This window comes from Achromobacter sp. (genome assembly GCF_050285565.1).
In the GTDB taxonomy this organism is placed as follows: Bacteria; Pseudomonadota; Gammaproteobacteria; order Burkholderiales; family Burkholderiaceae_B; genus Achromobacter.
This window is the reverse complement of record NZ_JBLZXG010000004.1, coordinates 1-56,824: the sequence shown is the minus strand read 5'-3', so window position 1 is coordinate 56,824 and position 56,824 is coordinate 1. Positions and strand designations below refer to the sequence as shown.

The following is a 56,824-nucleotide window of genomic DNA, read 5'->3' as shown; positions in this document are numbered from 1 at the left end:
GCCGAGCGGGCGCAGCAGCGACGGGCTGAAGCTGCCCATCGCCACCACGTAGGCGTCGGCGGCGAGCATGCCGTAGCGGCCGTCGGGTTCGATCAGTTCGACACCCTGCACTGCGCCGCCCTGGGTGATCAGTCGCGTGACGCGGGTACTGTAGCGGAATTCGACGCCAGCGCGGGCGCAACGCTCGGCCAGGGCCACGCTGAACAGGTGGACGTCGCCGCTTTCATCCTCGGGGGTGTAGTCGCCGCCGACGATGGTGTTGCGATGCGGCGCCAGGGCCGGTTCGATGGCGACCACCTCGTCGGCCGACACCACGCGGCGCTCGACGCCGAAATCGCGCATCAGGCCGGCGGCGCGTTGTGAATTCTCGAACTCGTGCGGATCGCGGTAGAAATTCAGGATGCCGCGTTCGAGGTGGTCGTATTCGATGCCGAGTTCGGCGCGCATGGCGCGCAGCGTGGCGCGGCTGTACTCGGCCATGCGCACCATCGCACGGATGTTCGGCGCCAGGCGGCCGGGCAGGCATTCGCGCAGGAACGCCAGGCCCCACATCCATTGGCGCCAGTCCAGTTGCGGGCGGAACAGCAGCGGCGCGTCGTCCTGGAACATCCACTTGAGCAGCTTCAGGGGCGCCTGCGGATTGGCCCAGGGCTCGGCGTAGGAGACCGAGATCTGCGCGCCGTTGGCGAGGCTGGTCTCCTGGGCGGGTCCGGTGCAGCGGTCGATGACCACGACGTCGTGGCCCGCCTGGCTCAGCCACCAGGCGCTGGAGATTCCGATGATGCCGCTACCCAATACCGCTACTTTCATGCCCGCATTGCTCCCTGCGTACCCGCTGGGCCCACGAACACAATGTCCGCCTCCCGCGGCAAGCCGCTGCCAGATGACACCGCAGTTTACCCCGGCGCCCCGCCCTCGCCTACGCCTGCCGTCATCAAAAAAAGGGGAGGAACCCGCCAATGCCGGATTCCTCCCCTTCGCCAGGCGGGCGCCTGATATCGATCAAGTCGCGGCCTTCGCCAGATCGGCTTCGGACGTGAACGCGTCCGCGTAGAACTCTTCGGGCGGCAGGCCGCACTGGGCGCTGAACTCACGCCGCGCGGCATCGACCATCGGCGGCGCGCCGCAGGCGTAGACCTGGTAGCCGGACATGTCGGCGATGTCATGCATCACCGCTTCGTGGACGAAACCGTCGCGGCCGCTCCAGCCATCTTCCTCGAGCGCGTTGGAGACCACCGGCACATAACGGAAGTCCGGCAAGTCGCGGGCCCACGACTGCGCCAGCGCGTCCATGTACAGGTCGCGCGGACGGCGGCCGCCCCAGTACAGCGACACCGGACGGCGGATGTTCTTGTGGATCATGTGCTCGACGATGGCCTTGACCGGCGCGAAGCCCGTACCGCTGGCCAGCAGGATGATCGGCTTGTCGCTGTCTTCGCGCAGGAAGAACGAGCCGAACGGCCCTTCCAGGCGCAGGATCTCGCGCTCTTTCATCTGCGTGTCGCCGGCGCCGAACACGTGGTCGGTGAACACGCCGCCCGGCAGGTGGCGGATGTGCAGTTCCAGCGGGCTGCCGGTGTGCGGCGCGCCGGCCATGGAGTAGCTGCGGCGGCGGCCGTCCTTGAGGATGATCTCGATGTACTGGCCGGCGTAGTAGCGGAACTGCTCCGAGGCCGGCAGTTGCAGCTTGAGCACGGTCACGTCCGGCGCCGCCTTTTCCATCGTCTGCACGCGCGAGGGCAGCTTGCGGATCTGGATGTCGCTGGCCAGGCGCACTTCGGTGGATTCGACCACCATGTCGGACGCGGGCCGGGCCTGACAGAACAGGGTGTAGCCGTCGGCCAGTTCCTCGGGCGAGAGGATCTGCGCGGGATACTGGCCGGCGTCGAACTCCCCGGACACCACTTTGCCCTTGCAGGTGGAGCAGGCGCCGTTGCGGCAGCTGTAAGGCAGTACGATGCCCGCGGCCAGGGCGCCGTCGAGCACGGTCTGGCCGGGCTCGACCGGGAATTGATGCTTGCTGGGTTGGATGATGACCTGGAAGCTCATGATGAAACGTATCAGGGGGATCAGGGTTGACGGCGCGCCCCATGACGCGCCGCCCGGCCCGGCCTCAGGCCGGGAATTTGCGGATTTCCTTGACGCGGTTGGCGTCGTCCACCAGCACGACCTGCGGCTTGTGGGTGGCGGATTGCTCGTCGGACATCGGCCCGTAGGTGCAGATGATCATCAGGTCGCCGACCTGGGCGCGACGCGCGGCCGCGCCATTGAGCGAGATGATGCCGCTGCCGCGGGCGGCCTTGATGATGTAGGTATCGAAGCGTTCGCCGTTGTTGATGTTGTAGAGCTCGATGCGTTCGAACTCGCGCATGCCGGCGGCGTCCAGCAGGTCTTCGTCGATGCCGCAAGAGCCTTCGTAGTGAAGGTCGGCTTCGGTGACCGTGACGCGGTGCAGCTTTGCCCGCAGCATGATGCGTTGCATGGTGAAAATATCCTGGTTTCGCGTGCCGGAACGCGAAGTGATGCGATAAATGCGAAAACACCCGCGGCTGGCGCGCAGTCGCGGGCATGCACCCGAACGGCAACCGGTTTTGCCCTCGGAAGCCAGTATTCTATAATTTTTGCCGCGACGGGACGGCCCGTCGCTGCGCCCGCCGCCACATGGCGGCATTTGCCATCGGCAACCACGGCATTGGCCATTGCCATGGGCGCATCAATCCGGGGACGACCCCTTTTCCTGTCAGGAGTCGTCATGACCTGGATCATTCTGGTATTGGCCGGCCTGTTCGAAATCGTCTGGGCCGTCGGCCTCAAATACACCCATGGGTTCACCCGCCTGGCGCCATCGCTCGTCACGGTCGGCGGCATGCTCGTCAGCTTCTGGCTGCTGGCGCTGGCGATGAAGAGCCTGCCGCTGGGCACCGCTTATGCGGTATGGGTCGGCATCGGCACCGTCGGCGCCTTCGTGGCCGGCATCATCCTGTTCGGCGAATCCACCAGTTGGCTGCGCATCGCCAGCGTGGCGCTGATCGTGCTGGGCCTGGTGGGCCTGAAGTTGTCGTCGGCCTGATCGCGCAAGCGCGCGGCGGGCTAGAAATCGAGCTCGATCTCGACCGCGTCACCCACTTTGAGGCGCGCGCCGGCCGGGGCGTCGACAATCGCGTTCTGGCCGAACACCACCCCGATCTCCAGATTGCGGTAGCCCGCCAGCGTGCGGCCCGGCTCATCGTGCTGCACGGCGGTGCGCTGGTCGATGTCGGGAATCGAGCAGCGCGTGCACGGCTTGACGAACGCCATGCTGACCGCGCCCGTGGTGATCATGGCGGTATGGTCTTCCTCGAACGCCTGCCATTCCCCCTGCACCACGATGTTGGGCCGGAAGCGGTCCATCGGCACCGGCGCCACGCCCTTGGCCCGCAGGCGGGCGTTCAGGTCGTCCAGCGAGGCCTGGTTCGCCACCAACAGCGGGAAGCCATCGGCAAAACCGAAATAATGATCCCCATCGAAAGGGGGAGCCAGGTCGGGATGATCCGCAATCCATTTGTCCACCCATTCCGGCTTGGCCGGCCGCGCCGCGCCCGTGTCGACCTTGTACAACCGGCAAGGCGTCTTGAGGAAATCCGAGCACCACTGCGCCGCGGCCTCGCTTTCGCGCCGCGCCGCCAGGGTGTCCTTCCACACGCCGACCGTCTCGACGCCGGACTGCAACGCCGAGCCGTCCAGCGGCACGTCCAGGTCGGGCATGCCGGGCGCCGACAGGCGCAGGGTATCGGCCGTGAGCGCCGTGCGGATCAGGGCCATGGCGGCCCATTGCCGCTGCGTCATGAACTGGCCGCCGGCCCCCACCAGCATCCAGCGGCGGTCGTGGGCCAGTCCGGCGCGATCCACCGGCGATTCGGCCAGGTCGATGCCGGCACAGGATTTGACGGGGTAGATATGCAGGCTGAGGATACGGGCAGACATGGCGGCGGCTTCCGGCGGTGCGAGGAGCGCAGAGCATAGCGGAAGGACGAAAAAAAACCCAGGCCGGAGCCTGGGTGGCAGCGCATGCAAGCGATGCGGGCGTTCGCTTGTCCGCAGCAAGCGCGCGCGGGACGCGGCATGGGGCGCCGCGCGCGCGGTCGGCAGCCGACCAGCACCGGCGCGCATGCATCGCCGGCAAACGCGGGCAGCGCTAGCTGCTGCCGACCAGCTTGAGCGTGTCCAGCGGCGTCACCGCCTTGAACGCCTTGCGCGTGGCGATGTGCTCCGGACGCGGCGTCAGACCGTACTTGGGCGGCTCCAGCGTGTTTTCCATGCTGTTGTAGACCATGAACACGTTGGCGCGCGGCCACGGCGAGATGTTGCTGTTCGAGCCGTGCATGGTGTTGCAGTCGAAGAACACCACCGAGCCGGCCTTGGCCGTCATGGTGCGGATGCCACCTTGCTCGACCAGCAGTTGCAGGCTGACCGGATCCGGCACGCCGTATTCCTGCTTCTTGAGCGACTGCTTGTAGTGCTCATTGGGCGTTTCGCCGACGCACGAGATGAACTGCCGGTGCGAGCCCGGCACCAGCATCAAGGGGCCGTTGCAGTCGTTGTTCTCGGTCAGCAGCACCGAGCAGCTCAGCGCGCGCATCGACGGCATGCCGTCTTCCACGTGCCAGGTTTCGAAATCCGAGTGCCAGTAGAACTCCTTGCCTTTGAAGCCGGGCTTCATGTTGGCGCGGGACTGGTGGATGTAAACCTCGGACCCGAGGATCTGGCGCGCCACGTTGACCAGGCGCGGATCGCGCACCAGGCGCGCCAGCACGGGGTTCAGCACGTGCACCATGAAAATGGAGCGCACCGCATTGCTGGCGGGCTCGGTGATCGATTCCTCGCGGCGGACGATCGACGGGTCGCGCGTCATGCGCTCGACCTCGGCCGACAGCGCCCGCACCTCGGCTTCGGAGAACAGGTCCTCCAGGAGCAGGAAGCCGTCGCGTTCATAGCTGCCAAGCTGGTCGGCGCTCAGGGCGTCGGCATATTTGCCGTCGCCATAGACCACCGGATCCTGGCGGGAAATGATGGCGGAACTGCGATCCGTACGGGAGGCGTACGGATCCTGCGCAGGTGAGATCATGCGAACCTCCTTGTATCAGGCCGCTTGGGCTTCGGCTTCAGGCAGGGCGTAGACGCCCTCTTTGTCATGCACTTCCTGGCCGGTCAGCGGCGGGTTGAAGACGCAGATGACGCGCAGCGGCTCCTTGCCGCCGCACAGCCAATGCTCGTCATGCTCGTTCAAGGCATAGACCACGCCGGGGCCCAGTTCGTACTTCTTGCCGTCGGCAATCGTCTCGATGGAGCCGTCGCCCTCGATGCACCACACCGCCTCCAGGTGGTTCTTGTAATGGATGTGCGTCCGGCCGCCGGGGAAGATGGTGGTCTCGTGGAAGGAGAAGCCCATGCCGTCCTTCTTGAGCAGCACGCGGCGGCTGACCCAGGTGTCGGTGCGGACTTCGTCGGCGGTGCCGATCACATCTTTGACATTGCGTACGATCATTGACGTTTTCCTCCAAATTTCAGGATGCGGGCGGACTGCCCTTCTTCACCCAGCGCGTCGGCCACGCTGGCCTCGATCACTTCCAGGCCCTTGGACAGCAGCTCTTCCTCGATGGTCAGGGCCGGCAGCAGCTTGAGCACTTCATCATGCGCGCCCGAGGTCTCGATGACCACGCCGCGCTTGAAGGCGTGGGCGGCGATGCGATTGGCCAGGGCCGGGGTGGCGTTGCTCACCAGGCCCTGGATCAGGCCGCGGCCGCGCACCGACAGACCGGCGTTGGGATAGCTGTGCACCAGGTTTTCCAGCCAGTCGCGCACCAGGCGCTCCTTGCGCTGGATCTCGGCGGTGAAAGCGGTGTTGGCCCAGTAGGTTTCCAGCGCCTGGGTGGCGGTGACGAACGCCAGGTTGTTGCCGCGGAACGTGCCGCTGTGGGCGCCGGGCTTCCAGACGTCGAGCTCGGGCTTCATCAGCACCAGCGACATCGGCAGGCCGAAGCCGGACAGCGACTTGGACAGCGTGATGATGTCGGGGCGGATGCCGGCGGCCTCGAAGCTGAAGAAGGTGCCGGTGCGGCCGCAGCCGACCTGAATGTCGTCCACGATCAGCAGCATGTCGTGGCGCTTGCAGAGCTTGTCCAGTTCCTTGAGCCAGCGCAGCGTGGCGACGTTGACGCCGCCCTCGCCCTGCACCGTCTCGACGATGACGGCGGCGGGCTTGTCCATGCCGCTGCTGGGATCTTCCAGCATGCGCTCCAGATAGGCCATGGTGTCCACGTCCGGGCCGAAGTAGCCGTCATAGGGCATGAAGGTGGTGTTGGCCAGCGGATAGCCGGAGGCGTCGCGGAACTTCATGTTGGCGGTCACCGCCAGCGAGCCGCCGCTGACGCCGTGAAAACCGTGCGTGAAGGAAATCACATTGGGACGCCCCTTCACCTGGCGCGCGATCTTGAGCGCCGCCTCGACCGCGTTGGTGCCGGTGGGGCCGGTGAATTGCAGGGTGTATTGCCAGTTGCGCGGCTTGAGCAGCACGCGGTCGACCGTCTCGAGAAAGCGCTTCTTGGCGCTGGTGGCCATGTCCAGGCCATGCACCACGCCATCGGCCTGTACGTACTCGAGCAGTTTTTCCTTGAGGATCGGATTGTTGTGGCCATAATTCAGCGTGCCCGCGCCGCTGAAGAAGTCGATGTACTCGCCACCGTTCTCGTCCACCAGCGTCGAGCCCCTGGCCTGACTGAAGATCACGGGAAACGACCGGATATAGCCCCGTACTTCCGACTCCATCCGGTCAAAGATTTTCAAGTCCATGTGATTAATCCTCCCTTTCATCTCATAAGTTGACAGACAGCAAGACACCTTCCGCATGCGCGCCAGGCGCATCCGGATGCGTCAGAACCATCCCGGTTTTCGACAGGAACCGCGTTGCCGCGCTAAGGCGCGGGCAGGGTGAACGGGCCTATCCTCAACAACATCTCGTCGTCATGGTCCGCGCCGCCGAACAGTTGCCGGTCGAAGAACGGCTGCTCGCAGACGTGGGCGCCCAGCTCCGCGGCCAGGCCGGCGAAAGTGCGGCGCGAAGCCTGGTTGTCAGGCGCCACCGTGGTTTCAAGATGACGAACATGCGCGAGCCCCTCGCGTTGCAAGAGCGCCCGGAGCATGGCGCGGCCTAACCGTTGGCCGCGTGCGCGGGTGTGCACGGCGACCTGCCAGACGAACAACACGTCGGGCCTGTCGGCAAGCACGTAAGCGGAGATAAATCCATCGATGCGTCCGCCGGCGCTTTCGGCCAGGACGCAGGTGCCGCGGTTGTGCTCGCACAGGAGCAGGTACGCGTACAGGGAATTGAGGTCGAGTGGCGGGCACTCGGAAATGAGCTGGTGGATCGCGGCGCCGTCCTTGCGGCGGGGCTCACGCAACAGATGCGTTTTGCTGCCCGCCGCCGGCGCCACGGCACTTGAGTTCGTAGGGGTGTCGTGAAGTTCGTTGGCTCTCATACAACCAGTCCCGATTCGGGAGGCGCGCCACCGGTGGGCACCTCGAGGATGGGCGACGGCACGTCGCCCGGGGGTTCCGTCGCCACCCCGCCCTCTTCTTCCATGAGCGCAACAATGCGCTCGAGCGACAGGGTGATGGTGGCCTGCTCCAGCTCCGGCAACGCATTGAGTGCGTCGGCCAGGTGCTTTTGCAGCGGCGACGGCGCTTGCTGCGCGAGCTCGCGGCCGGCATCGGTAGCGGTCACGAAGACGATGCGGCGGTCTTCGCGGCCGCGCTCGCGGCGGATCAGGCCCTTGTCTTCCAGGCGGTCGAGAATGCCCACGACCGTGCTGGGACTGACATGGATCTCGCGGCTGATCGCCGTGGCCGTCAGCGGCCCGTTCGCGATGACCGTGCGCAGGCACATCAGCTGCGGCGCGGTGATGTGGCTTACCGCGGACAACTGGCGCGAATGCAACGCGATGGATCGCGTGATCCGGCGCAATGCCCGCAGGATGCGCAGGTCATATTGCTGCGCGGGTTCGGTTACGGTCTGTTTATTCATGACTGAATTAGTTCAGCTAAATTGATTTCTGTACGAATGATATGAGTGAGCTATCCCCATGTCAAACCGGATTGCCCCCCATTTTGTAATCATTTCCGCGCATTCCGCTGTCAAGTTGCCGAGGGCGTCCCGGGGGACGGCGGCCGTTACGATTTGCCGGAATCGTTCTACATCTCGCAAATAAAACATCTGTTTTTCTTTTCATCCAGTTGGTTGTAGCATTTGTTTTATCGCTGCTTCCTTCCCCCCTCCATGATCGCGCCACTGCAAGCCCGTCTGCGCCGCCTCAGCGCCACGCTGCCCGCCGAACTGCAGCGCGCCGCTCATTGGGTGCTGGCCAATCCGGCCGAAGTGGGCCTGTGGTCGATGCGGCGGCAGGCGCAGGCAGTGGGCGTTTCCCCCGCCACCATGCTGCGCCTGGCGCGCGCGGCCGGGCATGACAGCTACGAAACCTTCCGCGCGCCATTCCAGCGCGCGCTGGCCGGCGCTGCCGATGACGGCCTGCGCGAACGCGCGGCGCGCCTGCAGGCCTCGCACGCCCAACAGGCCGGCGGCCCGGCGCAGGATGCGCTGACACAATGGCAGACGGCGGCCCTGGGCTCGGTATGGCAAGCCAACGACGCGGCCGCGTTCGACGCCGCCGTCGATACCCTGTTGCGGGCGCGCCAGGTCGCCTTCCTCGGAACGCGCTCGGCCTTCGGCATCGCCTTCCAGATGCGCTATGCCTACCACCTGCTGCGCCGCAACGGCATCCTGATCGATGGCTTGGGCGGCGCGGCGGGCGAAGACGCCGACAGCCTGCAAGCCGGCGACGCCCTGGTGGTGGTCTCGCAGGCCCCCTATCCCACCACGACGGTGCGCCTGGCCCGCCAGATCGCCGCGCGCGGCGTCACGGTGCTGGCGCTGACCGACAGCGACGCCAGTCCGTTGGCGCGAATCGCCAGCCATGTGCTGCGCTTCGCCCGCCCCGCCGACTCCGTACCGGATGAAAAAGAGGCGCGGGATCCCGCTTCGTTCTTCCACAGCACCGCGGGCCTGCTGGGCCTGGCCGAGCATGTGATCGCGCGGCTCGCGGCCCGTGGCGGCGACGAGGTGCTGCAACGCCTGGACGAGATCGAGGCGCGCCTGCGGGCCGATGGCGCCTACTGGCACGAGCCGCCGCGCGGGCGCGGCACGGCGCCGCGTCCGGCATGACCGGACCGCGCACGATTTCCAGGCCCTTACCCCCCCATCCCCCCCTTTATCGCCTTGCCAGCTCCGGAGTTCCCCGCCATGCCCCCCACCCGAGTCCTTCATCGTTCCTTGCGCAGCACGCCCCCGGTCGCGGTTCGCGGCCAGGGCGCCTGGCTGTATGACCAGGCGGGCCGCGCCTACCTGGACGGTTCGGGCGGCGCGGCGGTCTCCTGCCTGGGGCACAACCATCCCGAGGTGCAGGCCGCGATGCACGCGCAGATCGACGCGCTGGCGTACGCCCACACCAGTTTCTTCACCACCGAGGTCGCCGAGCAACTGGCCGCGACGCTGGTGGCCGACGCGCCGGCCGGCACCTCGCACGCCTACTTCGTCTCGGGCGGCTCGGAGGCGATCGAGGCCGCGCTGAAGATGGCGCGGCAGTACTACGTCGAGATCGGCCAGCCGCAACGCCGCCACATCGTGGCGCGGCGCCAGAGCTATCACGGCAACACGCTGGGCGCGCTGGCGGTGGGCGGCAACGCCTGGCGCCGCGCCCAGTTCGCCCCGCTGCTGATCGACGTGGCCCACGTCTCGCCGTGCTATGCCTATCGCGACCAGCATGCTGGCGAAACCGATGAGCAATACGCCGAAAGACTGGCGCAGGAACTGGAGCAGACCTTCCAGCGCCTCGGTCCCGAAAGCGTGATGGCCTTTGTCGCCGAGCCGGTGGTGGGGGCGACCTCGGGCGCCGTAACCGCGGTGCCGGGCTATTTCCGCCGCATCCGCGAAGTATGTGACCGCCATGGCGTACTGCTGATCGCCGACGAGGTGATGTGCGGCATGGGCCGCACCGGCACGCTCTATGCCGTCGAACAGGAAGGCATCACGCCCGACCTGATCACCATCGCCAAGGGCCTGGGCGGCGGCTACCAGCCGATCGGCGCGGTCATGGCGCAGCAACGCATCGTGCAGGCGATGCAGCAGGGCAGCGGCTTCTTCCAGCATGGCCACACCTACCTGGGCCACGCCACCGCATGCGCCGCCTCGCTGGCGGTGCAGCAGGTGATCAAGCGCGACAACCTGCTGGCGCGCGTGCGCGCCCAGGGCGAGGGGCTGCGCCAGCGTCTGCAGCAGGCGCTGGGCGCGCACCCGCACGTCGGCGACATCCGCGGCCGCGGCCTGTTCATGGGCGTGGAGCTGGTGAACGACCGCGCCAGCAAGGCGACCTTCGACCCGGCGCTGTCGCTGCACGCGCGTATCAGACGCGAAGCCATGGCACGCGGCCTGATGGTCTATCCGATGGGCGGCACCATCGACGGCCGCCAGGGCGACCACGTGCTGCTGGCCCCGCCCTTCATCATCACGGACGATGAGCTGGATCAACTGACCGAACGCCTGGCCGGCGCCATCGATGCCGCCATCGCCAGCAGCGGCCGCTGAACCGCCACGACCCAGGCCCCCGCTAGCCGGCCTGCCGCGCCGGCGGGCGGCGCCACGCGGGCCAGGCGCCGATGGTCAGCGCACGCAGCAGCCATTCGACCGGGCCGTAGGCGTGGCGCCGCAACCACCACGCCGATAGCGGCAGTTGCGCCAGGAAGATCGCCACGGCGATCAGCAGCCCCACGCCCGGCGATACGCTGCCCGACAGGCGCAGCCCCCAGCCGGTGAAGAGGAAGGCGCACACCACCGATTGCATCAGGTAGTTGCTCAGGGCCATGCGGCCGGCCGGCGCCAGCGTGCGCGCCAGCGCCGCGCCCGGCCGCGTGCGCATCGCCAGCAGCAGCGCCGCCGCGTATGACATGCTCAACAGCGGCGCCGTGAACAGGTCCAGCGCCAGGCCCGGGGTTTCCCACAGCGGAGACATCGACGGCAAGGCGGTGGCCGCATAGGCGGCGGAGCCTGCCAGCCCGGGCAACGCCCCCAGCGCGCACAGCAGCCACAGCGCGCGGGGCTGGCGCCACGGATCGGCCAGCGCCTGACGCCGGCCCAGGGCGTAGCCAACCAGGAACATCGCGAAGGCGAACGGCCCCTGCACCAGCAGGATCACGCCCCAGATGCCGGAGGTCAGCTCATGCCAATGGCGGGCGACGGTGCTGCCGATGGTGCCGCGATAGGCCTCGATGGCGGCCAGCGAATCGGCCACGGAAGCCACGTCGGCGGCGCGGCTCAATGCGACGGTGCCGGTGGCATCCAGCAGGCTCAACGCCCCCAGCAGGACCCAGGCCAGCGACACCAGCCCGATCAGCCAAAGCGCGCGGCGCAAGGCACGGCCCGGATCCATGCGGCGGCAGGCCATCAGCATCAGGCCGAGCAGAGCATAGGTCAGCAGGATATCGCCCTGATAGAACAGCACCGCGTGCGCCAGCCCCAGCAGCGCCAGGCCAGCCAGGCGCCGCAAGAAGCGCGGCCCGAAGGCGGCGCCGCCGCGTTCGGCGGCGCTCATCTGCAAGGTGAAGCTGTAGCCGAACAGGAATGAGAACAGCAGGTAGAACTTGGTCTCGAACAGCCAGGCCACCAGCCAGCGCACCGCCACATCCCACGGGCCCGAGAAGGCGGGATCGACGATGCCGTTGGCGTAGAACGGCGAGGCGAACACGCCGATGTTGACGACCAGGATGCCGAACAGCGCGAAGCCGCGCAACGCGTCCACCTGCGCCAGGCGGGGCGGCGCCATCCCGACGGCGCTTGCGGCGGCGCTCATGACTGTTCTCCCGCCCTGCCCGCCACCGGCGGCAGACAGTCCCGCAATACCGCGTCGAGCAGCCTGCCGCCCGCCGCCGCGTCGAATTGCGGATCCACCACCGAACGGCTGTAGATGCCGTCCAGCAGCAGCAACAGCCCATCAGCCATTTCCCCCACGGGCCGCGGCAGGGCATCCCGCGACACGCCTTGCCAGACGGCCGCCAGCAGCGCAGTCAGGGACGCCTTGCGCTCACTTTCGTTGGCCATGACCAGCGTGTGCACGCGCGGATTGCGCACCGCTTCGGCCAGGATTTCCATGCCCAGCCGCGCATAGCCCGGCTCGCGATACCGCGCCAGGTTTTCGTCGATCCAGTCGACCAAGGCGGCGCGCGCATCGCCCCGGGCGGCGCCGGCCTGGCGGCGTTCGCGCAGCGCGTCGGTGTCGGACGCGACCAGGGCCTCGATGATCTCGGCCTTGCTGGCGTAGTAATGGAACAGGTTGCCCGGGCTCATTGCCGCGCGCGCGCAGATCTGCGCGGTCGAGGTCGCGTGAAAGCCGTTCTCGGCGAAGCACTCGGCGGCGGCGGCGAGTATCTGGCGGCGCCGCTCCTGCTGCCGGGCGGGGTCGATTTTGCGCATGTTGCGTGGGCGAATAAATTAATAGACTGATTGATCTATCTATTAAATATCGGGCGCCCGGCCAGGGTCAAGTCCGCGCCCAGTAAAAAAAAACGGCGAACCCCGCAGGGTTCGCCGTTCATGGAAATCGCCAACCAGGCCGCGATCAGCCCAGCACCGGCGACAGCAGCGGCTGCTTGGGCCGCACGTCCAGCGCCCGCCCCTTGCGCGCACGCTTGCCGACGTACACCGCCAGCGCCGCGCCCGCCAGAATGTCCTCGGTGTGCTTGTTGCGGTAGATGCCCGCCGCGCGCAGGCCGAGCGCGCCGATCGGCACGGTCTGGTCGAGCTTGTCGGCGCCGTCCAGGCCCATCAGGATGGTGCCGCGCCCGCCGCCGGACAGCGACTTGAGTTCGTCCAGGCCGAACACCAGGAACTTGCCCTTCTGCGACAACAGCGCCAGTTGCGTGGCGCCCTCGAACAGCGGCACCGGACGCAGCAGTTCGTCGCCCGGCTCGAGCGTGACGAACTGCTTGCCGGCGCGCTGGCGGCTGGTCATGTCCGACAGCCTGGCGGCAAAGCCATAGCCGCCGCGCGTGGCCAGCAGCCAGCGGCTGTCGGCCGCCGCCGCGATGGTGTGGACGATACGCGTGCCGCTTTCGAGGTCGATCATGGTGGTGACCGGCTGGCCGTCACCCCGCGCCGACGGCAGGCCAGACACGGCCACCGAATAGACGCGGCCATTGTCGCCCATGGCGATCAGCGTATCGGTGGTGCGGCATTCGAAGGCGCCATAGAGGTCGTCGCCCTGCTTGAAGCCGAACTGCGAGGCGTCATGGCCGTGGCCCTGGCGGGCGCGCAGCCAGCCCTTCTGCGACACGATCACGGTGACCGGCTCGTCCAGCACCTTGGTTTCGAGCACCGCGCGCTCGGCGGTCTCGATCAGCGTGCGGCGGTCGTCGCCATACTGCTTGGCGTCGGCCTCGATTTCCTTGATCAACAGGCGCTTGAGCGTATTGGGATTGTCCATCAGCTCCTGCAACGACACCTGCTCCTTGCGCTTGTCTTCGAGTTCCTGCTCGATCTTGAAGCCTTCCAACCGTGCCAACTGGCGCAGGCGCATTTCGAGGATGTCCTCGGCCTGGCGTTCGGACAGCTTGAAGCGCTCCATCAGCGCCGCGCGCGGTTCGTCCGATTCGCGGATGGTCTGGATCACCTCGTCCACGTTCAGGTAGACCAGCATGCGGCCTTCCAGCACGTGGATGCGGTCGATCACCTTGTCCAGGCGGAAGCGGGTGCGGCGCAGCACCGTATTGGTGCGGAACGCCAGCCATTCGGTCAGGATGTCGCGCAGCCCCTTCTGGCGCGGACGGCCGTCGGTGCCGATGCAGACCAGGTTGACCGAGGCGCTGCTTTCCATGCTGGTCTGCGCCAGCAGCGTGTTGACGAATTCGTCGCGATCGACGCGCGAGGTCTTGGGCTCGAACACCAGGCGCACGTCGGCATCCTTGCCCGATTCGTCGCGCACCGCGTCCAGCAGGTTCAGCATCACGGCCTTGGCCTGCGTCTGCTCGGGCGTCAGGCTCTTCTTGCCGCTCTTGACCTTGGGATTGGTGATTTCCTCGATCTCTTCGAGCACCTTCTGGCACGAGGTGCCCGGCGGCAGCTCGGTGACCACCAATTGCCATTGGCCGCGCGCCATTTCCTCGAACTGCCAGCGCGCCCGCACCTTGAGCGAACCGCGGCCCCCGGCGTAAATCTGGGCGATATCGGCGGCAGGCGTGATGATCTGGCCGCCGCCAGCGAAGTCCGGGCCGGGGATCATGCCGAACAGCTCGGCGTCCGGCAATTGCGGCTGCTTGATCAGCGCCACGCACGCCTGCGCCACTTCGCGCAGGTTGTGCGGCGGAATCTCGGTGGCCATGCCGACCGCGATGCCGGAGGCGCCGTTCAGCAGCATCACCGGCAGGCGCGCCGGCAGCATCTGCGGTTCTTGCTGGCTGCCGTCGTAGTTGGGCACGAAATCGACCGTGCCTTCGTCCAGCTCGTCCAGCAACAGCTTGGCGATCGGCGTCAGGCGCGCTTCGGTGTAGCGCATGGCGGCGGCGTTGTCGCCATCGCGCGAGCCGAAGTTGCCCTGGCCGTCGATCAGCGGATAGCGCAGGGAGAAGTCCTGCGCCATGCGCACCATGGCGTCATAGGCCGCCTGGTCGCCGTGCGGGTGGTACTTGCCAAGCACGTCGCCGACGACGCGCGCCGACTTCACCGGCTTGGCGCCAGCCGCCAGCCCCATGGCCTGCATGGCGAAGAGGATGCGGCGCTGCACGGGCTTCTGCCCGTCGCCGACGTCGGGCAGGGCCCGCCCCCGCACCACGGACACTGCATAGTCCAGATAGGCCTGTTCGGCATAGCGCGCCAGGGTGATGGCGGCATCGCCGCCGCCCTCGTCGGGCGCGGCGTCGAACAAACCTTGTTGATTGCTGTCGGTCATGATGGTTTCAGGTAGACAAATTCATTGAAACGGCGTCATTGGGGACGCGCGGCGCCCAGCAGTTGGGCATCGGCCACATGCGCGCGCAACTGGGCGCGCACCGCGTCCAGCGTGGCGGCGTCCTGCCCGCGCTTGGGGATGATCACGCCCTGCAACGTCCCCAGGATGACATACAGATGCTGCGGCGTTTCCTCGACCCGCCGCACGTCGTCCCAGTCGATGCGGCCGCAAGCGTCGGCGATGCTGTCTTCGATGCCGCCGGCGCCAAAAACCAGTTGGTGACGCCCCAGGAACAGTCCGTCCGGCCGCTTGGCCAGCATGCGCCGTGTGTTCATGCGCACCAGCCCGGGCAGCAGGAACTCGTAGGCCAGCGCCAGCAGCGCCAGGATGCCCAGGCCGACTGCCAGCCCTTCGAAGTACACCGGCAGCAGCGCGCTCCAGTTCGGGCCGTGCCCGTCCCAGGTCTGCCAGACCAGATAGCCCAGCAGCACCACCACCATCAGCACCGCGAAACGCAGGTGCGACAGGTAGCGGCGGCGGCGCAATTCGGGCCGCCTGTACACGTAGGCCGCGAATTCGGCGTAGTCGTCGGCGGTCAGGTCGACCGCCATGGTGGCGCACGGCAACGGAGACGGGGGCAACGTCATCAGATGTCCAGCTCCGCCAGGTTGCCCTTCTCTTCGATCCAGGCGCGGCGTTGCGAGGACTCGCCCTTGCCCATCAGCATGTCGAACATGCGGGTGGTGTCTTCGGGGGTCTGGTCGCCATAGCCCACCGGCAGCAGCCGGCGCGTGTCCGGATTCATGGTGGTCTCCCACAACTGCTCGGGGTTCATTTCGCCCAGGCCCTTGAAGCGGCTGACCGACCAACTGCTTTCGCGCGAACCTTCCTTGCGCAGCTTGTCCTGCGCGGCTTCCAGCTCGCCTTCGTCCAGGCAGTAGATCTTGCGCGCCGGGCGCTTGCCCTGGGCCGGCACGTCCAGGCGGAACAGCGGCGGCTTGGCGACGTAGACGTGGCCGGCCTCGACCAGCTTGGGAAAGTGTTTGTAGAACAGCGTCAGCAGCAGCACCTGGATGTGCGAACCGTCGACATCGGCGTCCGACAGGATGCAGATGCGGCCGTAGCGCAGCCCCGACAGGTCAGGCGTATCGCCCGGGCCGTGCGGATCGACGCCGATGGCCACGGAGATGTCATGGATCTCGTTGTTGGCGAACAGGCGGTCGCGGTCGACTTCCCAGGAGTTGAGCACCTTGCCGCGCAGCGGCAGGATGGCCTGGAATTCCTTGTCGCGCCCCATCTTGGCCGAACCGCCGGCCGAGTCGCCCTCGACCAGGAAGACCTCGGTGCGGCTAGCGTCGCTGGATTCGCAGTCGGTCAGCTTGCCAGGCAGCACCGCCACGCCGGAGCTCTTGCGCTTTTCGACTTTCTGCGCCGAGCGCTGGCGCGCCTGCGCCTGGCGGATGGCCAGCTCGGCCAGCTTCTTGCCGTATTCGACATTGCTGTGCAGCCACAGATCGAGCGCGCTCTTGGCGAACCCGCCCACCAGCCGCACGGCGTCGCGGCTGTTCAGGCGTTCCTTGATCTGGCCCTGGAATTGCGGGTCCAGCACCTTGGCCGACAGCACGAAGCTGGCGCGCGCGAACACGTCCTCGGGCAGCAGCTTGACGCCCTTGGGCAGCAGGCTGTGCAGCTCGGCGAAGCCCTTGACCGCGCCGAACAGGCCTTCGCGCAGCCCCGATTCATGGGTGCCGCCGGCCGGCGTCGGGATCAGGTTGACGTACGACTCGCGCACCGCATTGCCATCCTCGGTCCAGGCCACCACCCATTGGGCGCCCTCGCCTTCGGCGAAGGTTTCGTGGTCGGCGCCGGCGTACTGCTGGCCCTCGAAGAACGGCACCATCAGTTCGGCGCCCGCCAGCGCCTCGGACAGGTAACCGCGCAAGCCGTCCTGGTACTGCCAGGTCTTGGTGTCGCCGGTCTTTTCGTTGACCAGAGAGACCTTCACGCCCGGCAGCAGCACGGCCTTGCTGCGCAGCAGGTGGGTCAGCTCGCCCAGCGGAATATTGGGGCTGTCGAAATACTTGGCGTCCGGCCAGACCCGCACGCGGGTACCGGACTTCTTGCGGCCGCCCTGATCGTAGGGCGCCAGCGGCTCGGCGACGTCGCCGCCCTTGAACACCAGGCGGTTGACCGCGCCGTCACGCCAGACCACGACTTCGAGCCGGGTGGCCAGGGCGTTGGTGACCGACACGCCGACCCCGTGCAGGCCGCCGGAGAAGGCGTAGGCGCCGCCGCCTGCCTTGTCGAACTTGCCGCCCGCGTGCAGCCGGGTGAAGACCAGCTCGACCACCGGGGCGTTTTCCTCGGGGTGCAGGCCGACCGGAATGCCGCGGCCGTCGTCCTCGACCGAGACGCTGCCGTCGAGGTGCAGCGTGACCAGGATCTGCTTGCCGTGGCCGGCCAGGGCCTCGTCCGCGGCGTTGTCGATGACTTCCTGCACGATGTGCAGGGGGTTTTCTGTGCGGGTGTACATGCCCGGGCGCTGCCGCACGGGCTCCAGCCCTTTCAGGACGCGGATGGACGCCTCGTTGTAACGTGGAGTGGCCAAGTTATCCCCAACATCTGTGGAAAAAAACCGACATTTTACGGATAAGCCCAGATTCTGCGCGGCTCCGGGTGGGATGCGCACGACCTGACCAGCTCCGAATTCGGTAGGATGACGATAGAGACACAGCCAGCGGATCCGGGTTCAATGCCCTGGATCGCGATAACTGCGCCGCGATATCCTACACAAAAGCGGCAAACACTGTTGTTATAAACAGTGGTATGCCTGTTGTTTTTGACAGTGGTATGCTTTAATCCATCCCACAAACAAGAACAACGGCAAGGCGTCCCTCTTTTCGCCTTTTGCTGCCGAACCCGAGAATCACCATCATGAGCGACCAAATCAAGAACGTCAGTGACGCGAGCTTCGATGCCGATGTGTTGAAGTCCGGCCAGCCGGTGCTGGTGGACTACTGGGCTGCCTGGTGCGGCCCCTGCAAGATGATCGCCCCGATCCTGGAAGAAGTCGCCACCGAATACGCCGGTCGCCTGACGGTCGCCAAGCTCAACGTGGACGAGAACCAAGGCACCGCCGCCAAGTACGGCATCCGTGGCATCCCCACCCTCATGCTCTTTAAAGACGGCCAGGCTGCCGCCACCAAGGTTGGCGCGCTGTCGAAGTCGCAACTCACGGCATTCCTGGACGGCGCGTTGTAAACTGCGTGCTGTGAACGAAGGCGCCGCCCCGGGGGCGGCGCGCATTCAGTACCGCGCGAGCCCGTCCGTGGCGCGCCGCCAGAACCCTCCTTTACTTTTCCCCCAACACTCACCGCGATGCACCTCAACGAACTGAAGGCGCTGCATGTCTCGCAGCTGCTGGAAATGGCCGCTGGCCTGGAAATCGAGAACGCCAACCGCCTGCGCAAGCAGGAGCTGATGTTCGCCATCATGAAACGCCGTGCCAAGCAGGGCGAGCAGATCTTTGGCGACGGCGTGCTGGAAGTCCTGCCCGACGGCTTCGGTTTCCTGCGCTCGCCCGAGACCTCGTATCTGGCCAGCACGGACGACATCTACATCTCGCCGTCCCAGATCCGCCGCTTCAATCTGCACACCGGCGACTCGATCGAAGGCGAAGTGCGCACGCCCAAGGATGGCGAGCGTTATTTCGCGCTGGTCAAGGTGGACAAGGTCAACGGCGTGGCGCCCGAGGCGATCAAGCATCGCATCATGTTCGAGAACCTGACGCCGCTGCACCCGAACCAGCCGCTGCGCCTGGAACGCGACATCAAGAGCGAGGAAAACCTCACCGGCCGCATCCTCGACATCTTCGCCCCCATCGGCAAGGGCCAGCGCGGCCTGATCGTCGCCAGCCCCAAGTCCGGCAAGACGGTGATGATGCAGCACATCGCGCACGCCATCACCACCAACTACCCCGACGCGGTCATGATCGTCCTGCTGGTGGACGAGCGTCCCGAGGAAGTGACCGAAATGCAGCGCACCGTGCGCGGCGAAGTGGTCGCCTCGACCTTCGATGAACCCGCCACCCGCCACGTGCAGGTCGCCGAAATGGTCATCGAAAAGGCCAAGCGCCTGGTCGAAATGAAGAAGGACGTGGTGATCCTGCTGGACTCGATCACCCGCCTGGCCCGCGCCTACAACACCGTCGTGCCGGCTTCCGGCAAGGTGCTGACCGGCGGCGTCGACGCCAACGCCCTGCAACGTCCCAAGCGCTTCTTCGGCGCCGCGCGCAACCTCGAGGAAGGCGGTTCGCTGACCATCCTGGGCACCGCCCTGATCGAGACCGGCAGCCGCATGGACGAGGTCATCTACGAAGAATTCAAGGGCACCGGCAACTCCGAAGTGCACCTGGAGCGCCGCTTGGCGGAAAAGCGCGTCTACCCGTCCATCAACCTGAACAAGTCGGGCACCCGCCGCGAAGAACTGCTGATCGCGCCGGACCTGCTGCAGAAGGTCTGGGTGCTGCGCAAGTTCATCCACGACATGGACGAAGTCCAATCCATGGAATTCATCCTGGACAAGATGCGCGCCACCAAGACCAACGCCGAATTCTTCGACATGATGAAGAAGAAGTAAGCGCCGTCCGCCCGCTCCGCCGGGCGCGCGCATCGATTTGGCGAGGATTGCCCCACGGCGGTCCTCGCCAATTTGCTTTATGGGCCGGCCGGTATCCCGGTGTCAAGCCGGGCCGGATCAGTGCTCGATAAACTCTTCCAGGCTGCGCGGCTTGGATGCCGGCTTGGGCGTCTGCTTGGGCGCCGGCTTGCCCGAGTCGTCGATCGGGTCGATCTTGGGGTCGTCCCAACTGCCGGAGACGGCATATTCCATGGTCATGGCGCGCGCCAGCGGCTGCTTGAGCAGCCATTGCGTGACGAACGCGCCCAGCCCGACCAGCGGGTTGACCGCCAGTGCCGTCACCATGGCGGCGCCGCTGGCGTCCAGGTTGGGAATCACCACCGCCTTCAGGTTCCAGCGCTCCTGCACGATGTTGACGTTGCCCGCCAGCACGATGGCGGCCACCGGGCCGTTGATCTTGTAGCCCTCGGTGGCCAGCGAGCCATCCGCCAGCTTGATCTGGCCGCGCACGGTGTCGAACGGGAAACCATCGCGCAGCAGGTTGGTCGGATTGACGTCAAGCCGGGCCAGGCGCTGCAGCGATTGCAGCGACAGCAGTTCCAGCAGGCGCGCCGTGCGCGAATTCACATGCATGAAGCGGCCCTTGTCCAGGGCGATCTCGGCCTCCCCGGCCACGTCGGCGATATTGTGAGTCCACGGCAGGTTACGCCAGGTCAGCCTGGCCTTGATATCGCCCGAGCCGCCGGACACCACGCGCTCGAAGCCGATGCGGTCCATGAAATTGCCGACGTTCTCGAACTTGGTGGTGGCATCCACCGTCAGGCCGCGGTCGGGGCCCTCCAGGCGCCAGGCGCCGGTCGCGTTCAGCGTGGCCGCATCGTTGACGATCGACAGCTTATCCAGGCGCCACTGGCGGCCGCGTTCCAGGTTGGTGCCCAGCACCTGCAGCTCGCCCAGGTTCTTGCCATACAGGCGGAACTCCTTGGCCTGCAGGTCGACCGCGGGGATGTCCGACAGGTCGTTGCCGGACGACAGCGCTTTGTCGGCCTCGTTGCTGTCATCGGCGCCGCCCAGCGCCAGGTGCTTGAGACGGGCGGTGATCTGGCCGGCGATCGCGCCGGAGGCCTCGCGCCACGACAGCGAACCGGCGGCCTGGCGCGACTCGAGATCGACGCGCCACTGGGCTGGCGCCGGACGGGTGGCGTACAAGGTCAGGTCGTTCAGCGTATAGCCGCTGGTGCGCAGCACGCTGGTGGCCAGGCTGACGCGCTCGGCCGCCGGCAGCAGCGGCCGGGCCGGCGGGCGGCCCTTGGCCGGCGGCGCACTGAACCCGTCGGACACGGTTTCCCAGGCGTCCATGTCAAGTTCCGGCAGGCTGGCGCTCAGGCTCAGGCCGCGCTCGGGCAGGCTGGCGGGCCGCTCGATGCCCAGCGCCCCGCGCGCGAAATACGACGGCGCGGCATCGGCCGGATCGCGCTCGAACAGCGCGTTGATATTGTCGCCCAGGCTGGCGGTCAGCCAGCGCCGGCCCTTGCTGCCGCGATCCTGCGCGGCGCCCCATTGCAACTTGAACGGGCGCGCCGCCTGGGCCGGCTTGCCCACCGGCGCCGGCATGTTGATCGCCAGGCCGGCCAGATCCGACTCCAGCGACAGTTCCACGGAACCGCCGCGCTGGTAGCCAAGCTTGCCCTTGTAGGCGGTCTTGCCCGCGAAGCGCGCCATCGACGGCACGTTGCTGAGCTGTGTCAGGCCCGTGGCCGCCAGCATGCCCTCGAAGTGCAGGGTATCGTCGGGCTGACTCAGGCTGCCACTGATCCTGACCGGCCCCCCCAGAAACTGGGCGCGGATTTCCTTGGTGTGCACGCCCTTTTCCGAGAAATCCAGATCGCCATGCATCTGGCTGAGCAAGGGCATCTCAGGCATGAAGGTGAAGGTGTTGTCGGCAAACTGGATCTTGCCCTGCACCTGGGTGTCGTCGGTGTTCATCAACGGCACCTTGAGCTTGAGCGGCATGCGCCAATTGCCGGTGCCGCGCGCCTCGTCCAGCGCGCCGTCCAGCAATTGCCCCAGCGGCGAGCTCGCGGCCAGCGCCAGGTAGGCGGGGACGGAGCCGCTGGTCTCGCCATTGACGCTCAGCTCGGCCTGGTTCTCCATGTCGGGGATGGCGGCGGTCACCGCGCCCAGCGTCACCGTCTGGTCCGGGCCGGTGCGAAAAATCCCGCCGCCCGGGCTGTCGAGCACCAGCCCGACCTTGTCGACACGGAAGTTACCCGACAGGTTCTCCAGCATCGGCCAGCCCTTGCGCTGCGGGCGCGCCGGCGCGTAGTCGACCTTGGCGCCGGTGTAGGCGCCGGCAATGACGAACTCGCCCGTCGACCCCGGGGCGCCGAATGGAAATTCGTCCAGGTCGCCCTTGAGCGTGATGGCCGCCGATTCCATCTGTCCGGCCGGCAGGCCGGTCGCCAGCCATTCGCGCGCGTCGGCGTTGACCTCCAGCGGCAGATAGCGGTGGATCGCGTTCATGGCTCCGCGCACCAGGGTGCCGCGCATATCCACGCTGCCGGCCGCGCTCTTGCCTTCCTTGCGCCACTGGCCTTGGAGCCGGACGTCCAGGTCGTCGTTGGCCACCCGCAACTGGCTCACATCGAGGAACCAGTCGCGGGCGTCGACGCCCTTGATGCCGGCATCCAGCACGACCTCGTTGGCCGCCAGCTCGGGCTGCTCGAAGATGCCCGGCAGGACCACGCGCAGTTGTTCGACGCGGCCGTTGACCGTCAAGTGTGCCGCCCCCGGGCTGCGCGCCAGCGGCACGCGCGCGCTATCGATGAAGTCGCCCGGCGTGCCCTCGATGCGCGCCTGCGCGTAGCCACCGCGCACCGCCGGCCCGCCCGGCGCCGCTGCCCAATCGACCCCGCGCGTGGCCACGTCGGCCGTCAGGGTGGTGAACTTGCCGTGGTCCAGTTGCAGCCAGGCGCGGGCGGTGACACGCCCCTTGATGGCGGGCGGTTGCGCCCAGGGCGTCCAGGCCAGCGGCTCGGCGTCATCGAGCGCGGCGTAGATCTGGCCGCTCCAGTTGGCCGGACTGGCGGCATTGGCCGAGAACAGGCTGCGATTGAACTCGCCGCGCAGATCCAGCTTGCGGGCCAGCGCCGGGTCGCCGTCGGCGCGCAGCACGAAGCGATGCGACAGGCTGCCATTGCGCACCAGGAAATCGACATTGCTCAGCACCAGTTCGGGCGCCTGGCGCCGCTCGTCCTGCCAGCGGATGCGGGCCCCGCGAATGAGCAATTCGCGTTGCGCGGTCAGCCAGCGCAACGCGGGATGGTTCAGGTCGGATTGGTGATCGCTGGCGTTCAGGTCGATGGCCTGCCCCGCCACCCAGAGACGGTTGTCGGCGTCGCGCCGCAAGGTCAGCTCCGGCTGCTCCACGCGCAGCCGCACCAGTGTGGGAGACAGCGTCAACAGACTGCGCCAGGCCAGCACCGCCGAAACCGAGGGCAATGTCAGCACCGGTTCCGGCTGATCGTCATAGACTTGCACCGCGTCCAGTTGCAGGCGCGGATTGAGGCCTTGCCAATCGGCGTCGATCGCGCCGATCGTGACGCGCGCGCCCAGCGCCTGGCTGGCGTAGGCTTCGATCTGGGGGCGCCACAGATCCACGCGCGGCAAGACCCAATAGCGGACGCCCAGGAGCCCGATGGCCACGACGCCGTAAACGGTCAGCACCGCCCAGAACAGGCAGCAGAGCACTTTCTTTGAAACAGACACGGATCGGTGGGCAGGAGAATAGTCTTGCGGTATCGTCCCCACTTATACCTGAAACGCGCCCATTCGTCTGCGTCCGACCACTATGTCCACACCCGCCCTGTTCGCCCCCGCCCTCGCCTGGTCCGGCCACCTGCGCCGCCATCTCGATGCCCACCCGGATCTGGCCGCCTGGCTGGAAGACGCCGTGCAACAACCGGTCACACGGGAGCGGCTGGCGCAATGGCAGGCGGAACTGGCGGGCGCCGGGGCGCCGGACATCCTGCCGGTGGATTTGTGCCGCCAGGTGCTGCGCAAATTGCGCCAGCGCGTCTTCAGCACCCTGATCGTGCGCGACCTGGCCGGGCTGGCGCCGTTCGAGGAAGTGGTGGGCGCGATGACGGCGCTGGCGGATGCCGCGGTCGCCGCCGCCTATCGCAGCGTGGCCGCGGAATTGGCCGCGGTGCATGGCGTGCCGCGCGACCCGGCCACCGGCCTGCCGCAGGAAATGCTGATCGTCGGCATGGGCAAGCTGGGCGGCGGCGAGCTCAACGTCTCCTCCGACATCGACCTGATCATGCTGTATGGCGAGGAAGGCGACACCGACGGCCCGCGCCGCATCAGCCACCACGAGTTCTACGGCCGCCTGACCCGCCGCATGATGCCGGTGCTGTCCGAGGTCGACGCCAACGGCCAGGTGTTCCGCACCGACCTGCGCCTGCGCCCGGACGGCGACGCCGGCCCGCTGGCCTGGAGCCTGGACGCGCTGGAGCACTACCTGATCGGCCAGGGCCGCGAATGGGAACGCTATGCCTGGCTCAAGGCGCGCCTGATGCCGGCGCGGGCGTTCGAGGGCAGCGACAGCGAGGCCCAGGCGCGCCAACTGGAAAGCCTGCGCGTGCCCTTCGTCTACCGCAAATATTTCGACTTCGACGCGCTGGCCGCGCTGCGCGCCCTGCGCGAGCGCATCCGCCAGGACTGGCAGCGCCGCGCCACCGCCCGCCATGGCATCGACAGCGCCAACAACATCAAGCTGGGCGACGGCGGCATCCGCGAGATCGAGTTCGTGGTGCAGCTGGCGCAATTGATCCGCGGCGGCCGCATGCCGGCGCTGCAGAAGCGCGGCCTGCTGCAGGCGCTGCATGCCGAGCAAGTCGCAGGCCTGGTGTCGGAGGACGACGCCAGACGGTTGGAAGCGGCTTACCGGTTCCTGCGCCGCACCGAACATGCGTTGCAATACCGCGAAGACGAGCAGACCCACCTGCTGCCGGGCGACCCCACGCTGCGGGCGGGCCTGGCGGCCGCCCTCGGCATGAGCGGGCAGGACTTCGAAGACACGCTGGCCGCCCATCGTCAGTTTGTCTCCCGCACTTTCCGCAACGTGTTCCGCATGGTGGGCATGGACAAGGAAGACACGGCCGATGCCAGCGGCGACGCGCCGGCCGACGACGCGGGCGACGAACAATGCGAACTGGCCGAACAGATCCGCCAGGCCTTCGGCGAGCAGGCCGACGACCTGCTGCGCCGCGCCGAAACCCTGATGGGCAGCCATCGCGTGCGCAGCCTGCCCGAGAGCAGCCGGCGCCGCATGGAAGCCCTGCTGCCCGCCGCCCTGCGCGCCGCGCGCCAGACCGACGCGCCGCTGGCCGCCGCGGTGCGCCTGTTCGACCTGATCGAAAAGATCGCCCAGCGCAGTGCCTACCTGGCCCTGCTGGCCGAATACCCGGACACCCTGGCGCGGGTCGCGCGCATGGTCGCCGCCAGCCCCTGGGCGGCCCAGTACCTGACGCAGCACCCGCTGCTGCTGGACAGCCTGATCGACTGGCGCACCCTGTTCGAGCCGCTGGATTTCGCCCAGATCGCGCGCCAGCTTTCCGCCGATCTGGACGCCTGCCGCCTGCCCGACGGCGACCCCGACATCGAGCGCCAGATGAACCTGATGCGCGACGTACAGCGCCAGGCCAGCTTCCAGTTGCTGGCGCAGGATCTCGAAGGCGAGCTCACTGTCGAAAAGCTCGCCGATCAGTTGTCGGCCCTGGCCGACCTGCTGCTGACGGAAACAATCCACCGCACCTGGCCGCTGGTGAACAAGGTGGCGGGCGCCGCGCCGCGCTTCGCGGTGATCGCCTACGGCAAGCTGGGCGGCAAGGAACTGGGCTACGCCTCCGACCTGGATCTGGTGTTCCTGTATGACGATGCGCGCGAAGACGCCGCCGAGGTCTACGCCAAGCTGGGCCGCCGCATGACCTCGTGGCTGTCGACCATGACCTCGTCGGGCCGCCTCTACGAAGTCGACCTGCGCCTGCGCCCGGACGGTGATGCCGGCCTGTTGGCGGTATCGGTCGAGGCCTTCGAGCAGTACCAGCAAAAGCATGCCTGGGCCTGGGAACACCAGGCCTTGACCCGTGCCCGCTACGCCTGCGGCGACAGCGAGGTGGGCCAGCGTTTCGAGCGGATCCGCGAAGCCATCCTGGTCATGCCGCGCGACACCGCCAAGCTGCGCGAAGAAGTGCTGGCGATGCGCCAGAAGATCAACGCCGGCCATCCGAACAGCACCGACAAGTTCGACCTGAAGCACGACGCCGGCGGCATGGTCGACGTCGAATTCGTGACCCAATACCTGGTGCTGAGCCATGCCGGCACCCATCCGATGCTGGTGCGCAACCTGGGCAACATCACCCTGCTGCGGCTGGCCGGCGAGGCCGGGCTGATCGACCCGGCGCTGGCCACCCGCGCCGGCGACGCCTACCGCACGCTGCGGCGCGTGCAGCACCAGATGCGCATGCAGGGGGTGGAAAAGGCGCGCGTGGCGCCGGACCAGTTGCAGGCCGAGCGCGCCGCCGTGCGGGAACTGTGGGACGCGGTGCTGGGCTGAGCAACGGCGCGCCGGCCATGGCGGCAACTGGGCGTAAAATAAGGAGTTTTCCGCCTCACTGCCTGTTTTTCGCCATGTCCGAATTCGTGCGCCCCAAACTCGACCTGCCCGCCGGCCGCCGCAAGGTGCTGCTGCACTCGTGCTGCGCGCCCTGTTCCGGCGAAGTCATGGAAGCCATGACGGCTTCCGGCATCGATTACGCCATCTACTTCTACAACCCGAACATCCATCCGGTCAAAGAGTACGAGATCCGCAAGCAGGAGAACATCCGCTTCGCCGAACAGCACGGCATCGAATTCATCGACGCCGACTACGACATGGACAACTGGTTCGAGCGCGTCAAGGGCATGGAAAACGCCCCCGAACGCGGCGAACGCTGCACCGCCTGCTTCGACATGCGCTTTGAGCGCACCGCGCTGTACGCCCACGAGCACGGCTTCGACACCATCACCAGTTCGCTCGGCATCTCGCGCTGGAAGGACATGAACCAGATCAACGGCTGCGGCGAACGCGCGGCGGCGCGCTACGACGACCTGGTCTACTGGACGTACAACTGGCGCAAGGGCGGCGGCTCGTCGCGCATGATCGAGATCAGCAAGCGCGAGAACTTCTACCAGCAGGAATATTGCGGCTGCGTCTATTCGCTGCGCGACACCAACCGCCATCGCCGCGCCCAGGGCCGCGAGCGCATCCACATCGGCGTAAAGTTCTACGGCAAGGAAGACCTGATCAACGCGGAAGACCTCTGAGGCCGCCCCGGATCCGGGCGGTCAGGCCGGTTCGCCCGGCTGGCGGCCCCGGCGCCGGTACTCCGACGGCGACACCCCGAAGCGATTGCGGAAGGCGTGACTGAACCGCGCCGCGTCCGAAAACCCATGGCGGAAGGCGATCTCGCCGATCTGCCGCGTGCTCTGCGCGGCATCGGCCAGCATGTCGCGGCAGCGTTCGAGGCGGGCGCCCAAAATGAAGTCGGCCGGTGTGCTGGCGGCCTGCGCGAACAGGTTGTACAGATAGCGCCGTGAAACGCGCAATGCCGCGGCCGCCGTCGCCGGCGACAAGTCCGGATCGTGCAGGTTCTCGATCAGGTATTGCTGCACGCGCCGCAGCTGCGCCTGCCGCAATTCGGCCGGATCCTGCGAACCGCCGCCGCCGGCGCGCTCACTGATGTCCAGCCCCATCATCTGCATGACCGCATTGGCAGCGTCGCGCGCCGCGCTGTCGGACAGGTTGGCGTGCTCGCTCAGGGCCACCCGCAGCAGATCCATGGCCATGCGGCCGCAACCGTGGCGGGCGCTGAAGCTGCGCGCCACCGCGTTGCGCATGGCCGGCAGCCAGGCCTCGGACTGCTTGCCGGGCACCTGCATCACGAGGAAATGCGCGTTGTCGTCGACATCCACCTCGTAGGGGCGGGTGGTATCGTAAATGCCCCATTCTCCCGGCATCAGCAAGGCAGTGCGCGCCGCCTGGCGGATTTCGCTGCGGCCGTCGAGCTGCAGCGTCACCTTGTAGCCGGACGCCTCGGCCCGATCGGCCAGCGACTTGGTGCGCCGCACACGCTGCGCGCCGGTGCGCATTTCACAGATCTGCATCCACCCCAGCGCATCGACCGCCACGCTGCTGCGAAAGTGCTTGGGATCGGCCGCCGACACTTCCAGCGGTACGAACGTGTTGCTGATGTTTTCCTTCCAACTGGCGCAATCCAGGAACTGCTGGGGCGCGCTGCGTACGAGGGGGGCTGACATGGCGACTCCGGCGCGCGGCGTGGAACAAATAGCGATCTTCTTTCTATCACCGAGCCCCGGGCGCGGAGTATCCGTGACAACCCCTACGGCACGGCGGCATTGCGAAGGCCGTCGCGGCACTCGACCCGGGCAGGCCCGCGCCAGGCGGCCTCAGGGCTTGCGGGCGCTGCCGTACGAATAGTCGGACAGGGCAAAGCCCAGCGCCGCCAGTTCGCGCGCCAAGCCATGGCGCACCGGCACCACATCGTCATAGCGACGCGGCCGGGCCGCCGCCACCTCGCGCTCGGTGTAGGGCTGAAAGCCGGCCGCCAACTGCGCCGGGCTGAACGTGCGCAGCAGCCAGTTCAGCACATTGGCCAGTTCGGCATCGTCCAACTGCGAATAGGCGGCCCCCGGGACCCGGATCAGGTATTCGCGGCCAGCGGGCAACTGTGTGAACGCCCCCACCGAATTGCGGAAGTCCGGAATGCCGTGCGGCGTGCTGCCGCGGCCGTCGACCCGGTGGCAGCCGGCGCATTGCAGCACGTAGTCGGCACGGGCGGCCTGCCACAAGGTGTCGGCCCCGGGGCGCGGCGCGGCCGGCGCCGTATCGCCAGCGGCGGCATCGCATGCCATGCCCAGCCCGGCCACGAGCGCCGCCGCGCAGGCCAGCCCGGCGGCGCCACCCGTGCGCCGCCGTGCCCTGCCCCTATTTCTTCCCGCCGCGCCGTTCATGGCTTCTTCTTGGCCAACCCCACGATCACGGAGGTGGTGCAATGGAAGATGGAGGATTCGTTCGACATGCACCAGTTGACATCGTTGTGCAGGAACATCTGGTAGCCCGGCCGCTCGCGCTCGGCCGAGGCGCACATGCATTTGCCGCAGGCGGTCTTGCCGCAGCAGTCGTTGTAGCTGATGAGATAGTCCTTGCCGTCCAGCGGATTGTGGCAGGTGCCGACCCACGACACCGCCGACGGCGAGGTACCCGGCGGGCATGACGTCATGCTGCCGCCGCAGCACGAGCACAGGAACCCGTCGACGGCGCAATAGCGCCAATAGTCGCAGGCGGTCTCGTCGGTCTGCGGCTTTCCGGCCGCGGCGGGCGCGGCGCGCGCCACCGGCAGCACCGGCACCAGGAAGGCGGTGCCGACCAGCACGCGGCCGATGCGGTTGAGCACGCTGCGCCGCGAGGTGGTGTGGGCGACCGAGCGCGCGGCGCGCTCGCCAAGCTTATCCAACCAGAGCATTGCTGTTCTCCTTGCGCGAAACACGGGTTTCCTGCAGCGCGCCGCCAGCCAGGAATTCCTGCACCGAGGCCACGCCCAGCTCCTTGGCCGTGAACAGGCTTTCGAGCTGTTCGCGGGAATTGATCAGGCCCTTGGCGCGAATCACGCCGGACTCGTCGATCAGCACCGCATACGGCAGCTTGCTGATCTGGAATTTCATGCCGAGCTCGGTCGACAGCAGGTAGGGAAAGCGCTCCAGACCCGCCTGGCGATAGAACGCCAGGTGCTCGGGCATCTCGCCATCGCTGGCCAGGACGATGCGCAACCAGGCGCGCTCGGTGGCGGCCACCGACTTGAGGATGGGCAGGAGCTTCTTGCACACCGGGCAGGTCGGCGACAGGAAGAACAGCAACTGGCTGTGCTGGCCGCGTTCGCCGATCGTCAAGCGCCGGCCCAGCAGGTCGGCCAGCTCGAACCGCGGCGCGGCATCGCCCACCGCCGGCCCCTTGTCCATGGTCAACGCCCCCATCGGCGCGACGCGCTCGTACAACAGGCCGATCTGGCGCGACAGCGCCAGGATGACCAGCAGCAGGCACAACACCACGCCCCACAGCAGAAAATTGGAAATGATCAAGGCTTCCATATCGTGTCGCTCCGTTGTTCCTAGATATGCAACTGCCGCAGCTTCAGGTGCGAGGCCAGCAGGTGGTTGGCGGTGAAGTACAGGGCCACGGCGCTCATCGCCAGGCCGAAGACCGAGGCCGCGTCGGCCCATTGCAGGCTGCGCGAGGCGCCCTGCGCGGCGGCGAACACCGGCAGCGTCCACAGCGCCAGCAGCGCGTTGCGCGCCACCATCCACCAGGACAGCCCGGCGCCGCGCGCCGCCGCGCCGCGCATGGCCGGGCCGCCGCAGCCGCAATCGATGTCGCGGCGGCCGCGCGCCAGGTTAAGCGCGACACCGGCAGTGGCCAGGGCCAGCACCAGCAGCGCCAGCATGGCCCCGGACGCACGCAGGCCGGGCACCAGCAGCAAGGCGCCGGCAAGCGCTTCGGCCAGCACGTAGCTCCAGGCGAACAGGCCGCCCAGGCGCGCCGGCACGATCTGATAGGCCTGCACAGCAGTGAAGAACGCGGCCATGTCCTTGAGCTTTTCCAGCGCGCCCAACAGCAGCACGCAGGCCAGCGCGGCACTGGCGGCGTAGAGCAGGACGGGATCGGTCATCGGGCGCCTCCCGGTTGCGGCTCGACCTGCAAGGCGGTTTCGCCCGCGCCCTGAATGGTGCCCTTGAACACCGGCGCGGCCGGCGCTGCGTCATAGATGTTGACGTTGCCGCCGTCGATGGTGAACAGGCGCGGCTTGTCGTCCTGCGACACCGACATCGACAGTGCATTCTTGCCGGGAATCCGCGCCAGCCGCTTGTGCGTGGCCAGGTCGTAGACCCAGATCTCGGCGGCCGGGGTCTTGTGCGAGCCTTCGGCGCCATTCGGATGCATGCCGACGTACAGGCGCTTGTTGGCGCGGTTCACCGCCAGCAGGTTGTAGCCCCCGGGCCGCCAACCGCGATCCTTGCCGGAGGCGTCCAGCAGCGACCAGCGTTCGCCGAAGCGGGCCTCGGCGCCGCTGAAGTCGGCGCTGTAGACGTTGCCGTTGTAGGAGACGAAGTAGAAGGTATCGCCCAACCTGTCGGTATGCGTGAAGATCGGGTCCTGCTCGACCTCGAACATGGGCTTGCTGCGCTGCTGGCCGGAAGGCTTGCCGGCCGCGTCCAGATCCACCGTGACGAACGAGCCGTCACCGCAGATACTGGCGAAACTGCGCGGCCGCGACGGCGGCACGATGATGCTCCAGCAGCCCGCGGCGGCCGTCACCTCATCGGCGAACGCGCGCGCCTTCAGGTCCACCACCGTCACCGACGAGGCCGGCGTGGCGTTCTGCACGAACAGCAGGCCGCCGTCGGCGCTCTGCTGCAGGTAGTTGCGATAGTTCAACGCCTGGGCGCGCTTCTGCGGAATCGGCACCTCATACTTGGGCGTCAGCGTCTCGGCGTCCCAGGCCTCGACCACGTCGGTGCGCTTGCCGCGGTTCAGGCGCTCGTAGTAGGTGGTCATGATGTAGATGTCCTTGCCGTCCGCCGACACCGTCATGTGACCGTTGAACGACGCGGGCACCAGCCCCAGGAATTTCAGGGTGTCACCGTCGTAGAGGTTGACGCGGCTGTCGACCAGGTGATTGAACACCGCGTCCATCACGTACAGCCGGTGCGGCGTGGCCGGCGGCAGGCGGGTGCCGCCCTTGAGTTCCTCGACCGGCAGGTCGGCGCGGGCAAGTCCGGCGGCCGCCGCCAGGGCCGCGCACAGCGCCCATTTGCCGGCCCGCGCGATCCTCCCGTTGGCACAAAGCGCAATCATTCGATCTCTCCTGGTGTCATGTCCCTTGCTCCTAGAAGGCATAGACGTAGCGCATCTGCACGCCCCGCATGCGCGGACCGTTCTCGACCTTCAGGTCGTGGATGTACTGCATCTGGATCTGGTTGGCGTCGTTGATCTGGTGGGTCAGTTCCAACGCCAGCTGGTGGTTGCGCGCCCGGCTTGTCACGGTTTCACCGCCGGCGCGCTCGCGCCCGCCGGTCTCGTAGCGGTAGCGGATGCCGGTGTAAGTGTCGGGCGTGAGGTTGGTGGAGGCCAGCGCGAAAAAGCGCAAGGAAGGGTCCTTCTTGAGCGTCTGGCTCATCCAGTCGGTATTGCGGCCGTAGATTTCCACCTCGGCGATGGCCTCCAGGAAGGTGGACTCGCCCACGCCCTTGACGAACGAAAAATCCTGGATGGTGGACCAGCGGTTCTTGCCCGGCGAAGTGTCCGGGCGCGAGCCATCGTAACGCCCCACCGGCGCCACCACGAAGGGCTCCCAGGCGAACCAGGTCTTGGTGTGCTCGTTGTTGTAGAGCCAGATCGCGGAACCCAGGGTGACATCGCCGATGCCGCTCTGGCGGTCGCGCGAGGCGCCCGGCAACTCCATTGTGGTGCGCGTCACCGGCACGATGAATTCGAGCTGCACCGTCTTGCCGAAGAAGTCCCGGTAATGCATCTGGCGGTAGATCAGCGCGTCCACGTCCACCGAGGCGCCATCGATGCGCTTGCCGGCGGAATACAACCCGGAAGACCGCAATCCGGTCAGATAGCCGGCGATGATGTTGGTTCCCACCGGCGCCGGTATCCAGTCACGCGCGCTGGGGTCTCCGGCCCACGCCGTCTGCGCCGTGGCCAGGCATGCCAGCAGCAATGCTGCGCGCGCCCGGACCCGGCCATTGGTTTTGCCTGCCATGCACTTCCCCTTGGTTGCGCGGCCTCGCGCGCGCCGGTATCTCCCGGCTTGTCTCGCGCGGCCGTCGGTCTAGTAAGCGATACAAACGGACTTCTTCTCCAAATACAGGTCGAGCACCGCGCGGCCGTGTTCACGGCCCACGCCCGACTGCTTGAAACCGCCGAACGGCATGTTCGGATCCAGCATGTTGTGGGTGTTGATCCAGAGCGTGCCCGCATCGATGCGCGGGATCAGCCGCTGGACCCGCGTCAGGTCGTTGCTCCAGAGGCTGGCGCCCAGGCCGAAGGCGCTGTCGTTGGCCAGCCGTACGGCGTCTTCCAACGTGTCGAAGGACTGGGCCACCACCACCGGCCCGAAAATCTCCTCGCGGGCGATGCGAGCGTCCTGCGGCAGGTCCGCGAACACCGTGGGCCGCACGAAATAGCCGGCGCCCTCGCCGGCACCGCCACCGGCCAGCACCTTGCCGCCCTCGGCGCGGCCGATACCGATGTAATCCAGCACGCGCTGTTGGTGGCGCGCCGACACCAGCGGCCCGACCTGGGTGTCGGGCGCGAAACCGGAACCCAGCTTCATGCCGGCGGCCAGGCCGGCCAGCCGCTCCACCACCTTGGCGTAGAGACCCTTCTGCACATACAGCCGCGCCCCGGCGGTGCAGACCTGGCCCTGGTTGAAGAAGATGGCCGCGGCCGCGCCCTGCGCCGCCACGTCGGGGTCACAGTCGTCGAGCACAATCACGGGCGACTTGCCGCCCAGTTCCAGCGACACCCGCTTCATGTCGTCCATGGCGGCACGACCGATCAGCTTGCCGACCTCGGTGGAGCCGGTGAAGGCGATCTTGTCCACGCCCGGATGCGCCACCAGCGCCGCGCCGGCGGTCTCGCCCCGGCCGGTCACCACGTTGACCACCCCCGGCGGAAAGCCCGCCTCCAGCACCAGCTCGGCCAGGCGCAAGGCGGTCAACGGCGTTTCCTCGGCGGGTTTGAGCACCACCGTGCACCCGGCGGCCAGCGCCGGCGCGATCTTCCAGATCGCCATCAGCAGCGGGAAATTCCACGGAATGATCGCGGCCACCACGCCCACCGGCTGCGGCAGCGTGTAGGCGCTGTACCGGACGCCGGGCGGAAACGGAATCGACAGGGCCAGCGTGTCGCCGGTCAGCTTGGTGGCCCAGCCCGCCATGTAGCGCAGCCACTGCGCGCCGGCGCCGACCTCCAGCCCTTGGGCCACGCCCAGCAGCTTGCCGTTGTTCAGGGTTTCGAGCCGCGCCAATTCCTCACCGTGGCGTTCCACCAGGTCCGCCAGGTTCAGCAGCAGGCGCTCGCGCCCGGCCGGCAGCATCTCGTGCCACGGACCACTGGCGAACGCCCGGCGCGCGGCCTGCACCGCCAGGTCGATCTGCGCCGGACCGGCGTCCAGCTGCGTGGCGATGACCTCACCGGTCGCCGGGTCATGGACGGCAATCGGCTCGCCCTGTCCCTGGCGCAACGGCTTGCCGTCGACGATCATGTATTCCCGGATGGCGGCCAATTCCGGACGGCCGGAGGCGCAAGCGCTGGCGGTGGGGCGGACGGACGACATACGGAAGGCTCCAACGGATAGGGTCGGGCCAGAATAGCAACGGCCCGGCGCGCTGGCTTGTCCGCCCGTGCATGGTGATTTGTCCCAGTGCGCACAGCCCAAAAAAAAAGCGGGACGCTCGCTGCGTCCCGCCTTGCTGGCGCTGCCCCGGGGCGCGCCGGATCAATCCAGCATCAGCACCGTGGCGCCGGTGGTCTTGCGCGAAGCCAGCGCGGTCTGCGCTTCGCCGGCCTGCTCCAGTTTATAGCGCTGGTCGATGCGGACCTTGATCTTCTTCTTCAGCACCAGATCGAACAACTCGTCCGAGGCCGCCTGCAGCTTCTCCAGCGTGTTGACGTGCACGCCCAGCGACGGACGCGTCACGTACAGACTGCCCTTCTGGTTCAGGATGCCCAGGTTGACGCCCGCCACCGGGCCGGAGGCATTGCCGAAGCTGACCATCAGGCCGCGCGGCTCGATGCAGTCCAGCGAGGTCTCCCAGGTATCCTTGCCGACGCCGTCATACACCACCGGCACCTTCTTGCCGCCCGTCAGTTCGAGCACGCGCTCGACCACGTTCTCGCGCGAGTAGTCGATGGTTTCCCAGGCGCCGTTGGCGCGGGCCAGCTCGGCCTTCTCGGGGCTGGACACGGTGCCGATCAGCTTGACGCCCAGCGCCCGCGCCCATTGGCAGGCGATCAGGCCCACGCCCCCCGCGGCCGCATGGAACAGGATGGTTTCACCGCCTTGCAGGCGGTAAGTCTGGCGGAACAGGTACTGCACCGTCAGCCCCTTGAGCATGAGCGCGGCGGCCTCGTCAAAGCCGATGCCCTTGGGCACCTTCACGACCTGGTTGGCCGGCACGTTGCGGGCCTTGGCGTAGGCGCCGATGGGGCTCTGGCCATAGGCCACCCGGTCGCCCTTCTTCAGGTGCTTGACGTCGGCGCCCACGGCCGTGACCACGCCCGCGCCCTCGAAGCCCAGACCGTGAGGCAGCGGATGGGGATACAAGCCCGTGCGGAAATAGATATCGATGAAGTTCAGCCCGGCCGCGTGCTGGTCGATGGTGACCTCATTGGCGGCCGGCGGCGGCACTTCGACCTCGACCAGTTTCAGGACTTCGGGACCGCCATGCTGCTCGATACGGATTGCCTTGACGAGATTGCTGGCCATGCTGGCCTCCTTTCATTGAGATGTTGCGATTCAAGCGGGAAAACCGGACGTCACCGCGCGGGCGCGCTGCCGCCCGACGCGGTGGGCGGCGCCTTGGCGGCCCCGCCCCCCATCAATACGAATACCCCGGCCAGAACCAGCGCGGTGCCGGCCATCTGCCAGACCGTGACGGGCTCGTGCAGGAACCATGAAGCCAGGAACAACACCGACACCGGCCCCAGCATGCCCAGCAGCGACGCGGTCGGCGCGCCGATCAGCGCCACCGCCCACATCAGCATGAAGACGGGCACCACCGTGTTCAGCGTGGCATGGATGATCGAGTAGCCGTACACGCCCGGCGGCTGGAGCAGCACGGAGGCGGGATGGATCACGAAGAACTGCGCGATGCAGGCCACGCATGACACCAGCATGGCGTACGCCACCAGCCGGGTCGGCCCGATGCGCTTGATCAGCTCCCCGGAACAGATCAGGTACACAGAATAGCTGAGCGCCGAACCGAAAACGAAGAAAGACCCTAATAACACCTCGGCGGAGCCGCCGAAGCTCAGGTCATGGGCGAAAACCAGCACCACGCCGGCATACGACAGCGTCATCGCCAGCCACTGGCGGCGCTCGACCGGTCGCTTGAACCAGAAGGCCGAAATCAGCACAACCAGCGACGGCGACAGAAACAGGATGAGCCGTTCCAGGCTGGCGGTGATGTAGCGCAGGCCGAGGAAATCCAGGAAGCTGGACAGGTAATACCCCAACAGACCCAGCAGGCAGACCTGCAGGCGTTCCTTCCAGGTCATGACGACAATCTCGCCGCGGGCCGCCAGGCGCGACTGATGCCACGCCACCGCCGCGAAAAACGGCATGGCGAACAGCATGCGGAAGGCGATGAGCGTGACCGCGTCGATACCGTAGCGGTAGGTGAACTTGACGACGATGGCCTTGGCCGAAAACAGGATGGCGCCAAGCGCGGCCATGAGGAACCCGGCCGCGCGGCTGGAGGGGCGGGAGACCGGAAAAAGCCTGGCAATACGATTCATGCGATGATTTTAGATTCAGCGCAACGGGATTTGCACGTCCACGCCGCGCTTTTTTAGCCACTTTCCCAGCCCCGCGCGGCCCCGCCGCCGCCCTTGCCTTGCCCTTGCGAATGACCCGACACCGCGCCCTCACCTATATCCATATCGCCGCCGCCCTGTTCGGCCTGACCGGCGTGTTCGGTGAACTGATCCAGGCCAGCGCGGCGGTCATCACGCTGGGCCGGGCCATCTTCGCGGTCATCTCGCTGGGCCTTTTCGCCCGCATGCGCCGCCGCCCGCTGCTCGGCGCCCTGACGCCGGCCCAACTGTTCGTGCTGGTGATCGCCGGCGCCCTGCTGGCGGCCCACTGGGTCACCTTCTTCATTTCGGTCAAGGTGGGCGGCATCGCCATCGCCACGCTGGGCTTTGCCAGCTTCCCCGCCTTCATCACGCTGTTCGAGGGCCTGATCTTCCGCGAACGCGTGCGGCTGGCCGAATGGCTGCTGCTGGGCCTGGTCACTGCCGGCCTGGTGTTGGTCACGCCGTCGTTCGACCTGGCCGACCAGGGCACCATCGGCCTGGCCTGGGGCCTGCTGTCGGGCCTGACCTTCGCCCTGCTGGCCCTGAGCAACCGCCGCTCGGCCTCGGGCATGGATCCGATGCAAGTGGCCTGCTGGCAGAACCTGGTGGTGGCGCTGGTGATGCTGCCGTTCGCCGTCGGCCAGTTGCCCGCCCTGCCCGTCATGGACTGGTTCTGGCTGGCGTTGCTGGGCGTCTTCTGCACCGGCCTGTCGCATTTCCTGTTCGTCTCCAGCCTGACGCGCCTGAACGCCCGCAGCGCCGGCCTGGTGATCGCGCTGGAGCCGGTCTACGCCATCGCCTTCGCCTGGATCCTGTTCAGCCAGCAGCCCACGCTGCGCATGATGGCCGGCGCGGCGCTGATCGTGGCCGCCATCGTCTGGTCCGGGCTGCGCCGGGCACCCGCGCCCACCCCGGAAAGCACGCACCAAAAGCAGCCTTGACAACTACTGCCTAGGCAGTAAAATTTGCGGCATGAATGCCTCGTCACGCCCAGATTCCTCCGAAAGTCCGATTCATTATCGTGGGGACACCCGCTGCATGATGGAAGAGAACGCCGGCTATCTGATCAAGCTCGTCGCCAATTCCCTGAACCGGATGCTGGATCAGGAAATGGCGCCGCTCGATCTCACCGCCATGCAATGGCGCCCCATCGCCATGGTCTCGCTGGGCCGGGCCGACACGCCCGCAGAACTGGCCCGGCTCAATGGTGTAGACACCGGCGCCATGACCCGAACGCTGGACCGGCTCGAGGCCAAGGGCTTGCTGCGCCGGGCCCGCAACCAGCAGGACCGGCGCGTCGTGAAGATCGAACTGACGGAACTCGGCCAGGCCAAGGCGCGCGCGATCCCGCCCAATATCGCCCGCGTGCTGAACCACCACCTGCGCGGCTTTTCCGCCGACGAAGTGACGCAGTTGATGCACTTCCTGCGGCGCATGATCGCCAACGGTTCCGCCTCCGCGCCCGAGCGCTGAGCGCAGCCGGCCCGGTCGCCGCCGCCCCTGCAAAGGGGCTTTATTTGACTTAATATTTGCCTAGGCAAATACAGATTAATCAACTACTTTCAGCAAATTGTCAGGATGAAACGCCTTCTTTCTACCGCATTGGTGCTGGCCTTGAGCGGTTGCGCCCTGATGGAGCCCGGCCCCGCGCCGGTGGCCGCCCTGAATGAAGCCAAGCTGGGATTGACGAGCCAGGCCGTGACTTGGCCCGAGACAAAATGGTGGCAACGCTACGGCGACAGCCAACTCGACACGCTGATGGACGAAGCGCTGGCCAACAGCCCTTCCATGACCGCCGCCCAGGCGCGCCTGGCCAAGGCCAACGCCGCCGTCAGCACGGCCCGCGCGCCGCTGATGCCGCGCGTGGACGCCAACTACACGCTGAACCGCGAGCACCTGTCCAGCGACTACATCTATCCGGCCCCGCTGGGCGGCTCGGTGGCCAGTGACAACCGCCTGGCGCTCGATTTCAGCTACGAGCTCGATTTCTGGGGCAAGAACCGCTCGCACCTGAAGGCCGCGGTCTCGCAACAGGCCGCCGCCGAAGCCGACGCCCAGGCCGCGCGCAACCTGCTGGCCAGCGCCACGGTGCGCGCTTATCTCAACCTGCAGGATGCATTCGCCCAGCGCGAGGTCATCAAGCGCGTGCTGGCCCAGCGCGAGGAAGTGCTGTCACTGACCCGCGGCCGCTACGCCGCCGGCCTGGACACCCAGGTCGAAGTGAAGCAGGCCGAATCGTCGCTGGCCGCCGGCCGGGTCGAGCTGACCCAGACCGAGACCACGCTGGCGCAACTGCGCAACCAGGTCGCGGCGTTGGCCGGCGCCGGCCCGCAGCGCGGCCAGTCGCTGGTGCCGACGACGCTGACCGCCCCCGCCGGCGGCGTGCCAGCCAGCGTGCCGCTGGAACTGCTGGGCCACCGTCCCGACGTGGTCGCGGCGCGCTGGCGCGCCGAGGCCGCCCGCCACCAGATCGACAGCGCCCGCGCCGAGTTCTACCCCAACGTCAATCTGGTGGCCTTTGCCGGCTTCCAGGCAATCGGCACCGGCAACCTGCTCGGCGCCGCCGCCCGCACTGCCGGCATCGGCCCCGCCATCACCCTGCCGATCTTCCACGGCGGCGAGCTGAACGCCAACCTCGCGGGCCGCCGCGCCGACGCCGACCTGGCCGTGTCCGACTACAACCAGACCGTGCTGGACGCCGTGCACCAGGTCGCCGACGCCCTCGACGGCCTGCGCCTGCTGGAACAGGAAAAGGCGCAGCAGCGCCAGGCGCGCGAAGCCATCGAGGCCGCCTACGAGCTGGCCGTCAAGCGCTACAAGGCCGGCATGGGCAACTACCTGACCGTACTGATCGCGCAGACCGGCGTGCTGACCCAGGCGCGCCTGGACACCGACCTGCGCATCCGCGCCTACCAACTCGACGCCAACCTGGCCAACGCGCTGGGCGGCGGCTACCTGCCCGCCCCCATGGCCGACGCCACGCCCCCCACTCATTGAACGCTCCGGATTCAGACGTCATGAACGCAGCCAACCCCACGACCCATCCCGCCCGCAAACGCCTGCTGCTGATCGCCACCGGCGTTTTCATCCTCGTCGCGATCGCCTACGGCATCTGGTGGTTCCTGTTCGGCGCCCACTTCGAAAGCACCGACGACGCCTACGTGCACGGCAACCTGGTGCAGATCACGCCGCAAGTACCCGGCACCGTGGTGGCCATCGAGGCCGACGACACCGAAACCGTCGCCGCCGGCCAGCCGCTAGTGCGCCTGGATCCGGCCGACACGCAAGTCGCCCTGCAACAGGCCGAGGCCAAGCTGGCGCAAACCGTGCGCCAGGTTCGCACCTACTACGTCCAGAACGACGCGTTGGCGGCCGATGTCGACCTGCGCAACGCCGACATCCTGCGCGCCCAGGCAGAGCTGACCCGCGCCCAGAGCGACGTCAGCCGGCGCCAGCAACTGGCCAAGTCCGGCGGCGTCAGCGGCGAGGAAATCCTGCACGCCGAAGCGGCGCTCAAGACCGCGCAGTCCGGCCTGGCCCAGGCCCGCGCCGCGCTGGCCGCCTCGCGCGCCAAGCTGGCGACCAACCAGGCCTTGACCCAGGGCACCACGGTTGCCGACCACCCCGATGTGCGCCAGGCCGTGGCCGGCCTGCGCAACGCCTGGCTGGCGCAATCGCGTACGGTGCTGCCGGCGCCTGTCGGCGGCGTCATCGCCCGCCGCAGCGTGCAGGTGGGCCAGCGCGTGGCGCCCGGTGCCGCGCTCATGACCGTGGTGCCGTTGGATCAGGTCTGGGTCGAAGCCAACTTCAAGGAAGGCCAGTTGCGCAAGATGCGCGTCGGCCAGCCGGTCAAAATGGTCGCCGACCTGTACGGCAGCTCGGTCACCTACCACGGCACCGTCGAGGGGCTGGATGCCGGCACCGGCAGCGCCTTCGCCCTGCTGCCGGCCCAGAACGCCACCGGCAACTGGATCAAGGTGGTGCAACGCGTGCCCGTGCGCATCAAGCTCGATCCCGCAGACCTGAAGACGCACCCGCTGCGCGTGGGCCTGTCGATGGACGTCGAAGTCGACGTCGGCAAGCAGGAAGGCGAAACCCTGGCGGCCGCTGCCCGCAAGGAGCCCGCCTGGTCGACGCGAGCCTTCGAGCCGGCCCATGACGAGGTCGACGCCATGATCGAAAAGATCATCCAGGCCAACCTCGCCTCCGACGAATTCACCCCGCAGGCGGCCGCGTCGCCCGCCCCCAAAGAGGGCTTGGCGCGCGGCGCCAAGTAAGGGAGCGCTCCCATGAGCACCACCGCGCAGCCCGCGGCCGGCGGCGTCCCCGCCGAACCCACCGTCCTGCCGCCCGGCACCTACCCGCCGCTGGAAGGCGCCACCCGCATCATCGGGTCGATCGCCCTGTCCACGGCGGTGTTCATGAACGTGCTGGACACCTCGATCGCGAACGTGTCCATTCCTACGATCTCCGGCGACCTGGGCGTCAGTTCCAGCCAGGGCACCTGGGTCATCACCTCGTTCGCCGTAGCCAACGCCATCACCGTGCCGCTGACCGGCTGGCTGACGCAGCGCTTCGGCCAGGTCCGACTGTTCCTGATCTCCACCCTGTTGTTCGTGCTGGCCTCGTGGCTGTGCGGCTTCTCGCCCTCGCTGGAAGCCCTGATCGCGTTCCGCGTGCTGCAAGGCGCCGTGGCCGGCCCGATGATCCCGCTGTCGCAGACCCTGATGCTGGCCAGCTTCCCCAAGTCCAAGGCAGGCATGGCGCTGGCGGTCTGGTCGATGACCACACTGGTGGCACCGGTCGCCGGGCCGCTGCTGGGCGGCTGGATCTCCGACAACTACACCTGGCCGTGGATTTTCTACATCAACGTCCCGGTCGGCCTGCTGGCCGCCTGGATCAGCTGGCGCATCTACGGCAACCGGGAATCGCTGACCCGCAAACTGCCGATCGACAAGCTCGGCCTCGTGTTGCTGGTGGTGTGGGTCGGCGCGCTGCAGATCATGCTCGACAAGGGCAAAGAACTGGACTGGTTCGCCAGTCCCACCATCATCGCCCTGGCCGCCATCGCCTTCGTGGCCTTCGTGTTCTTCCTGATCTGGGAGCTGACCGACGCCCACCCGGTGGTCGACCTGCGCCTGTTCAAAGTACGCAACTTCACTGTCGGCGCATTGACCCTGGCCGTGGCCTATGGTGTGTTCTTCGGCAACGTGGTGCTGCTGCCACTCTGGTTGCAGAGCTACATGGGCTATACGGCCACCTACGCCGGCATGGTGACCGCGCCAGTGGGCCTGCTGGCCATCCTGCTCACACCCATCGTTGGCAAGATGCTGGCCACGCGCGATCCGCGCCAGATCGTGACCGTGGCGTTCCTGATCTTCGCGCTGGTGTGCTTCATGCGGTCCGGCTTCAACACGCAGACCGACGTGCGCACGCTGATGATCCCCACCATCATCCAGGGCGCGGCGATGGCGGCATTCTTCGTGCCGCTGACCTCGATCACCCTATCCAGCATCGAACCTTGGCGCATCCCGGCCGCCTCCGGCCTGTCGAACTTCCTGCGCCTGACCGCCGGCGCGTTCGGCACCTCGATCGCGACCACGCTGTGGGAAAACCGCGCCACGCTGCACCATGCCCAGCTGACCGAAGTCGCCAAACCCGGCCAGCAGGCGTTCGACCAGACCCTGAACGCGCTGCAAAACGGCGTTGGCATGTCCCACCAGCAGGCGCTCAGCACCGTCGACAGGCTGATCAATGCCCAGGCTTTCACCATGTCGGCGGTGGATGTGTTCTATGCCTCGGCGGTCATCTTCCTGCTGCTGACCGGGCTGGTCTGGTTCGCCCGGCCACGCTCGGCCAGGGCGGGCGGCGGCGGTGGCGGCGCCGCGGAAGCGGCGGCCGGCGCCCACTGAGCACGTGCCGCCCACAGCGCAAGGCCCGGCGAATCGCCGGGCCTTTTTTTATTCCTTTAGCAGCGTCTGCCAGTGCTGCCGCTCGATCACCTCGGGTGGCAAGGCGCTCACCGGCGACAGGTTGATGACCGACACGCCGCGGCTGCGCCACTGGGGCGCGGCGAAGCGGAACGACGGTTCGATCAGGCGAGCGAAATTACGCGTCAGCCGGCTGGTCTGCGGCGTCTCGCCTTCATCGTAGAACCGCATGCCGTGCTGCAGCGTCAGGTCGAGCCCGTGCACGTAGACCTTGCGCGCGCCACCGGAGATCAGCACCTGCAACGCGACATAGGCCACCGTATCCGCGTCGAATACGCCGAGCGAGGCATCGAAGCTGTAGCCCAGGCCCAGCTTCGCATCGAGCAACTGCAGGTCGGGCGATGCCGCGGCCATGCGCGTGAGCACGGCCGGCGCGGCGCTGCGCTGGTAGGCACGCTCGGAAATCAGTTCGATGATACAGACCCGGCAGCGGATGTGTTCCTGCGCAATCCCCTGCATGATGTAGCGCAACACTTCGGGCAATACGTACAGCGTCAGATCGCAGGCGACGATCTCTCGCACCAGGTCGATGCGATCGCGCACGAAGTTCTGGTCGATGATGCAGTAATACTTGAATGGCAACTTGAACTTGCGGGTGAGCGCAATCGAGCCGTTCACGCCCATCACCGCGCGGATGTCGAGGCGGTCGTACGGGATCTCGGCGATCGACGGCCCGCTCAGGATCAGGTGCACCTCTTGATCCTGGGGGTCATAGCCCTGTTCCAGCGGCGTGATGGGCAGCATCCGACCGAATGCGCGAAACCCGCAGATCACGCCGGCGGGATTGCGCCAGATCCGCACGAATGGCCACAGGTGCTGGTTGTGCCGCTGCGTGCGCGAGCGCAGCATGCGGAACAGTTTGCGGGCGAACCGGTCGACGCGACTCCCTCCCACCGGTGTGGGCGGAGAGGAGGCGATGGCGTCGACCATGTTTTCGGCCCCCTGCTGCGGCATTGCTAGATGGTCGCGATCAGCGACGCGATGGCATCGCCGACTTCGACGGTGGACGCGTTGCCCTGCATGTCGCGCGTGCGCGGGCCTTCGGCCAGCACCGTTTCGATGGCGCGCACCACGGCCGCGCTGGCCTCGGGATATCCAAGGAAGTCGAGCATCAGCGCGCCGCTCCAGATCTGGCCGATCGGGTTGGCAATGCCTTTGCCGTAGATGTCGGGTGCGGAACCATGAACGGGCTCGAACAGGGAAGGAAACTTGCGCTCGGGATTCAGATTGGCAGACGGCGCGATGCCGATCGTCCCTGTGCAGGCGGGGCCAAGGTCGGACAGGATATCGCCGAAAAGATTGGAAGCCACGACCACGTCGAACCAGTCAGGATGCTGCACGAAATGCGCGCACAGGATATCGATGTGATATTTGTCCCAGCGCACATCCGGATAGTTCCCGGCCATGGCGGCGACCCGTTGATCCCACCACGGCATCGAAATGGAAATCCCGTTGGACTTGGTGGCCGCCGTCAGATGCTTGCCGCGTTTGCGGGCCAGCTCGAAAGCGAACTTCAGCACGCGATCGGCTCCGACGCGGGTGAACACGCTTTCCTGGATGACGACTTCACGCTCGGTGCCCCCGAACAGAATGCCGCCGCTATTGGAATACTCACCCTCGGTATTTTCCCGCACGATGAAAAAATCGATTTCGCCGGGTTTGCGGCCGGCCAGCGGCGACGGCACGCCGGGCATCAGGCGCACGGGCCGCAGATTGATGTACTGGTCGAACTCGCGGCGGAACTTGAAGAGCGACCCCCACAAGGCCTCGTGGTCGGGCACCGTGGCGGGCCAGCCGATGGCGCCGAAGAAAATCGCCTCGTGCTGGCCGATCTGCTGCTGCCAATCGTCCGGCATCATTTTGCCGTGCTTGGCGTAATAGTCGCAGCTCCAATCAAAATGATCCCACTGGAAGTCGATGCCAAAGCGCGTCGCCACGGCCTCGAGCACCTTCAGACCTTCGGGCACGACTTCCTTGCCAATACCGTCGCCGGGGAGCACTGCAATCTTGTGTTTCGACACCACGCTTTCCTTTGGATTTCCGGGTTATACCGCCCAGAATCATAGGCATAAATGGTGCTAGTGCAACACCCCCAGTTACAAACAACAGAATACCCCACGTTACAGGACGCAGAGCCCCGGATTTGTCCTAAAAATGGAATACAGCGTTCAACGGCGGGATTTGGATCCCAGCAGCGAGCCCAGGATACCGCGGGCCAGTTCGCGCGCAATCGAACGCGCCGTGCTTTTGGCCACCGTCTGCACCACGCCATCGCGCTTGCCGCCGCGCGGTCCGGTCGAGCCGAACAACACGTCGTTCAGTCCGTCCAGGAAGCCGCCGCCGCGCTCGCCGGCGGGCGCGTCGCCCGCGGTCGAGGTCGGCGCCGCCACGCCCCCCTGTCCGGCGGGCGTGGCGGCGCGCCCGGCCAGCACTTCGTAGGCGGACTCGCGATCGATGGCCTTGTCGTATTTGGCGGACATGGGGCTGCCCTGGCGCAAGGCCTGGCGCTCCGCCTCGGTGGCCGGGCCGATGCGGCTGGCCGGCGGCACGATCCAGGCACGCTCGGTCGGCATCGGCCGGCCCTTGGCGTCCAACAGCGACACCAGCGCCTCGCCCACGCCCAGCTCGGTGATGGCCGCTTCGATGTCCAGCCCCGGATTGGGCCGCATCGTCTGGGCGGCGGTCTTGACCGCCTTCTGGTCGCGCGGCGTAAAGGCCCGCAGTGCGTGCTGCACCCGGTTGCCGAGCTGACCCAGCACCGTGTCCGGGATGTCCAGCGGATTCTGCGTGACGAAATACACCCCCACCCCCTTGGAACGCACCAGACGCACGACCTGCTCGATCTTGGTCAGCAGGGCCGGCGGCGCATCGTTGAACAGCAAGTGCGCCTCGTCGAAGAAGAACACCAGCTTGGGCTGATCCGGATCTCCCACCTCCGGCAGCTTCTCGTACAGATCGGCCAACAGCCACAGCAGGAAGATCGCGTACAGCCTGGGGGCCTGCATCAGCTTGTCGGCGGCCAGCACGTTGACGATGCCGCGCCCCTGGGCGTCGGTGCGCATCAGGTCGGCCACGTCCAGCATGGGTTCGCCAAAGAATTTTTCGGCCCCCTGCGACTCCAGCGCCAGCAGGCCGCGCTGGATCGCGCCGACGCTGGCCGCCGATACATTGCCGTAACGGGTCTTGAGCTCGGCGGCGCGGTCGGCGACGTTCTGCAGCATGGCGCGCAGATCTTTCAGATCCAGCAGCAGTTGGCCTTCGTCGTCGGCCACCTTGAAAACCAGGGTCAGCACCCCTTCCTGGGTGTCGTTCAGTTCCAGGATGCGCGCCAGCAGCAGCGGCCCCATGTCGGTGATGGTGGCACGCACCGGCGCGCCCTGCTCGCCGAACACGTCCCACAGCGCCACCGGGCTGGCGCTCCAGGCCGGCTCCTGCAGGCCCAGGCTTTTGAGCCGCTCCTGCAGTTTCGGGCTGGCCGCCCCGGCCTGCGAGATACCGGTCAGGTCGCCCTTGACGTCGGCCATGAACACCGGCGTGCCAATACGGGAAAAGGACTCGGCCAATACCTGCAGGGTGACGGTCTTGCCCGTCCCCGTGGCGCCGGTGATGCAGCCATGGCGGTTGGCCAGGGCGGGCAACAGGGCCAGTTCGGTCTGCGCGTTCTTGGCGATGACAATGGGGTTGGGCATGGACGGCTCTCCGGACCGGGGGGATTCTGATGCCCAAGTGTAGAGCCTGCGGTAGCGCTTGTGCGCGTGGCAATATGGACACAGCCGGCGTGCGCCCGGGCGCGGCGGCCGCCGGCACGGTAAAATGCCGCTTTTGCAGACAATTTATCCTGGGAAGCCATGGCCGGACACAGCAAATGGGCCAATATTCAGCACCGCAAAGGCCGCCAAGACGCCAAACGCGGAAAGCTCTGGACCAAGATCATTCGTGAAATCACCGTGGCGGCGCGCGCCGGCGGCCCCGACCCGGACAGCAACCCGCGCCTGCGCATGGCCTGGGACAAGGCCACCGACGCCAACATGCCCAAGGACAACATCCAGCGCGCCATCCAGCGCGGCGCGGGCGGCGCGGACGGCGAAGCGTACGAAGAAGTGCGCTACGAGGGCTACGGCATCGGCGGCGCGGCGGTCATCGTCGACTGCATGACCGACAACCGCACCCGCACCGTGGCCGAAGTGCGCCACGCCTTCGCCAAGAACGGCGGCAACCTGGGCCAGGAAGGCTCGGTGGCCTTCATGTTCAAGCACTGCGGCCAATTCCTGTTCGCCCCCGGCACGCCGGAAGACCAGGTCATGGAAGCCGCCCTCGAGGCCGGCGCCGAAGACGTCACCACCGACGAGGAAGGCGTGATCGAAGTCATCTGCGCCCCGGCCGACTACGCCGCGGTGCGCAAGGCGTTCGACGACGCCGGGCTGAAGGCCGAAGTCGACGGCATCGTCATGAAGGCCCTGAACGAAACCGAACTGGCCGGCGAAGACGCCGTCAAGATGCAGAAGTTGCTCGACGCCCTGGAAGGCCTGGACGACGTGCAGGAAGTCTATACCACCGTCATTTTCGACGAAGCGCAGTAATTTTCCGCAGTCTTTTCCCTTACCCGGCGCGCCGCAGCCCCCGTCTTCGCCGCGCCACGCTGTCACCGGATCCGGGCCCGCCCGGGTCCGTGGCCTATTTCTCGGGCAGGTGTCTCGCGACACTCGACTGGCAACCTTAAGAATCACGCAACAATGAAACTCCTGGTAATTGGCTCGGGCGGCCGCGAACATGCCCTCGCCTGGCGGCTGGCCCGCTCTCCCCGCGTCCACAAGGTGTATGTGGCGCCGGGCAACGGCGGCACGCAACGGGCCGAGCAGATGGAAAACATCCCGCTCACCAATGCCGAGGAACTGGCCGACTTCGTCCAGCGCGAAGGCATCGCCCTGACGGTCGTCGGCCCCGAGGCGCCGCTGGCCGCCGGGGTCGTCGACGTCTTCCGCGCCCGCGGCCTGAAAATCTTCGGCCCGACCAAGGCCGCCGCGCAACTGGAAAGCTCCAAGGACTACGCCAAGGCCTTCATGGTTCGGCACAACATCCCCACGGCGCGCTATGCGACCTTCACCGATCCGGCCGCCGCCCACGCCTACATCGACCAGGAAGGCGCCCCCATCGTGATCAAGGCCGACGGCCTGGCGGCGGGCAAGGGCGTGGTGGTTGCCGCCACGCTCGAAGAAGCGCATGCCGCCGTCGACGCCATGCTGGGCGACGGCGCCATGGGCGAAGCCGGCGCGCGCGTCGTCATCGAGGAATGTCTGGTGGGCGAGGAAGCCAGCTTCATCGTCATGTGCGATGGCCGCAACGTGCTGGCGCTGGCCACCAGCCAGGACCACAAGCGGCTGCAGGACGGCGACCAGGGGCCGAACACCGGTGGCATGGGCGCCTACTCGCCCGCCCCCATCGTCACGCCCGAACTGCATCACCGCATCATGCGCGAAATCATCCTGCCGACCGTGCAGGGCATGACGCGCGACGGCATCCCCTACACCGGCTTCCTGTACGCGGGCCTCATGATCGCCCCCGGCGACGATCCCGACCGCGACATCAAGACGCTGGAATTCAACTGCCGCATGGGCGACCCCGAAACCCAGCCGATCATGATGCGCGTCAAGAGTGACCTGCTCGACGCGTTCGAACACGCCGTCGAGGGCACGCTGGACCAGGCCGACATCACCTGGGATCGCCGCACCGCCCTGGGCGTGGTGCTGGCCGCGCACAATTACCCCAATACCCCGCGCACCGGCGACGTCATCCGCGGCCTGCCGGCCGACGCCGACGACTGCATGGTGTTCCACGCCGCCACCCGCCTGGCGGGCGAAGAAACCCAGACCACCGGCGGCCGCGTGCTGTGCGTCACCGCGCTGGGCGATTCGGTCAAGATGGCGCGCGACCGCGTATACGAAGCCATCGACGGCATCCACTTCGACGGCCGCCAGTACCGCAGCGATATCGGCTGGCGCGCGCTCAAGCCCTCGCAGCAAAAGCCCAAGTCCAACGCGTAACCGGAAGCGCTGATGAACGCCTTGCCCATCGCCGACGTCCGCGGCTACCTCACCGGCCTGCAGGCCCGCATCGTCGCCGCCCTGGAGGCCGCCGAGGGCGGCCCCTTCCGCACCGACGAATGGGTTCGGCCCGAGGGCGGCGGCGGCGTGTCGCGCCTGCTCGAAGGCGGCCAGCTGTTCGAACGCGCCGGCGTGCTGTTCAGCCATGTCCAGGGTTCGAAGCTGCCGCCCTCGGCCAGCGCGCACCGGCCCGAACTGGCCGGACGTTCCTGGCAAGCGATGGGCGTCTCGATGGTGCTGCATCCGCGCAACCCGTACGTGCCGACCACACACATGAACGTACGCATGTTCGTCGCCACCGCCCGCCCAGGGCACGACGAAGCCGACGTGTTCTGGTTCGGCGGCGGCATCGACCTCACGCCGTACTACCCCTACGAAGAAGACGCGCGCCACTTCCACGCCGTCTGCCGCGACGCGCTGGCCAGCCATGGCGCCGACTACTACCCGCGTTACAAGCGCTGGTGCGACGAGTACTTCTTCCTCAAGCACCGCAACGAAACCCGGGGCATCGGCGGCATCTTCTTCGATGACCTGAACGCGCCCGGCTTCGACGCCTCGTTCGCCTTGACGCGCTCGGTTGGCGATGCCTTCCTCGACAGCTACCTGCCTATCGTCAAGCGCCGCCGCGACACGCCCTACGGCGAACGCGAACGCGACTTCCAAGCCTATCGCCGCGGCCGCTATGTCGAATTCAACCTGGTGTTTGACCGCGGCACACTGTTCGGCCTGCAATCGGGCGGCCGCACCGAATCGATCCTGCTGTCCATGCCGCCCCTGGCGCAATGGCGCTACGACTGGCAGCCGCAGGCGGGCACGCCCGAGGCCGAGCTGGCCGCCTACCTGACGCCGCGGGACTGGGTGTGAAGCGTATCGGGCTCCTGGGCGGCAGTTTCGACCCCGTCCACGTCGCGCACGTTGCGCTGGCCGACAACGCGCTGCGCGCGCTCGGCCTGACGCAGGTGCAGTTGATCCCCGCCGCCAACCCTTGGCAACGAGCCGCCCTGCACGCCACCGCGTCGCAACGCCGCGCCATGCTGGAACTGGCCATCGCCGGCCACGACGGCTTGGCGGTCAACCCGATCGAACTCGAACGCGGCGGCGCCACCTACACCATCGATACCCTGCGCGCCCTGCCCGCCGATGCACGCTATGTGTGGCTGCTGGGCGCCGACCAACTGGCCAATTTCTGCACCTGGCAGGCCTGGCGCGACATCGCCAGCCTGGTCGATCTGGCAGTGGCGACGCGCCCCGGCACGCCGCTGGCGCCGCCCGCGGAACTGGCCGACTGGCTGCGGCGCCAGGGGCGTGAACTCGAAGAATTGCCTTTCGCCCCGATGCCGGTGTCGGCCTCGCAGATCCGCGAGCGCCTGGCGCGGGGCGAATCGACCGACGGCCTGTTGGCCCCTGCCGTCGCCGCCTATATTGCGGCGCACCATCTTTACCGATAAACCCATCCCGCCCGGGCGCGCCGCGCCCCGGAACCGGCACTCGCCGTCCGTCAGCGGGTTATATTTGCAGCTATGGATATTCAGAAACTCCAACGCGCCGTCATCGACGCCCTCGAAGACGTCAAGGCGCAAGACATCAAGGTCTTCAACACCACGCATCTGACCAGTCTGTTCGATCGCGTCGTGATTGCAAGCGCCACCTCCAACCGGCAGACTCGCGCGCTGGCCTCCAGCGTATCCGATCGCGGCCGCGCGCTCGGTCTGTCGGGCATCACGATCGAAGGCGAAGACACCGGCGAATGGGTCGTGGTCGACCTGGGCGACGTCGTGGTCCACATCATGCAGCCCGCCATCCGCCAGTACTACAACCTGGAAGAAATCTGGGGCGGCAAGCCGGTGCGCGTCAAGCTGCTGCCGGAATCCACCCGCGCCGCGCCGGTCGCCAGCGACAGCGCCTACGACAGCACCGACGACTAAGGCCTGTCGTGAAACTGATCGTCGTCGCCGTGGGCACGCGCATGCCGGACTGGGTGCAGACCGCCTGGGACGACTACGCCAAGCGCCTGCCGCCCGACTGCGCGCTGGAGCTGCGCGAGATCAAGCCCGAACCCCGTACCACCGGCAAGACCGCGGCCCAGATGATGGCAGCGGAGGCCCGGCGCATCGAGGCCGCGTTGCCGGCCGGCGCGCTGCGCCTGGCCCTGGACGAACGCGGCCGCGACCTGACCACCATGGCCCTGTCGCAAAAGCTCGAGCAATGGCGCGCGGGCGGCCAGGACATCGCCTTCCTGGTCGGCGGCCCCGATGGGCTCGATGCCGATCTCAAGGCCTCGTGCAGCGGCCAACTGCGCCTGTCGTCGCTGACGCTGCCGCACCCCATGGTGCGCGTGGTGTTGGCCGAACAGCTCTACCGCGCCTGGGCCATCATGACCAACCATCCCTATCACCGCGCCTGAGGCATGCCGCCGGGCGCCCGTCCTGCGCGCCTGGCGCGCACCGTCCCACATGACTGACGCATCCCCCGCACGCCTCTACCTTGCCTCCGCCAGCCCCCGGCGGCGCGAACTGCTGACGCAGATCGGCCTGGCCCACGACGTGCTGCGCGTACCGGCACCGCCCGGCGAAGACGAACCGCAGCACCCCGGCGAAAGCGCCGCCGACTACGTCCGGCGCACCGCGCGTGACAAGGCCGAACGCGGCCGCGACTGGCTACGCTTGCAAGCCTTGCCCGCCCTGCCACTGCTGGCCGCCGATACCACTGTCATCCTCGACGGCCAGGTGCTGGGCAAACCCGTTGACCGCGACGACGCCATCCGCATCCTGCAGGCGCTGTCGGGCCGCAGCCACCAAGTGCACACCGCCGTCGCGTTATGGACGGGTGAACGCCTGCTGGAAGCGGTCTCCATCACCGAAGTGCAAATGCGTCCGCTACAGCTCGACGAGATCATGCGCTATTGCGACAGCGGCGAGCCCTACGGCAAAGCCGGCGCCTATGGCATCCAGGGACTGGCCGGAACCTTTGTCGCCCGCATCGCCGGCAGCTATACCGGCGTCATGGGCCTGCCGCTGTTCGAAACCGCCAACCTGTTGCGGGCTGCCGGCATCGCGCTTCCCTGATTTCGCGCCGTCCATGTAAAAACCCCCGAAGGCTGGATCTAGATCCAACCTTCGGGGGTCAGTTCAAAGGCACGGGGACTTGTTGCCGCGGTCGAGCCGAAGCAGTCAGCCCTGCGACGTCGATACGCTCGCCATCGGTTGTGCTTGCGGCTGCGCGGCCGGTGCCGCGCCTTCGAGCGCCGCATGCAACTGCTCATGATCCAGTTCGCCTTCCCAGCGCGCCACCACCACGGCGGCGGTGGCGTTGCCGACCAGGTTGGTCAGCGCGCGGCACTCGGACATGAACCGGTCCACCCCCAGGATCAGCGCCATGCCCGCCACCGGCACCGTCGGCACCACCGACAGCGTCGCCGCCAGCGTGATGAAACCGGCGCCGGTCACGCCCGCGGCGCCCTTGGAGCTCAGCATCGCCACCAGCAGCAGCAGGATCTGGTCGCCCAACGACAGCGGAATGTCGCAGGCCTGGGCGATGAACAGGGCCGCCATCGTCATGTAGATGTTGGTGCCGTCCAGATTGAATGAATAGCCGGTGGGCACCACCAGGCCGACCACCGACTTCGAGCAGCCGGCGCGTTCCATCTTCTGCATCAGCGTCGGCAGCGCGGCTTCCGACGAACTCGTGCCCAAAACCAGCAGCAATTCCTCGCGGATATAGCGCACCAGCTTCAAGATCGAGAAGCCGTTGTAGCGCGCCACCAGCCCCAGCACCACCACCACGAACAACACCGAGGTGGCGTAAAACGTACCCACCAGCATTGCCAGGTTGACGATCGACTTGATGCCGTACTTGCCAATGGTGAACGCCATCGCACCGAACGCGCCGATCGGCGCGGCCTTCATCAGGATGGCGACCAGCTTGAAGATGGGCTGGGCCAGGGCCGTCAGGAAATTCAACACCGGCTTGCCGCGCTCGCCCACCTGCGCCAGCGCGATGCCGAACAACACGGCCACGAACAACACCTGCAGGATGTCGCCGCCAACGAACGGGCTGAAGATCGTGGTGGGGATGACATTGAGCAGGAAACCGGTGATGGTCGAGTCATGCGCCTTGGCGACATAGCCCGACACCGCCTTCTGATCCAGCGTGGCCGGATTGATGTGCATGCCGGCGCCTGGCTGCACGATGTGGCTCACCACCATGCCCACGATCAGGGCCAGGGTCGAGAACACCAGAAAGTACAGCATGGCCTTGCCCGCCACGCGACCGACCTTCTTCAGATCGCTCATGGCCGCGATACCGGTGGCCACCGTCAGGAAGATCACAGGCGCGATGATCATCTTCACCAGTTTGATGAAGCCATCGCCCAACGGCTGCATCGACTGGCCCAGATCGGGCTTGAAGTAGCCCAGCAGGATGCCGATCACGATGGCGAACAGCACCTGCACATACAGGATTTGATAGAACTTGAGCTTGCGCGCGGGCGCGCTTTGATCCACTTCGATCATTGGGATTTGTCCCCACCAGGGCCCCATGCTCCCTGCGACGATGCACAGTGGGTATCGGGGCGTTATCTCTTTTAGAGCCTTGCGTATCTCCGCAGGCCGATTTCACCCGGAACGCGATGCCGCCAGGCTTGCTTCACTACATGCAAATGCCGTGCCAGCCGTCCCCGCGCCCGCCGCCCGATCTCAAACCTTTGATTCATCGAGAGTTTTCAGAAAACCGCGGACCAAGCCCGAAAAGAATTGGCGAAATATCACACACAAAAGGGATAAAATGTGCGAAAAACCGCACATCCTCATGCCATCCCACCCTCCGTCCCGCCAGGCTGCCCACACGCAGCCCGCCCCTGCCGACGCCGCCGCGCCCCGGCGCGGCGTGACTTGGTCATGGGCATTGCTGCTCCTGGCGGCGCTGGCCCTCATCTTTGGCACCCTGCATGGCGCCAGCGAATGGGCGCGGGAAGGCGCCCTGAATGAAGCCTATGTCCAGGCCCGCGGCGCCGGCCAGCTCAACGCCGCCTTGTTACGCAACAACCTCGACAAATTCCGCGCGCTGCCTTTTGTCCTGACGCGCGACGTGGATTTGCGCGCCACGCTGCAGCAGCCCACGCCAGCCCAGATCGAATCGCTGGACGAAAAACTCGACACGCTCAGCCGTGGCGTGGGCGCCTCGGCCATCTACGTGCTGGACCGCAGCGGCTACGCCATCGCCGCCAGCAATTGGCGCGAGCCCGCCACCTTTGTCGGCGTCGATTACCAGTTCAGGCCGTATTTTCGCGGCGCCGCGGCACACGGCTCGGCCGAGCATTTCGCCCTGGGCACCATCAGCCACGAGGCCGGCCTGTACCTGTCCCGCCGCGTCGACGACACCAACGGCGCCATGCTGGGCGTGGTGGTGCTGAAGGTCGATTTCCGCGACCTGGAGGCCGACTGGCGCCAGTCGAACGCCCCCATCTTCGTCACTGACGAACATGGCGTGGTGTTGCTGGGCAGCCTGCCTGAGTGGCGTTTCCGCGTGCTGGCGCCGCTGGCGCCCGAGGTGGCGCAGGCGCTGCGCACCAGCCTGCAATTCGGCGACGCCATGTTCCAGCCGCTGCCGCTGCACCCCCCCCTCAAAACCATCACGGGCGGCCAGGTCGTGCGGGCCGGGCAAGCCCTGCCGCAGATCCCCGCCGGCGCGCCCCTGCTGCACACCACCCTGCCCATCGTCGAGTCCCCCGGCTGGACGCTGCATCTGCTGTCGCCGGTGCAGTCGGCCCTGAACCGCGCCACCGCCAATGCGCAACTGGGCACGCTACTGGCGCAGAGCGTGCTCGCGGCCGTCGTCGGCACCCTGCTCTATCGCCGCCACCGCGCCCGCGAACGGACCGCGCAGCAATTGGCGATACGCCATCAGCTGGCCGCCCAGGTCGAAGAACGCACCGCGCAGTTGCGTGAGGTGAATCAGCAATTGCTGGCGCAGATGGACGAACGCCAGCGTGCCGAAGCCCGTCTGCACACCATGCAGGACGAACTGGTACAGGCCAGCAAGCTCGCCTTGCTTGGACAGGTCACCGCCGGCGTGGCCCACGAGATCAACCAACCGGTGACCGCGATCCGAGCCTATGCCGACAATGCCGCCGAATTCCTGCGCCGCCACGATCACGGCTCAGTCGAGGAAAACCTCGGCACCATCGCCGCGCTGACCGAACGCATCGGCCACATCACCGGCGAGTTGCGCGCGTTTTCGCGCAAGGCCGGCGCCACGGTCGGCCCCACCAGCCTGAAGGAAACGCTCGATGGCGCCCTGCTGCTGGTGGGCCCTCGCGCCAGGCGCCAGGGCGTGGCGTTGCAACGTCCTCCCGTCGAACAGGATTACCGGGTGCAGGCCAACCGTATCCGGCTCGAACAGGTGCTGGTGAACCTGCTGCAGAACGGGCTGGACGCGCTCGAAGGCCAGGCCGACGGCCGCATCGTCATTGCGCTGCAGGACATGGGCGCATCGGTTCACTTGTTCGTCCACGACAATGGCCCCGGCTTGTCGCCCCAGGCCAGCGCGCGTCTGTTCACGCCGTTCCACACCACCAAGGCCGAAGGTCTCGGCCTGGGCCTGGTGATCTCACGCGATATCGTCGCCGAATTTGGCGGTGACCTACGCGCCGCCCACCCCGGCGAAGCCATTTTTTCCGCGCCCCACGGCCCCGGCCGCGGCGCAATGTTCACGCTGACGCTGCGCAAGTCGCCGCCCACGATCCATGACCCGAGAACCTGACTCCTCCTCTGCGCCGGCCAGGCCCGGATCCACCGCGTCGCGCGCCACCGCCGACGCCACCGCGCTCCCCACGCGGGCGACCGAGCCATTGCTCGGCGGCACGTCTGGCCAAGCGCTGGCAATACGCGTTGCCTTCATCGACGATGACGAGGATCTGCGCCGCGCCAATGCCCAGACGCTCAAGCTGCATGGCATCGAAGTCCAAGCGCACGCCAGCGCACGCAGCGCCCTGGCCACGTTGACCCACGACTTCGACGGAGTCGTCGTCACCGACATCCGCATGCCCGATATCGATGGCCTGCAATTGTTCCAGCGCCTGCGCAACATCGATCCGCACATTCCCGTCATTCTCATCACCGGCCATGGCGACATCGCCATGGCGGTGCAATGCATGCGCGACGGCGCCTACGACTTTCTGGCCAAGCCCTATGCCCCCGATCGCCTGGTCACCTCGATCCGCCACGCCGCCGAAAAACGGCGCCTGGTGCTCGAGAACCGGCGTCTGCGCGAAGCGGCTTTCGCGGTCGACGCCGACGAGGTGCCCTTCATCGGCACGACGCCGGCGATGCAACGCATCAAACAGACGCTGCGCCATATCGCCGACGCCGACGTCGACGTGCTCGTTGAGGGCGAGACCGGCACCGGCAAGGAAGTGGTCGCCACTGCCCTGCATCGCCTGAGCCGGCGGCGCCAGCGCGCCCTGGTAGCGATCAATTGCGGCGCGCTGCCTGAAAGCGTGATCGAAAGCGAATTGTTCGGCCACGAGGCCGGAGCCTTCACCGGCGCGCAGAAACGCCGTATCGGACGCATCGAGCATGCCAGTGGCGGCACGCTATTCCTGGACGAAATCGAAAGCATGCCGCTGGCCGTACAGGTCAAGCTGCTGCGAGTATTGGAATCCCGCCAGATCACGCCGCTGGGCAGCAACGAAGTCCGCAGCCTCGATCTGCGGGTCGTGGCCGCCACCAAGGAAGACCTCGGCAGTCCGACCAGCCGCGCCAAGTTCCGCGAGGATCTGTTCTACCGGTTGAATGTCGTCACCATCCGCATCCCGCCATTGCGTGAACGCCGCGAAGACATCCCTCTATTGCTGGCCCATTATCTGGGCCACGCCGCGCGCCGTTTCCAGCGCGACATCCCGGACATGCCGGCCGACATCAAACGCCATCTGTTGACGCACGACTGGCCTGGCAACGTGCGCGAACTCGCACATTTTGCCGAACGCTTCGTATTGGGCGTACTCGATACCCCCACCGCGGCCACACCGATCCCCGACACCGCTGCCGGCACGCTGCCGGAAAAGATGGAGCGCTTCGAAGCCCAACTCATCCGCGAAGCGCTCGCCGCCCACCAGGGTGATGTCCGCGCCACGCTCGAAGCGCTGGGCATCCCACGCAAGACCTTCTACGACAAGCTGCAGCGCCACGGCATCGATCGCCAGGAATACACAGGAACCCCGGGCTGAAGAATTCGCACGGAATCGATGCAATCAAACAAAACCCCCGTGCGGCGCCAGCCGCACGGGGGTTTGTTTATAGGGGGTATTCCGCGCCACCAAATACAAAACCCCACAGGCGTGAGCCTGCGGGGTTCTGAGCAATAAAA

At 67.1% G+C, this 56,824-nt stretch carries 50 protein-coding genes (1 of these 50 cut by a window edge); 21 read left to right on the top strand and 29 right to left on the bottom strand.

Annotated features, from left to right (window positions below; genetic code table 11):
- From ACN6O8_RS09070 to panD, 3 genes are all read right to left on the bottom strand, one after another.
- Nucleotides 1-810 carry the 5' portion of a D-amino acid dehydrogenase gene (locus ACN6O8_RS09070; RefSeq protein WP_427990738.1) on the bottom strand. It extends 447 nt beyond the left edge of the window, so 810 of the gene's 1,257 nt are visible here — the first part of the coding sequence; the start codon lies at nt 808-810; the stop codon falls past the left edge of the window.
- Between the two features lie 192 nt (nt 811-1,002).
- Nucleotides 1,003-2,049, bottom strand: coding sequence for a CDP-6-deoxy-delta-3,4-glucoseen reductase (locus ACN6O8_RS09065; RefSeq protein ID WP_427990737.1), 1,047 nt, complete (start codon nt 2,047-2,049; stop codon nt 1,003-1,005).
- 64 nt (nt 2,050-2,113) lie between these two features.
- Complete coding sequence (gene panD, locus ACN6O8_RS09060) at nt 2,114-2,482, bottom strand: aspartate 1-decarboxylase (RefSeq protein WP_427990736.1); 369 nt, start codon at nt 2,480-2,482, stop codon at nt 2,114-2,116.
- Nucleotides 2,483-2,752: 270 nt separating this feature from the next.
- Here panD and sugE point away from each other — a divergent pair, with 270 nt between their 5' ends.
- Nucleotides 2,753-3,070 carry a quaternary ammonium compound efflux SMR transporter SugE gene (sugE, locus tag ACN6O8_RS09055; RefSeq protein WP_427990735.1) on the top strand — a complete coding sequence of 106 codons (318 nt, stop codon included), beginning with the start codon at nt 2,753-2,755 and terminating at the stop codon, nt 3,068-3,070.
- Between the two features lie 20 nt (nt 3,071-3,090).
- Here the strand turns inward: sugE and ACN6O8_RS09050 are convergent, their stop codons facing one another.
- The 6 genes from ACN6O8_RS09050 to ACN6O8_RS09025 all read right to left on the bottom strand — a co-directional run bounded on the left by ACN6O8_RS09050 (nt 3,091) and on the right by ACN6O8_RS09025 (nt 8,059).
- Nucleotides 3,091-3,963 carry an MOSC domain-containing protein gene (locus ACN6O8_RS09050; RefSeq protein WP_427990734.1) on the bottom strand — a complete coding sequence of 291 codons (873 nt, stop codon included), beginning with the start codon at nt 3,961-3,963 and terminating at the stop codon, nt 3,091-3,093.
- A 211-nt stretch (nt 3,964-4,174) separates the two neighbouring features.
- A complete protein-coding gene (gene thpD, locus ACN6O8_RS09045; protein WP_427990733.1) occupies nt 4,175-5,104 on the bottom strand; it encodes an ectoine hydroxylase in 930 nt (309 codons plus the stop codon).
- Between the two features lie 15 nt (nt 5,105-5,119).
- Complete coding sequence (locus ACN6O8_RS09040; RefSeq protein WP_006387829.1) at nt 5,120-5,524, bottom strand: ectoine synthase; 405 nt, start codon at nt 5,522-5,524, stop codon at nt 5,120-5,122.
- On the bottom strand, nt 5,521-6,828 hold the full coding sequence (gene ectB, locus ACN6O8_RS09035) for a diaminobutyrate--2-oxoglutarate transaminase (RefSeq protein WP_427990732.1): 1,308 nt from the start codon (nt 6,826-6,828) through the stop codon (nt 5,521-5,523). Before ectB ends, ACN6O8_RS09040 begins: the two co-directional genes overlap by 4 nt.
- A 122-nt stretch (nt 6,829-6,950) precedes the next feature.
- Nucleotides 6,951-7,514, bottom strand: coding sequence for a diaminobutyrate acetyltransferase (gene ectA / locus ACN6O8_RS09030; RefSeq protein WP_427990731.1), 564 nt, complete (start codon nt 7,512-7,514; stop codon nt 6,951-6,953).
- On the bottom strand, nt 7,511-8,059 hold the full coding sequence (locus tag ACN6O8_RS09025; RefSeq protein WP_427990730.1) for a MarR family winged helix-turn-helix transcriptional regulator: 549 nt from the start codon (nt 8,057-8,059) through the stop codon (nt 7,511-7,513). The genes ectA and ACN6O8_RS09025 overlap by 4 nt, the downstream gene beginning before the upstream one ends.
- A gap of 252 nt (nt 8,060-8,311) precedes the next feature.
- On the opposite strand from ACN6O8_RS09025, the gene ACN6O8_RS09020 reads away from it, so the two are divergent.
- A complete protein-coding gene (locus ACN6O8_RS09020) occupies nt 8,312-9,253 on the top strand; it encodes a MurR/RpiR family transcriptional regulator (protein WP_427990729.1) in 942 nt (313 codons plus the stop codon).
- Nucleotides 9,254-9,331: 78 nt separating this feature from the next.
- The gene (locus ACN6O8_RS09015) at nt 9,332-10,672 is read left to right on the top strand and encodes an aspartate aminotransferase family protein (RefSeq protein ID WP_427990728.1); all 1,341 of its coding nucleotides are present in this window, start codon (nt 9,332-9,334) and stop codon (nt 10,670-10,672) included.
- A gap of 22 nt (nt 10,673-10,694) precedes the next feature.
- Here ACN6O8_RS09015 and ACN6O8_RS09010 read toward each other — a convergent pair whose 3' ends face one another.
- The 5 genes from ACN6O8_RS09010 to parE form a co-directional block, all read right to left on the bottom strand.
- A complete protein-coding gene (locus ACN6O8_RS09010) occupies nt 10,695-11,933 on the bottom strand; it encodes a DUF418 domain-containing protein (RefSeq protein ID WP_427990727.1) in 1,239 nt (412 codons plus the stop codon).
- Nucleotides 11,930-12,553 (bottom strand): TetR/AcrR family transcriptional regulator, encoded by a 624-nt coding sequence (locus ACN6O8_RS09005; RefSeq protein WP_427990726.1) that lies wholly within the window; start codon nt 12,551-12,553, stop codon nt 11,930-11,932. The genes ACN6O8_RS09010 and ACN6O8_RS09005 overlap by 4 nt, the downstream gene beginning before the upstream one ends.
- 145 nt (nt 12,554-12,698) lie before the next feature.
- The gene (gene parC / locus ACN6O8_RS09000; RefSeq protein WP_427990725.1) at nt 12,699-15,023 is read right to left on the bottom strand and encodes a DNA topoisomerase IV subunit A; all 2,325 of its coding nucleotides are present in this window, start codon (nt 15,021-15,023) and stop codon (nt 12,699-12,701) included.
- A gap of 35 nt (nt 15,024-15,058) precedes the next feature.
- Nucleotides 15,059-15,670, bottom strand: coding sequence for a YcxB family protein (locus tag ACN6O8_RS08995; protein WP_427990724.1), 612 nt, complete (start codon nt 15,668-15,670; stop codon nt 15,059-15,061).
- A complete protein-coding gene (gene parE, locus ACN6O8_RS08990; RefSeq protein ID WP_427990723.1) occupies nt 15,670-17,631 on the bottom strand; it encodes a DNA topoisomerase IV subunit B in 1,962 nt (653 codons plus the stop codon). The genes ACN6O8_RS08995 and parE overlap by 1 nt, the downstream gene beginning before the upstream one ends.
- Nucleotides 17,632-17,957: 326 nt before the next feature.
- Here parE and trxA point away from each other — a divergent pair, with 326 nt between their 5' ends.
- Nucleotides 17,958-18,284 carry a thioredoxin TrxA gene (gene trxA / locus ACN6O8_RS08985; protein WP_129240598.1) on the top strand — a complete coding sequence of 109 codons (327 nt, stop codon included), beginning with the start codon at nt 17,958-17,960 and terminating at the stop codon, nt 18,282-18,284.
- 117 nt (nt 18,285-18,401) lie between these two features.
- Complete coding sequence (rho, locus tag ACN6O8_RS08980; RefSeq protein ID WP_175134072.1) at nt 18,402-19,661, top strand: transcription termination factor Rho; 1,260 nt, start codon at nt 18,402-18,404, stop codon at nt 19,659-19,661.
- 117 nt (nt 19,662-19,778) lie between these two features.
- On the opposite strand, the gene ACN6O8_RS08975 is transcribed toward rho, so the two are convergent.
- Entirely contained in the window at nt 19,779-23,411 is a 3,633-nt protein-coding gene (locus ACN6O8_RS08975) for a YhdP family protein (protein ID WP_427991138.1), read from the bottom strand.
- A gap of 100 nt (nt 23,412-23,511) precedes the next feature.
- Between ACN6O8_RS08975 and glnE the strand changes: the two genes are divergently transcribed.
- Both glnE and ACN6O8_RS08965 read left to right on the top strand, forming a co-directional pair.
- Nucleotides 23,512-26,280, top strand: coding sequence for a bifunctional [glutamate--ammonia ligase]-adenylyl-L-tyrosine phosphorylase/[glutamate--ammonia-ligase] adenylyltransferase (gene glnE, locus ACN6O8_RS08970; protein WP_427990722.1), 2,769 nt, complete (start codon nt 23,512-23,514; stop codon nt 26,278-26,280).
- A gap of 74 nt (nt 26,281-26,354) precedes the next feature.
- Entirely contained in the window at nt 26,355-27,029 is a 675-nt protein-coding gene (locus ACN6O8_RS08965; RefSeq protein WP_427990721.1) for an epoxyqueuosine reductase QueH, read from the top strand.
- 21 nt (nt 27,030-27,050) lie between these two features.
- On the opposite strand, the gene ACN6O8_RS08960 is transcribed toward ACN6O8_RS08965, so the two are convergent.
- The 10 genes from ACN6O8_RS08960 to ACN6O8_RS08915 all read right to left on the bottom strand — a co-directional run bounded on the left by ACN6O8_RS08960 (nt 27,051) and on the right by ACN6O8_RS08915 (nt 36,309).
- Nucleotides 27,051-28,022, bottom strand: a complete 972-nt coding sequence (locus ACN6O8_RS08960; RefSeq protein ID WP_427990720.1) for a helix-turn-helix domain-containing protein — start codon at nt 28,020-28,022, stop codon at nt 27,051-27,053.
- A gap of 150 nt (nt 28,023-28,172) precedes the next feature.
- The gene (locus ACN6O8_RS08955; protein ID WP_427990719.1) at nt 28,173-28,637 is read right to left on the bottom strand and encodes a c-type cytochrome; all 465 of its coding nucleotides are present in this window, start codon (nt 28,635-28,637) and stop codon (nt 28,173-28,175) included.
- 95 nt (nt 28,638-28,732) lie between these two features.
- Nucleotides 28,733-29,248: a methylamine dehydrogenase light chain gene (locus ACN6O8_RS08950; protein WP_427990718.1), complete on the bottom strand. Its 516-nt coding sequence runs from the start codon at nt 29,246-29,248 to the stop codon at nt 28,733-28,735.
- Nucleotides 29,232-29,870: a methylamine dehydrogenase accessory protein MauD gene (gene mauD / locus ACN6O8_RS08945; RefSeq protein ID WP_427990717.1), complete on the bottom strand. Its 639-nt coding sequence runs from the start codon at nt 29,868-29,870 to the stop codon at nt 29,232-29,234. Before mauD ends, ACN6O8_RS08950 begins: the two co-directional genes overlap by 17 nt.
- A gap of 20 nt (nt 29,871-29,890) precedes the next feature.
- Nucleotides 29,891-30,448 carry a MauE/DoxX family redox-associated membrane protein gene (locus ACN6O8_RS08940; protein WP_427990716.1) on the bottom strand — a complete coding sequence of 186 codons (558 nt, stop codon included), beginning with the start codon at nt 30,446-30,448 and terminating at the stop codon, nt 29,891-29,893.
- Nucleotides 30,445-31,635 (bottom strand): amine dehydrogenase large subunit, encoded by a 1,191-nt coding sequence (locus tag ACN6O8_RS08935; protein WP_427990715.1) that lies wholly within the window; start codon nt 31,633-31,635, stop codon nt 30,445-30,447. Before ACN6O8_RS08935 ends, ACN6O8_RS08940 begins: the two co-directional genes overlap by 4 nt.
- A gap of 31 nt (nt 31,636-31,666) precedes the next feature.
- On the bottom strand, nt 31,667-32,548 hold the full coding sequence (locus ACN6O8_RS08930; protein WP_427990714.1) for a transporter: 882 nt from the start codon (nt 32,546-32,548) through the stop codon (nt 31,667-31,669).
- A 69-nt stretch (nt 32,549-32,617) separates the two neighbouring features.
- Nucleotides 32,618-34,126 (bottom strand): aldehyde dehydrogenase family protein, encoded by a 1,509-nt coding sequence (locus ACN6O8_RS08925; protein ID WP_427990713.1) that lies wholly within the window; start codon nt 34,124-34,126, stop codon nt 32,618-32,620.
- 162 nt (nt 34,127-34,288) lie between these two features.
- Nucleotides 34,289-35,278, bottom strand: coding sequence for a quinone oxidoreductase family protein (locus ACN6O8_RS08920; RefSeq protein ID WP_427990712.1), 990 nt, complete (start codon nt 35,276-35,278; stop codon nt 34,289-34,291).
- A gap of 50 nt (nt 35,279-35,328) precedes the next feature.
- Nucleotides 35,329-36,309 (bottom strand): DMT family transporter, encoded by a 981-nt coding sequence (locus ACN6O8_RS08915; RefSeq protein ID WP_427990711.1) that lies wholly within the window; start codon nt 36,307-36,309, stop codon nt 35,329-35,331.
- Between the two features lie 110 nt (nt 36,310-36,419).
- On the opposite strand from ACN6O8_RS08915, the gene ACN6O8_RS08910 reads away from it, so the two are divergent.
- From ACN6O8_RS08910 to ACN6O8_RS08890, 5 genes are all read left to right on the top strand, one after another.
- Complete coding sequence (locus ACN6O8_RS08910; protein WP_427990710.1) at nt 36,420-37,310, top strand: DMT family transporter; 891 nt, start codon at nt 36,420-36,422, stop codon at nt 37,308-37,310.
- A 31-nt stretch (nt 37,311-37,341) separates the two neighbouring features.
- Entirely contained in the window at nt 37,342-37,842 is a 501-nt protein-coding gene (locus ACN6O8_RS08905) for a MarR family winged helix-turn-helix transcriptional regulator (RefSeq protein ID WP_427990709.1), read from the top strand.
- A 105-nt stretch (nt 37,843-37,947) separates the two neighbouring features.
- Nucleotides 37,948-39,366, top strand: coding sequence for an efflux transporter outer membrane subunit (locus ACN6O8_RS08900; protein ID WP_427990708.1), 1,419 nt, complete (start codon nt 37,948-37,950; stop codon nt 39,364-39,366).
- A 20-nt stretch (nt 39,367-39,386) separates the two neighbouring features.
- On the top strand, nt 39,387-40,646 hold the full coding sequence (locus ACN6O8_RS08895; RefSeq protein WP_427990707.1) for an HlyD family efflux transporter periplasmic adaptor subunit: 1,260 nt from the start codon (nt 39,387-39,389) through the stop codon (nt 40,644-40,646).
- Between the two features lie 12 nt (nt 40,647-40,658).
- Complete coding sequence (locus tag ACN6O8_RS08890; protein ID WP_427990706.1) at nt 40,659-42,281, top strand: DHA2 family efflux MFS transporter permease subunit; 1,623 nt, start codon at nt 40,659-40,661, stop codon at nt 42,279-42,281.
- Nucleotides 42,282-42,329: 48 nt separating this feature from the next.
- Here ACN6O8_RS08890 and ACN6O8_RS08885 read toward each other — a convergent pair whose 3' ends face one another.
- The 3 genes from ACN6O8_RS08885 to ACN6O8_RS08875 all read right to left on the bottom strand — a co-directional run bounded on the left by ACN6O8_RS08885 (nt 42,330) and on the right by ACN6O8_RS08875 (nt 46,048).
- Nucleotides 42,330-43,313 (bottom strand): hypothetical protein, encoded by a 984-nt coding sequence (locus ACN6O8_RS08885; RefSeq protein ID WP_427990705.1) that lies wholly within the window; start codon nt 43,311-43,313, stop codon nt 42,330-42,332.
- A gap of 2 nt (nt 43,314-43,315) precedes the next feature.
- Nucleotides 43,316-44,383 carry a tartrate dehydrogenase gene (locus ACN6O8_RS08880; protein WP_427990704.1) on the bottom strand — a complete coding sequence of 356 codons (1,068 nt, stop codon included), beginning with the start codon at nt 44,381-44,383 and terminating at the stop codon, nt 43,316-43,318.
- Nucleotides 44,384-44,527: 144 nt separating this feature from the next.
- Nucleotides 44,528-46,048 (bottom strand): helicase HerA-like C-terminal domain-containing protein, encoded by a 1,521-nt coding sequence (locus ACN6O8_RS08875; protein ID WP_427990703.1) that lies wholly within the window; start codon nt 46,046-46,048, stop codon nt 44,528-44,530.
- A 159-nt stretch (nt 46,049-46,207) separates the two neighbouring features.
- Between ACN6O8_RS08875 and ACN6O8_RS08870 the strand changes: the two genes are divergently transcribed.
- The 7 genes from ACN6O8_RS08870 (at nt 46,208) to ACN6O8_RS08840 (ending at nt 51,525) form a co-directional block, all read left to right on the top strand.
- Entirely contained in the window at nt 46,208-46,939 is a 732-nt protein-coding gene (locus ACN6O8_RS08870; RefSeq protein ID WP_427990702.1) for a YebC/PmpR family DNA-binding transcriptional regulator, read from the top strand.
- A 153-nt stretch (nt 46,940-47,092) separates the two neighbouring features.
- Nucleotides 47,093-48,400: a phosphoribosylamine--glycine ligase gene (gene purD / locus ACN6O8_RS08865; protein ID WP_427990701.1), complete on the top strand. Its 1,308-nt coding sequence runs from the start codon at nt 47,093-47,095 to the stop codon at nt 48,398-48,400.
- A gap of 12 nt (nt 48,401-48,412) precedes the next feature.
- Nucleotides 48,413-49,324: an oxygen-dependent coproporphyrinogen oxidase gene (gene hemF, locus ACN6O8_RS08860; protein WP_427990700.1), complete on the top strand. Its 912-nt coding sequence runs from the start codon at nt 48,413-48,415 to the stop codon at nt 49,322-49,324.
- A complete protein-coding gene (nadD, locus tag ACN6O8_RS08855; protein WP_427990699.1) occupies nt 49,321-49,908 on the top strand; it encodes a nicotinate (nicotinamide) nucleotide adenylyltransferase in 588 nt (195 codons plus the stop codon). Before hemF ends, nadD begins: the two co-directional genes overlap by 4 nt.
- 72 nt (nt 49,909-49,980) lie before the next feature.
- On the top strand, nt 49,981-50,385 hold the full coding sequence (gene rsfS, locus ACN6O8_RS08850; protein WP_427990698.1) for a ribosome silencing factor: 405 nt from the start codon (nt 49,981-49,983) through the stop codon (nt 50,383-50,385).
- 8 nt (nt 50,386-50,393) lie between these two features.
- Nucleotides 50,394-50,864 carry a 23S rRNA (pseudouridine(1915)-N(3))-methyltransferase RlmH gene (gene rlmH, locus ACN6O8_RS08845; protein ID WP_427990697.1) on the top strand — a complete coding sequence of 157 codons (471 nt, stop codon included), beginning with the start codon at nt 50,394-50,396 and terminating at the stop codon, nt 50,862-50,864.
- Between the two features lie 49 nt (nt 50,865-50,913).
- Nucleotides 50,914-51,525: a Maf family protein gene (locus ACN6O8_RS08840; protein ID WP_427990696.1), complete on the top strand. Its 612-nt coding sequence runs from the start codon at nt 50,914-50,916 to the stop codon at nt 51,523-51,525.
- 105 nt (nt 51,526-51,630) lie between these two features.
- Here ACN6O8_RS08840 and ACN6O8_RS08835 read toward each other — a convergent pair whose 3' ends face one another.
- Complete coding sequence (locus ACN6O8_RS08835) at nt 51,631-52,971, bottom strand: dicarboxylate/amino acid:cation symporter (RefSeq protein WP_427990695.1); 1,341 nt, start codon at nt 52,969-52,971, stop codon at nt 51,631-51,633.
- Nucleotides 52,972-53,266: 295 nt separating this feature from the next.
- On the opposite strand from ACN6O8_RS08835, the gene ACN6O8_RS08830 reads away from it, so the two are divergent.
- Both ACN6O8_RS08830 and ACN6O8_RS08825 read left to right on the top strand, forming a co-directional pair.
- A complete protein-coding gene (locus tag ACN6O8_RS08830; RefSeq protein ID WP_427990694.1) occupies nt 53,267-55,219 on the top strand; it encodes a sensor histidine kinase in 1,953 nt (650 codons plus the stop codon).
- Nucleotides 55,203-56,684, top strand: coding sequence for a sigma-54-dependent transcriptional regulator (locus ACN6O8_RS08825; protein ID WP_427990693.1), 1,482 nt, complete (start codon nt 55,203-55,205; stop codon nt 56,682-56,684). The genes ACN6O8_RS08830 and ACN6O8_RS08825 overlap by 17 nt, the downstream gene beginning before the upstream one ends.
- Nucleotides 56,685-56,824 lie beyond the last annotated feature (140 nt).

Coding starts and splice junctions, on each gene's coding strand:
- ACN6O8_RS09020 (WP_427990729.1), top strand. CDS start 8,312: ATGATCGCGCCACTGCAAGCCCGTCTGCGCCGCCTCAGCGCCACGCTG.
- ACN6O8_RS08960 (WP_427990720.1), bottom strand. CDS start 28,022: ATGTCAGCCCCCCTCGTACGCAGCGCGCCCCAGCAGTTCCTGGATTGC.
- ACN6O8_RS08935 (WP_427990715.1), bottom strand. CDS start 31,635: ATGATTGCGCTTTGTGCCAACGGGAGGATCGCGCGGGCCGGCAAATGG.
- ACN6O8_RS08965 (WP_427990721.1), top strand. CDS start 26,355: ATGTCCGAATTCGTGCGCCCCAAACTCGACCTGCCCGCCGGCCGCCGC.
- ACN6O8_RS08825 (WP_427990693.1), top strand. CDS start 55,203: ATGACCCGAGAACCTGACTCCTCCTCTGCGCCGGCCAGGCCCGGATCC.
- sugE (WP_427990735.1), top strand. CDS start 2,753: ATGACCTGGATCATTCTGGTATTGGCCGGCCTGTTCGAAATCGTCTGG.
- ACN6O8_RS09015 (WP_427990728.1), top strand. CDS start 9,332: ATGCCCCCCACCCGAGTCCTTCATCGTTCCTTGCGCAGCACGCCCCCG.
- ACN6O8_RS09005 (WP_427990726.1), bottom strand. CDS start 12,553: ATGCGCAAAATCGACCCCGCCCGGCAGCAGGAGCGGCGCCGCCAGATA.
- ACN6O8_RS08835 (WP_427990695.1), bottom strand. CDS start 52,971: ATGATCGAAGTGGATCAAAGCGCGCCCGCGCGCAAGCTCAAGTTCTAT.
- ACN6O8_RS08885 (WP_427990705.1), bottom strand. CDS start 43,313: ATGCCGCAGCAGGGGGCCGAAAACATGGTCGACGCCATCGCCTCCTCT.
- ACN6O8_RS09010 (WP_427990727.1), bottom strand. CDS start 11,933: ATGAGCGCCGCCGCAAGCGCCGTCGGGATGGCGCCGCCCCGCCTGGCG.
- ACN6O8_RS08955 (WP_427990719.1), bottom strand. CDS start 28,637: ATGGCATGCGATGCCGCCGCTGGCGATACGGCGCCGGCCGCGCCGCGC.
- ACN6O8_RS08870 (WP_427990702.1), top strand. CDS start 46,208: ATGGCCGGACACAGCAAATGGGCCAATATTCAGCACCGCAAAGGCCGC.
- ACN6O8_RS08920 (WP_427990712.1), bottom strand. CDS start 35,278: ATGGCCAGCAATCTCGTCAAGGCAATCCGTATCGAGCAGCATGGCGGT.
- ACN6O8_RS08950 (WP_427990718.1), bottom strand. CDS start 29,248: ATGCTCTGGTTGGATAAGCTTGGCGAGCGCGCCGCGCGCTCGGTCGCC.
- hemF (WP_427990700.1), top strand. CDS start 48,413: ATGAACGCCTTGCCCATCGCCGACGTCCGCGGCTACCTCACCGGCCTG.
- ACN6O8_RS08910 (WP_427990710.1), top strand. CDS start 36,420: ATGACCCGACACCGCGCCCTCACCTATATCCATATCGCCGCCGCCCTG.
- thpD (WP_427990733.1), bottom strand. CDS start 5,104: ATGATCTCACCTGCGCAGGATCCGTACGCCTCCCGTACGGATCGCAGT.
- ACN6O8_RS08940 (WP_427990716.1), bottom strand. CDS start 30,448: ATGACCGATCCCGTCCTGCTCTACGCCGCCAGTGCCGCGCTGGCCTGC.
- ACN6O8_RS09040 (WP_006387829.1), bottom strand. CDS start 5,524: ATGATCGTACGCAATGTCAAAGATGTGATCGGCACCGCCGACGAAGTC.
- ACN6O8_RS08995 (WP_427990724.1), bottom strand. CDS start 15,670: ATGACGTTGCCCCCGTCTCCGTTGCCGTGCGCCACCATGGCGGTCGAC.
- ectB (WP_427990732.1), bottom strand. CDS start 6,828: ATGGACTTGAAAATCTTTGACCGGATGGAGTCGGAAGTACGGGGCTAT.
- ACN6O8_RS08895 (WP_427990707.1), top strand. CDS start 39,387: ATGAACGCAGCCAACCCCACGACCCATCCCGCCCGCAAACGCCTGCTG.
- purD (WP_427990701.1), top strand. CDS start 47,093: ATGAAACTCCTGGTAATTGGCTCGGGCGGCCGCGAACATGCCCTCGCC.
- ACN6O8_RS08905 (WP_427990709.1), top strand. CDS start 37,342: ATGAATGCCTCGTCACGCCCAGATTCCTCCGAAAGTCCGATTCATTAT.
- mauD (WP_427990717.1), bottom strand. CDS start 29,870: ATGGAAGCCTTGATCATTTCCAATTTTCTGCTGTGGGGCGTGGTGTTG.
- ACN6O8_RS08840 (WP_427990696.1), top strand. CDS start 50,914: ATGACTGACGCATCCCCCGCACGCCTCTACCTTGCCTCCGCCAGCCCC.
- ACN6O8_RS08830 (WP_427990694.1), top strand. CDS start 53,267: ATGCCATCCCACCCTCCGTCCCGCCAGGCTGCCCACACGCAGCCCGCC.
- ACN6O8_RS08930 (WP_427990714.1), bottom strand. CDS start 32,548: ATGGCAGGCAAAACCAATGGCCGGGTCCGGGCGCGCGCAGCATTGCTG.
- rsfS (WP_427990698.1), top strand. CDS start 49,981: ATGGATATTCAGAAACTCCAACGCGCCGTCATCGACGCCCTCGAAGAC.
- ACN6O8_RS09025 (WP_427990730.1), bottom strand. CDS start 8,059: ATGAATAAACAGACCGTAACCGAACCCGCGCAGCAATATGACCTGCGC.
- ACN6O8_RS08925 (WP_427990713.1), bottom strand. CDS start 34,126: ATGTCGTCCGTCCGCCCCACCGCCAGCGCTTGCGCCTCCGGCCGTCCG.
- ACN6O8_RS08915 (WP_427990711.1), bottom strand. CDS start 36,309: ATGAATCGTATTGCCAGGCTTTTTCCGGTCTCCCGCCCCTCCAGCCGC.
- glnE (WP_427990722.1), top strand. CDS start 23,512: ATGTCCACACCCGCCCTGTTCGCCCCCGCCCTCGCCTGGTCCGGCCAC.
- ACN6O8_RS08900 (WP_427990708.1), top strand. CDS start 37,948: ATGAAACGCCTTCTTTCTACCGCATTGGTGCTGGCCTTGAGCGGTTGC.
- trxA (WP_129240598.1), top strand. CDS start 17,958: ATGAGCGACCAAATCAAGAACGTCAGTGACGCGAGCTTCGATGCCGAT.
- panD (WP_427990736.1), bottom strand. CDS start 2,482: ATGCAACGCATCATGCTGCGGGCAAAGCTGCACCGCGTCACGGTCACC.
- ACN6O8_RS08890 (WP_427990706.1), top strand. CDS start 40,659: ATGAGCACCACCGCGCAGCCCGCGGCCGGCGGCGTCCCCGCCGAACCC.
- parC (WP_427990725.1), bottom strand. CDS start 15,023: ATGACCGACAGCAATCAACAAGGTTTGTTCGACGCCGCGCCCGACGAG.
- ACN6O8_RS09065 (WP_427990737.1), bottom strand. CDS start 2,049: ATGAGCTTCCAGGTCATCATCCAACCCAGCAAGCATCAATTCCCGGTC.
- ACN6O8_RS09050 (WP_427990734.1), bottom strand. CDS start 3,963: ATGTCTGCCCGTATCCTCAGCCTGCATATCTACCCCGTCAAATCCTGT.
- ACN6O8_RS08875 (WP_427990703.1), bottom strand. CDS start 46,048: ATGCCCAACCCCATTGTCATCGCCAAGAACGCGCAGACCGAACTGGCC.
- rho (WP_175134072.1), top strand. CDS start 18,402: ATGCACCTCAACGAACTGAAGGCGCTGCATGTCTCGCAGCTGCTGGAA.
- ectA (WP_427990731.1), bottom strand. CDS start 7,514: ATGAGAGCCAACGAACTTCACGACACCCCTACGAACTCAAGTGCCGTG.